Below are 42031 nucleotides of genomic sequence, written 5' to 3'. Positions count from 1 at the left end.
AGGTTGACGCCAACAGGGTGATGACAATATAAATATTTCTTCTTTCTTCTATTATATTGCCATTTCACATCCTGTAAATTTATTTTCATTCCCAAGCATATATATCATACGTTTTTTATTAATACAATAAACGAATTCAACAGTATTGTATTAATTTGGTTGGCAAGTTCTATTTCGATAGTGAGTTTATGAAAGCATAAACTGCCCCCAAACGTTGAGGATCGGATACGGTGTAATTTTTTCAAAAGCATACGGAGCGGGATTCTCTACAACCGTAATACATGTTTTCATATTGTTAAAACGCTCAAAACCCCTCTTAAGGATGCGATATTCGTATATCTTATTTATGTAATTTATGTTATGGTTTCATATGTTAATTAATTACGATTCATTTAAAAAGGAGGATACATAATGAAAGCAAAGAAACTAATAGCGTTAGCTTTACCTGTTATGTTATTAGTAGGATGTACAACGGACACATATGGACTTACACAGTCAGAGTTCAGAAAAGTGGACAAGGAATTTAAAGCAGATGAAATGATAGAACACATGAAGAAAATGCACTATAAGGACGAAGAGATAGAGAAACAGCTAAGAGGTGCATTAGCGCAATTGGAGTATGAAGAGGAACAAAGAAATGAGAAGAAGTCTAACAAGAAATCAACAAGCGAAACAGAAGTAGATGATAAGGAAGAAAATGCTATCGTGAAGGAAAACCAAGCAGGGTATGGTTCAAAGGGGTTAAAGTCACCGTTATATGTTTCTGCAACAGAATTTCCTGATATGATGTTTAAAGAATTAATAGACCTTAAATACGAAATGAGAGACTTAATTAAAGAATCAAAGGCAATTTCAGAAGATAGATATGAAGGCTCACCAAAGGATACCGTAGTAAGTATTCGTGGTCGGTTAGACGAGTTAGATAGGGTTGTAATACCTAAAAAGTATGCAGACTATGAATACATAATTAAAGAAGGTATAGAAAATATGAGAGACTCTTTACCTAAGATAGAAAAAGCGATTGATAAGTATGAAGATCCTAGTAAGGATAAGAAAAAAATAAAAGAAGAAGTAGACGATGCAATAGATGGATTAGATAGTGGAACTTATACTTGGCAACCCTTCTTTGCCGATATGAATGAGAAAGACCCTACTGCATTAAAAAGAGCAATTAAGTCCAAACAAGATGGTAGCAAGAAGGCTCATGATTCATTTGGAGAAGGTACATCAAGCACAACAGACGAGTCAATTAACTATACACCAAAGAAATAAAAGACCCTACTTGTATGTTTGAACTAAATAATAAGTATAGGCTATAAATAATAGCACTATTAATATTAAAGGAGTATGAGGTATGAAAGCAAAGAAACTAATATGTTTTTTAGCATTTCCACTTATGCTAGTAGCATGGGTAGGATGTTCTAAAGACAATTCAGAAGAGAAGAAGACTGATAATGTAAAAGTTGAAGATTATAAAAAGACTGACAGTGTACAAGATGCAGAGTCAGAAGATAAGAAGGACTCTAAGACAGTAGAGCTACGAGATAAGGATTTCATGAAGACTGTAGATGAAGAAATAGATAAAACACAAGATGCAGAGTCAGTAAGTAAGAAAGAAACTGGTGAAGATAGTAAAGAGGTAACAAGTAAAGAAAAATCAAAAACCGATAGAACATTAGCTGAAGAGCGAGCAAGTGAAGACAAACAAGTAATAAGAGAGGTTAATCCTCCTGTAACTCTAAAACAGTATCAAGAAAATATAGATGAAACTGCTAAAGAGGTAGCAAAGGAGTTACAAGCTACAAAACCAATATTTGCAAAAGATGAAACTTTAAAAGAAAATCAAGTTGAATTAAAGCAACAATTAGGGGTATTCAAGGAAAAGCTTGACAAACTAACAGCTATAGAGCCGCCGAAGGATTATGATTACTATCGAACACAATTAAGAGACGACGTGAAAGTAATTAAACAGTCAATAGACCAAGTATTTGTAGGTTTAGATGAAAATGATATAGAAAAAGCCGAAGCAAACTTAGGGGCTATGTTTGGGTATATTGACACGATGGGTTCTACATTAAATGAGATAAGAGACACACAAAATTAAGTATTCAAAGGGGTATGTGACAATAAAACGTAAAATGGGAGCTTTAGCATTACCTGTTATGTTGTTAGCAGGTTGTACAACAGAGACATATGGACTTACACAGTCAGAGTTACGAAAAGTGGACAAAGAATATTAATCAAGTAAGCTAACGATATAACAAGGAGGTTATTTCATGAGTTATGATACTATTGCATCGCTACAACGTATGCAACAACTACAGCAATCAGAAGCTGCCGCTGGAAAGAGAATTGTCTTGCAACGAATGTTTACGGGATTAGATATAATGTTGTTTATTATGGCATTAATCTTAGGCATCCCTACCTTTTCAATATCTTGTATATTATTTTTAATTTATTATTTCTCAATAACTAAAACATACTTAGTAAAGAATGTAGCTACTGGTGAAAAATTTAGAGTTAGCAAACAAGATTTCAAGCAATATAAAAGAGAATTTAAAGCGAAGGAAAAAGAAGTTAAAAAAATATCTGATTTATAAAGTGTGAAAGTAGGTGTGTTAACTTTATGAAAGTTGTGCGCTCTATATTTAACGGATTTCGTATATTAAGTAAAATCTTTAAACCTATATTAAAGGCATTATCTAAAAGTAAATTTTAATAGTATATAAACAAAAAAGCCGCCCAACAGGACGGCTTTTTTTTACTTCACATACACATAGGCTTCATTTGTTGTTACATAGTATGTTTTACCCTGGCTGTTGTGTACTTTATATTGTGACGATCCATTGACACTTACTTTCGCATCAATTGTAAATCCTAACCCTGCATCCACAGAACCAGCAACATCTTTATCCTGCCAAGAAGCAGAATCATAGAAACGTAGGTTATCTACTTTAGAAACAACACGCTTTCCTACAATAGATGAATCTACTGTACTTTTCTTATTAAACTTCACATAAGATGGATCGTTTTTAATCCATTGCTCACCACCTAAGTTAAGCCATCCGTCCTTTTCTCCCCATACTTGATACGCTTCTGGTTTATTTAACTGACGAATCTTAGAATAGCTTGTACCAGGTCCTTTACGTAAATTAACGTTGTAACCTTCTATATAAGCAATACCATCTGTTACAGCTGTCGGAACTTCTGCTGGCTTAGATGGCTTATCAGGAACTGAAACATCTACACTGGAATTATTGTATGCACGTTGTACATCTGCTCTAAATTGAGCTTCTGAAATGCCATGAGACTTTAAGTAGTCAAGTGGATCTTCATGATCTGTACCACCAAGGTATTTTGTTACATCGTAGTGAGTCCATAATCCTTTTTCTACAGATAAACCACGGTCACGAAGGATTTTAGCAAGTAACTTCACGTATTTATCATAGCTGCGTTTGAATTTCTCGTAATCTGCTGTTTCGCAAAGCTCTACGTGTACAAAGCGTTTGTTTGCACCTGGTCCCCCACCATAAGCAATATATTTAGTATCAGCAATTTGAATCGTTTCATTCCAGTCTACTGCATAGTGAACAAATGCATTTCTCCATGTACGAGTTTCGTATTTTTGAATATTAATAGCTGGAGCTTCTGGAGTTGCTGTAGAATGTGCTACAACGCCCTCATAAGCACCTACACCATTACGGTATGGTTGTTTAGGTAAATCAGGAATAATAAGTGTTCTATCAGCAAAAGCACTTGTAGCAAAAGAACTAGCAAGTGCTAGAATCATAAGTAATGAGATAATATGTTTCATTGTCTTTTTCATTTAGCATCAACATCCTTTTTTATAATTTTGGTGTGGTCAAATAATCCACTTGCTGAGAGTCCAATGATGATTCCTTGAAATACATTCACTTTGATATCTCCGTCCAAAAATAAAACGCCTAGCACAATGCCAAGCGTTAAATTTAATAACGGAACGTATTTTGTTTGTAATCCAACTGTTTTTACAATCTGTGAAAGACCTACTACAATTCCAATCATCATGGCTAAACTAACCATTACATACCACCCCCCTTCAATAACAACGTAAGAACAGCTCCTACAATCCCACCAACAATAAGTCGCAAAATCCAAGTAGTATTTGCACTGATCTTATCTAGCTGCTTATTGATATTGATGATGTCTTTTTCATTACCTGTCGTTCGCATTTCTAAACTTTTAATCTCTAAACGAATGTCCTTAATATCTTGCTTGATTTCTTGAACATCGCTTCTTACTTCTTGTAATCCTTCCACTTTGACCACCTCATTTCAAAATAAAAAGAGAGACTCTTGTCCCTCTTTCGCAAATACTTTTATACTCACACCCTAAATTCCACCTTTGAGTATCAATCCCAAAACTGCCATAACTATAGCGCTAATAACAAGTCGTAAAATCCATGTGGTATTCAGACTGATTTTTTCTAATTGTTTATTGATTGTAGAAATATCTTTTTCATTTATAGTTGTACGGGTTTCTAGGTTACGAATATCTCGCATAATTTCTTTTTGTTCTGCTTTTAGGCTGTCGATTTTTGCATATACGTCTTCCATACATTCACATCCTTTTTTCGAAAAATCTTAATAAAGCAATCTCTACATCCTATGAGACAACCCTATTCGTTGTGAATTTATGAAGGACATTTTTATACCAAAGCCGTATTTTGTTCAAAATAAAAACAGCTTATAGCTGCTCTGGTTTCTCATTTATTAATTTTTGGACTAACTCTTCTAATGTTGCTATTTTGTTGTTCATTAATGTAATTTCTTCATTATGCTTTCTCTCCATTTCTTGTATTCTCTCATTTTGATTTTCTTCATGCTCTTGTAAAGCTTTTATCGTTAATGATACGTATGAATACAAGTGAATTCCTTTCCCACTTTCATCCACAAATGCTTCATCAGATTCATCTACAATTGCACCGTAATACGTTTTGATATCTTCCTTTGTCAATGGAGGATCATAAGGATCTTTTTCTTCTCTCATACGGTAAAGCTCGTTTACCGCATTCTTGTAGTTGAATTGTCTGATTCTAAGGTTTCTAATTTTTTCTAAAGCGGAAAATGCTACGTCACGAATATTAGATTTATATTCACGTAGCGAAGGACTCATAAAGTTTCCTTGAACGGCGCCCCATCCGTTTTGAGTAACAGATGACTTAACTTGGAGAACTCCGGTATATCCTGCTACACGGCTATTACGTAATGTGATATTAGGTAATCTTAAATCTGCATCTGAGCTATTATCTTCGATTGCTAATGTAGATTGATATAGACCACTTTTTCCTCGTCTGAAATGCCAGTTTCCATTTCCAGCATAAAGAGCATGATAGTCGTTTGCGTGTAGAACACTAATTCCGTTTCTGTTAAGCTCCCAAAACACAGATTTTCTTATCTCACTATCAACTATGTCATCAGTAATGCCAATGTTCGCACTAGCCTGAGGCCATCCGGTCCCCATTTGAGATATAAATAAAGTACCTTCAGGAGCGCTAGTTTTTTCATCTGATCCTAAGATGAAAGTGGGTTGTACTGCACCGTCCCGTCTTCGGTAATATCCAAGGAACGCTCTAGGAACACCACTTTCATATAGACGTAGAAATTGGTCGTCTAGGCTTACATAGTTATTGGTATTTGATGTTCTAATTTGGCAACCACTTAACAACCCAGCTTTAATCCAATCTGCGTTAACTTTGCCAACTAAATCTATTCTTGCCGCATTTAGCTTAATATTTTCTTTACTCATATTGAACGCTGCAATGACATCATTTTCTTTTACTGATATGCTAACGCCCTTTTCAGTTAGCTGAAGGCGACTTTCCATATCTCTTACATATCCTGAGGTAGCAAATTGTCCATTCGCTTGTTCTTTTGTATATACCTCTGTTGTTTTGGCTGCTGCATTAATACCTCTCTCATTGATAATAAAACGATTATCAATTTGAGTCACTTTCTGATTGAACTGCTCAGTTGCTAGTTTGTTCGCTAATTCTGCAAGTAGATCTTCTTTATTTTTATTAACCGTATTCTTTAAATCAGGAATCTTAAATCCAGCAACATAATCTTCAACTTGCTTAATCTCAACTTTACCTTCAAGTGCTTTTGCAGTATTTTCCCATCCCGCCTTTGCTTCTTGTAATTGTCTTCCTTGCGCTGTCTGTGTATCTTGTAATAAAGAAACATTTTGTTTAATGGTAGTTGCATCTTTTTCTACAGTAGCAACACGTTTATCGAATCCACTTTGGTTATTTTCTACTTTTGTTATTGTTTCTTTGATGCCATCCACACTTTTTGTAATTTCATTTGTTTTCTTCGTAAATTCATCATTTGTTACTTGGTTTTCTGGGGCTGGCGTCCAATCCTGCGGTTTGTTCCCCTTATACAAGGCAACCCATTCCACAATAGATTTTGTGGTGCTATTTGGAGAGTTATATAAACTTAACTTTCGTTCGTTCCCACTTGTAGCCGTAACAGCTTTGAAGGTTACATAAGTTATTCCATTAGCGTAAACACTTGTTGCATATCCAACATTACTTGAACCGCCATTCTGCCAAATCCCAAATTTTTGACCTGCAGGTACACTCCCTTTAATTACAAAAGTATATTCCTCACCTACAACAAAATTTTCAGTTAGAGAAAATACATTGATTAAATAATCTGTTTTTTCGTATTTAGCATTTGAATCTAATAACAGATTACGTCCACCAGCTTTATCGCTATTAACCTTTGTTTCTACAGTTGTTAATTTTTCACTAATCTTTCCTGCTTGTTCTTTAACTTCAGTTGTTGTTTTCTTAAGATCAGTTGTTGTTTGCTGCACATCAGAAATAGTCTTTTTTGTACCTTCCACAGTTATTTCAACCGTATTTAATTTATTACTAATTTCAGTATCTTTTTTAGTTAACGATTCAATAGAAGTTTTAAATCCATCAGCGGTTTGCTCTGATTTGGCAACACGTTCTGTAAGCTTTCCCTGTTCATTTTGAACATTAGAAACAGAAGTATTTATACCTTTAATAGTAGTATCAATTTCTACTGTTTTTTTAGTGAAATCAGAAATAGCAACTTGGTCTTCTAGTGCTGGTGTCCATGCAGTCGGTACTGTGCCAATTTCTAATTTAGGCTTTTCAATTAATGTGTCCCCAGTGAAATCACGTGCTAAAGCGTAAACTGAAATTTCTTTAATAGTCTTATCCATAACTACAGAAGTAGCTGTGAATCTTTCTTGATTATATTGTTTACCTAGTATTAGACGGCTTTCTACGCGGCAACTCGGATAATGAAATGTATTGTCTGTGAAAGTAATCTTCACTTCAAAACCAGCCCATTTATTTGTTGTACCCCATGCAGTAACTTTACCTGTAAACAGAAAACTCATAGCAAGATTCTTCCCCTGCATTAAAGTAGCTGCATCCTTCGCTACATCAAAATAGGTATGTGGCTTGTTTTCCCCAGTCTTAACCGAATGCGATTTAATAGCTGTATCTAGTAATAGATTTCGGACACCAATTTCCGTATTATCAACTTTTGTTTTTAAATCAGTAAGGTTCTGTTTCGTACCATCTGCCGTTGTCTTAATCTCATTCGTTTTCTTTTCAAGTTGAGACAAACCGTCATTCGTTTTCGTGAGCTCTGACGTCTCGGCTTTCTGTGTAAGAGCTTCGTTTGTTTGACCAATAGATGTATTAACGTCCTTGAACTTCTGAACATTCCCTTGTTTATCAGTTTCATAAATTTGTTTACCTATGAAACCATCTTTAATTTCATCTTTTGTGAAAACACCGGATTTATCAGCCTTATCTTTTAATTGGGCATTAATCCATGTCTGATCTACTTTGCCACTAACCTGCTTTTGAACATCAACTATTTGCCCAGCTATTTCTTTCGCTTTATTTTCTACAGTTTGAACCTTTTGATTTAACTCTGTTTTTGTGGACTCAATATCTTTGTTGACCTGTTCTAATGTTTCTTTCTTCACCTTTTCAACATCAGGAACTACCGGGTCCCAAATACCATCTTTCCAGAGTTTTAAAATACCAGGCTTACCGTTAGAAATATCTAACCATAATGTCTTTCTATCTTTAAGACCTGTTGTCGGTGGATTCTTTGCTTCAATGATTTCCACAGTGTTATTTTTTATGTTTTCTTGAACCTTTTCAGCAAGTGTCTTTGCTGCTTCCGATTCCTTCTTAGCGTTACTAGCTGTTTCATTAGCTTCTTTCACTAATTTATCTAGCTGATCTATCATTTCTTGCTTATTGCCTAATGAACTAAGAATCCGATTGTAAATCTTTCTTGATTCTTCATTTGGATCAACAATCTCACGATAGTCACCAAACACATATTTATCTTGTGTAGGATCAGTAAATGATTCATCACCAGCAATGACACGAGCTTCAAGATATAATTTAGGCGTAAAGCCTGTATCTTTTATTTTGATTGTATCGCCTTCATTAATTAGTTCATGCGCTAATCCAAATACTCGCCCGATGCTTTGTGCTCCAACTTCATACAAAACTGATGTATTTACACGCTTTTTTAACTCTGTATTCATAAGAGTCATTAAACGTTTTGGATTCATATCTTGGTCTTCTGTCTCTGGACTATAGAAACCGAATTTATGCTGTCCTTTCTCATTCCATCTTTGGTAAGCATCACCGTCCACAAGATAAGGGACACCGTTATTTATTTCTGTAATAGTAACAAACTCTCCGCCTTCTTTTTTCACGAAACCCAATAAGGCTGTACAAATATTTTGAGAGTTTTCGATCCGTTTAATTCCCATCAAATCTTTGCCGAGAGTTACTTCTTTTCCTGTTTCTCGACCACGCTTCTTAATCATATCAACATAACGACCAACGACTTGAGAGCCTATGACCTCTGCGCGATATTGGATTTCTAATTCAAACAATGAAGCTATCTTTTTAAGGAGAGTCAATGGATCAATAAATTCATCAATAGTCATGGAACGGAAACTAGCATATTCCAAATTCCCTTTCTTCCACTTCGTACCTGCAAGAGCGATATCCACCATTTCAATTACTGTCTTACCTTCTAGTTTTTGTGGAGGGATAATACCAGCTTTAGCAAGTTGAACCCATTCACCAGATGCATAAGCGATTACTGATCTATCATCAGAATCCTTTTCAATTTCAGTAATTACATAAGGAACAATACGGCCATCACGCACTTCTTTTAATACTAAGTTTTGCTGCATAAGTGTGGCTGAATGCCTTGTATTATCAAATACTCGAAACTCTAATGTATCAATGTTATTTTTGATTTCCCAATGTCTTTTATCATCCCGAAAATCTTTAGGTTGAATAGATGCTACAATTTGTTCTGTTTTAAAATCAACAACATGCAATTCACCACTTGGCGTTCTCATCTGTATCTCTCCCTGTAACTGATTGTCGCTGTAACATCTGGTGGCATAATATCAATACGATTATCTCCACGTATGATCTTAGGAAACTCACTAAAAAAATCTTTTAAGTTAATCGCATCTATTCCGTTGATTGTAACTAAACTTCGTTCTGTATCGATAATCACTTTATCTCCTGTATCGAAAATAAAGGGCTTTGTATTGGAAGGGACTTTGTTTATCTTCCAAATCTTTAAATCATCAATTTGCATGGTATAAACAGGTGTATTTCTATCCCACCGACAAATGGCAATCATGACTTGTGCAATCTTTCTTTCCGTCATCGGATTCCCTGTTTCGTCAATCCAACGTTCAACAAGTGAAGCATCGTCTATTTCTGTACCATCTCTAAAACGTGCCACATAGACAGACCATTCTTTCCCACGTCTTGCAATACGTAATCTTCCATTGAAATTATTAAATGTATTAGGATGAGCACCAGTTGTATCAACTAATTTCCTTATACTATTTGGCGTTCCATTATTCCCAACTCTCATATATGCCTTTGTAATTTCAGCATCCGTATATAAATCATTCATATTAATACGAGCTACAACATTACTCGCTTCATCTAAAAGAAGGACTTCAACACGCCCCATTTGATCTATATTTTTAGATTGCAAGTGAACTCTGGCTTCCATTTCGAAATCTTGAATAGGTCCACCAGGTATACTTTTCTTTGCAATACCGCCATGAAATTCTTTCGTACCTTCTGCACCGTAATATGGACAATAAATCGCTGTTCCATCTTTCACCTTTAGTTCGCCTGTACCCTTCATTTCTTCCACTTGTCCAGTAACAGGAGTCCAACCTACAACGGATGACATTTCATCCCACAACACGCGTTCACGCTCTTGTACAGTTGATTCTTCCACAGTTAATGGATAACCAATACGGAAATAGTTTCGCTCTAAAGGATATGCACCAAACCATACATCTAAAAAAGTGCTTGGTTTTTTCACAATCATTTCAATTATTGGTGGGGCTTCTACGCTTCCTTTATTAGTAAAATTAGAAGTTATTTCTGTAGACCAATTTTGCACAAATGGATGAGTTTGTACTTTTCCTAATTTATAGGGCATCGGACAAATGAATTTCAAAGTACCTTTGCCTAAGGTAACAAAATCATCGGGATTAAATTCTTCGTCAATAACAGCTATATATGTTCTGTCTGGTTTTGCATCAAAAGTTAGCTCGGCTGCTTGTTCAGTAATAAGCCATTCTGCTATTTCTTCTTTTAATGTTTCTAAATCCGTTCCATCTGGAACTATAATTCCAACAGGTACAGGAAGCGGACGGGGATCTGTATCTGTATTTAATAATCTGGCACCTGGATATCCGGGAACCTTTAGAAAATTACGCTTCAAAGGTGCCCATGTTGGCGGACTCCATCCTTTTTCTATTTGAATGCATTCCTTACGTTGATTGTTAAATGTAAAAGAACTCATGCTAACACCTCATTTCTTTATAAAATAAAAGAAACCCAAACCTAAAAGGTTGAGTTTCTTTGTTCTTCTCGTTCTTGATATTCTTTTGTATATCGATAAGTACCGCGCGCCACGTCTCGACCTTCTAAAACAACAGGAACCTCAACAACTAAATCACCACCAAGCATTGGAATTATTCCACCGCTAGATGCTCCTGACGAATAATTAAATACTTGATTCGAAGCACTGTTTGTCATAGCTTGTCTGCTATTTGACATACTTCCATACACACCACTCATAACAGTCTTTAATCCGGATAGTTGGCTCACAGAACTAGCCATCATGCGACTCATGTCACCCATTAATTGATTTATGTCTCCTGATATACTAAATTGTTCTCGTGGCATGGCTGCTACGATTCCAGCACCAATAGCTCCAAGTGTCTTTTTGTTTAAAGGTAAAACGGCTTCATCCCCAGCTTCACCAGCACCTTGCAAGTTTCCGCCATTCATACCAAATATAGTTGGTTTAGTGAAAATACCACCTTTTGCACGCCAATCAATATTGAGTCCAGATGGGAATGTAATATCTTTTCCTAAAACGTTTTTCGTACTAGTTTGTAAGCTAAAGTGTGGAAGAGGTGGCATTTCAGGTTTTGGGATTTTCAACTTTAAACCTTCAAAGAATCCCTTGATTTTATCGATGAATCCCTTTACCCCGTCAACCGCATCTCTTATTGGGTCCATAATAAATCTTTTCGCTGCTTCAAATTTTTCTTGTGCAGCATTCTTTACAGCATCAAATTTCTCACGCGCAGAATTATACAAACTCTCAAACTTTTCTTTAGCTGAATTATAAGCCTCTGTAGCTGGTTGAACTACATATTGCTTCACTAAATTCCAAGCTGAAAGTGTATAGGATTTTATTTTTTCCCAATTTCCTAATATCCAGTTTGCTAAATCTCCAAGTTTTTCTTTCGTTGTATTCCACAATTCTTGCACTGGCTGGATAACATACTGTTTTACCAGGTTCCATCCTGCCAACGTATAAGACTTAGCCAGCTCCCATTGTGAACTTAACCAAGAAACTAAATCACTGAACTTTTCTTTCACTAAATTCCAGGTTTCTTGAACTGGTTGAATGATATATTGTTTAAATAAACCCCATCCAATTTGAGCTGCGGCCTTTGCTATTTCCCATTGTGTACTAAGCCAGTTAACTAACTCGCCAATTTTTCCGCTTACCCAATTGTAAGCTTCTTGTATTGGTTGAATAATATATTGACTGATTGCCGCCCAAGCAATTTGCACTCCAGCTTGAATCAGTAACCAACCAGCTTCTAAAACAGTAGAAACCGCCGAAATAATTGGATCTAAAACAGTAAGAATAGTATTCCAAGTTTCTTCCCAAGCTTGTACGAGTGTTCCCCACAATTCGGATGCCGTTGTAACTAAAGAAGACCACCAGGAAGAAGCTGTTTCAACAATTCCAGACCATAAGCTGCTAAAGAATTCACCTATTGGATCAAAGAAACTATGCATCATTTCAGTAAATGAAGCCCAAGCACCTGAAAAGAATTCAACAATAAAATTCCATGTACTACTACATATTTCGCCAATCCCTGTCCATAAATCACTAAAAAACTGACCTATTGGATCAAAGAATGAGTGCATGGTTTCTAAGAAAGAAGTCCATGCTTCACTAGAGGATTGAACTATCCCATCCCAAAGTTCTATCAAATATTCTTTAATAGAATTCCAGGCTTCTATGGTCCAATTTTTTATATCGTCCCAGTTTTTATAAATGGCAATTCCTATAGCTGCTAAAGCTGCTATAAGAAGAGGAATACCGGCAACAAGTCCAACTGCTGCTAAAGCTCCAATCTCAAAGAAGCTCATGACTGTCATGACTATAGGAGCAAGTGCCATAATTGCACCTGAGATTATACCAATAGCCATTGCAACAGCTGTTAATGTGGCTGCTAATTTAGGATTGTTAGAAATCCATTCAGCTACTTTGGAAATAACATCAGCTATAACACTAAGAACAGGTTTGAGTGCAACTTGTAAATCTTGCATTGCTTTTTGAAACTTAACTGCTGGACTTGCATCCATTTTTTTTATGGATTCATTTAATTTATCCTGATTCTTCTGGAAGTCTACTGTTTTTTCTGAAGCGTTTATTAAAGTATTAGTTAGATTTTGTCCTTGGTCTTCAAACATAGTGGCTAGAACTTTAACCCCTACTTGATTCTTTTTAACAGGATCTTCTATTCCTTCTATCGCTTTAGCTACTTCCACCATAGCTTTCGAACCGTCACTTCCACCTTTAGCGACAGCTGCACCCCATTTTTCTATTTGTTCAGTTGCAATGCCTGACCCATCAAGTGCTTCTTTTAAAGCTTTATCCGCACCTTGAGCAAATTCAGTTAGTTGGATTCGCCCCTCCTTCAGCCCATCTAACATATTGTCGATATTCCAACTACCCGTTTCAACCCCCGCTTCCATAATCGCTTGGACTTCTTCAGCTTTAAAACCTGCACGAGTCAGCTGACTTCCGTATTCGGCAATGATATCTAGTTGCTCTGGTGGGAATCCCATTTTTAACAACGCATCAACCATACCAAGAGCACTTTCTTGAGTTATCCCTAATTCACTACCTATTTCGTATGTTTCTTGAATTAATTCTGTAAAATCTATTCCTTCATAGGATTGCGCGATTGTTGCTGCTCCCTTTACTATAGATGCATTCGCTTCATCACTAATGTCTTTATTTAAAGCCCATTGTCTACGTACACCAGCAAGCGATTCTTCAGCATCCACCCCATAAGCGGTTACGCCTCTTATTGCTTCTTCCACTGATTTTTTAGAGGACTCTGGAACATCGAATGTTATATCAATCTTAGTTTTCAACTTTGACATATCCATTGCTTTTTCAATCGCAGTTGCAATACCACCACCGGCAGCCATACCACCTATGACGTTTTCTAATCCTACCTTTAGTCCTTCAAACTTCTTCTCTGTTCTTCCGGCTTCTTGTTGTAAATCTCTTAACTCATTTCGTACTTGTTGTATTGAGTTTCCAGCATCCACAGAACGAAGTGCCCTTTGTAATTTTTCAATATCAGCTTCTGTTCCTAATGCTTCTCGCCCAATAATCCCAATTGCTTGTTCTAGCTGTCTACTTGTAGCCGTTCCACTTTTAATTGCATTCACAAGACGATTACCTAATGCACTAGCAAAATCATCAACGCTTTTCCCTGTAGCGTGGAATAAAGTTTCTAACTGCCTGGTTGAACTTGCTACACTTTCCTGTTCGGCTTTCATATTACCAAGTTTGTTTTTTAAGCCATTAAGTGACCCTTCTGTAAATTCAATTTCACGCCTAAACGCACGATATTGTTCTTCAGAAATCTTACCGTTTTGAAATTGGGCCTGTACTTGTTGTTCAGCAGCCTTTAACTTATCTAGTTTTTCAGTTGTATTCTCAATTTGTTGTGTTAATAATTTTTGTTTTTGCGCTAATGCTTCCACATTACCTGGATCAAACTTTAGCAACCGTTCAACATCTTTTAGTTCTTTTGCCAAAGAATCACTTTGCTTATTAACATCTTTTAGAGCATTTTGTAACGGTTGAGTATTCCCACCGATTTCTATCGTAATCCCTTTAATTCTTCCTGCCATATTTTCACCTCATTTCTTAGAAAGAATCGTAATCTTTTTGATTCGCTTTTCTTACTTTTTCTTTATCTGGATTTTCCATTTCAGCAAATTCAGCAATATAATCAAAGCAATCGCCGATTGTCATGGTTTCTAAATCCCAATACGTTAATTTTGCTTTATAACAAAGAGCAAGGAACAAATCAGTGGTTAATTCTTCATCACTGAATGTCCCTTGCTTTTCATCATTTCCTGTTATTTTTTTTTTGCTCCCATAGTGACTTGAACTAATTCCATGATTTCTGGCATGATTTCTTCAATTGGGAATTCTTCAAATTCATCCAACCACGTCATAGGATCAGAAATATTTGAATCAGCCGTTTTAGCGAATAACCAAGTCAAGTCATAAATAAGTTCAAAGTCCACTTTACTTATATCAACATTAGACATATCAATAGGTTGTTCTGATCCATCTGGCGTAGTTAACGCATTAATTGCTCCTAACCCCATCATATCTGCAAATAAATTACGTCTGAATTGTGCTTTATATCGTTTAACTGTTGCCGCTGTGCTTTTTAATCGAACTTGTTTTCCATCTATAGTAATTGTCTTTTCCATTTATAATTACGCTCCTTTTGGTGCTGCCGGTGTTTTTACATATACTTTTTTGTACCAGTCGTTATAAATTGCTTGTGTTGTTTTAGCAGTCGTTTTCGTTTTAACCATTGGTCTTCCACCAGGCGCTAAAACAATTGGACTAGAAACAAACTTCAGTTCATTTGTATTTGGTTCAGCAGAACTTGTTTTTGTTTTAGATGCAATCGTTGGACGACTTGCTGAACAGTTATACATAACATGACGGGTTGCGTTCACATCACCATCAAACTCAAATAATAAGGCGAATGGTTTTCCTTTTGCATCAGCTAATTCATTTAATACGCCATCTGTTTCGTCTAATTCCTCACCAAGTGCATCAATAGCAAATTGCTCTGGAATAGTAGCAATATTTAATGCTCCATCGTAACCTTGGTTATTACTTGCCGCGTAATAAAGCATGTCATCTGCATAGAATTCAATTAAATCACCGCGTGGCTCAAAAGTTAGTTCAACTCCACCGGGTAATGGAATTGGTGTCCCGAATTTAACTAAAAAATCCTTAGTATCTAATGGCACATAATGTACATTTTTCAAACCGAATGTTACCTTATTTTCGTTCATTTACATCAACCTCGTTTCATAAAATTTTTGATATATTTTTTCTGTTTCAATAATCCCTTCGAATGGCGAATCATATGGTATTTCATGATCGTCCAGGACTTGTTCAAGCTTGGCTTCTGCAACTGAATCTTTTCTATTTGTATAAAGCTCTATATTTAAATCATTTATCTTGTGATAGACCTTATTATCAGCCATGAGATTGGCTGAACCGTCCACAAGAAAGCAAATATAAGGTGGTGCTGGAACAGGATTAGTTGGTGTTGCTGTGAAATGCGAATAAGCCACAGGATAACCTGTAGCTTCAAGAATTTTTGTTAGTTCTCCTAATGTCATTGTTGAACCGCCCTTTCGATACGTTTTGGCAATTCATCAATTACATACTCTTCAACTGGACGAATATGAACTTGTGCTGGAACTCGACCACCACCGACTTTCGCATGTCCCTTTTCTAAAAGATGCGTTAATTGTCCTTGCGTATTATGAAGGACAACACCATTACCTTCTTTTTTCTTACGCCATCCTTTACGATAAGCACCTGTTTTTTTAGGACTATTTTGCTTTAATTTACCTACAGCAATATCGCCCACTTCATCAATTTCATTTTCTAAGTTTTCTTCCACAACATTTGCATACCTTTGTAATTCTCTAGCAATCTCACTAGTAAAATCATTCATATTAAGTATGCTCCTTTGCGATAATGGTCAATGTTTGATACATTTCATCATCATTCATTGGCGGTTCGATTATATCGAAGGTTCTATGTCCTGTTTTATCCTTCAAAATAATTCTCATTAATTCTGTAATTCCCGCTGTGTAAGGAATTACAAACCGATAAATTCGCGTGGACTGTGAAGCCGAAGCTTCAATGTACTCTGAACCTTTTATCGTTTTTATCATCGCCCATACTGTTTTAACTTCTTGCCAATTACCAGTTTCAATTTCTTGATTTAATTCATCTTTTATTACTTCAGGCTGCTCAAAAATAATTCGATTTCTAAAATCACCTGTATTCAGTGGCTTTTTATACTGAAAAGGACGCATTTTATTCACCGCCCAACTTAATTTCTTCTAAAGCCTTTTCAATGCTTAAACTATTAATCTGACTTAAAAAATTCTTGTCAAAATACTCTAGAGCATCGTTATAAACATAACGAGAGCGTTCAAAGACTAATTCCTTGAACACCTCGTCTTTATTAAGGTCGTAATTACCACAAACCCTAATTAAATCTTTATTAGATGCAAATAAGATGCGTCTTAGGTTGTCGTCTTCATCATCGCCTAATCGCATCCTATCTTTGAATTGCTGTAATATTTCATTTGAAATTACTGTTTCCATTCACATCATTCCTTATTTAGTTGCTGGTGGTGTTTCCTCAAGGCTTAATGTGTAAACTTGTGAAGTATATTTGTCCTTCGGCTTACCCGTAGCATATTGTTTTGCAATATAAAGTGTTGCATCTTCTAAAGCTAATGTTTCTTCATACTTTTTAATTGGTTCAGCTCCACCCATCGCTGCAATATACTCTCCTTTAATAAAAAACAGCACCTTACCTTGAGGTACAAACACTGATTCTGTAGGAGTTGGATTGAACGGTAAGCTTGTCACATACACTCCAGCTGCATTTTGAATTGTTGCATTTGCTTGGATATCAAAAGTATCAAACGGATTTGTTACCATAACTACTTTCCCAGCAATATTTTTTGGTCTGTCTGCATCAGTTTTAGCATCAGGATTTAGCTTTTTAGCCAGTAATTTAACAACTCCTTTTAATTCATTGATTGTTTTTCGACCTGGTTCAAATGTTAAAGTCCCTGCTGTTTTTTTATCTGGATATACTCCTCCAACAACACTCCCACTTGGATCTTTTAACAATCCGATAGGTTCATCTTTACCTGTACCAATTACAAATCCACGTTCTAAACCTACAGACATAGCTTCTGAAATCATTGTACGAACATAGCGTTCCACCCACACTGGACCAAGTTTAAGCATGTCATTCGCCAATGGGATAAATGCCGTTAATTTAAGTTGAGAGATAGACTCTTTTCGGAATGTAGCATTTAGTTGCCCTTTAATATCACCGAATAATGGTCCCCATACAGCTGCACCTTCTGGATCTCCATAGATAAATTCTGTCACAGCACCTAAGTTTTCTAATCCGATATGTTCTAACAACGGATGACCTTGAACTAAATCATCAAAAATCCGTTCTTGTGTTGTCTTAGGTAATGTTTCAGTATCTTTAAATCCACCATCTTGAACAACTGCATTAAAGAATTTCATTTCCTCACTTGTTAATACATTAGAACCACGAGACTGCATAATAGAACGGTCTACAATAGATTCATTGACTTGATTCAAGATATCTGAGCGGACATCTGTAGCAAGTGCCTCAATCATGGAGTTCAATGCTGCCGATTGTTCTTCCGCTGTACCATCCTGTGTTGCTTTCGCAAATGCTATTTTCTTATCTTCAAAATTATTAAATTTAATCACCATGTTTTATTTTCCTCCTAGATTTAAAAAGAGCGTACTCAGATTCTGTTTTGTATTAACAGGCTCTTGAATAGGCTCTTTTGGATTTTGATTATTTGGTTGTTTCGTATACTTTGCTATTAAATCTTCTTTGAAATTTTCTACAATTTCCTCTTCTTCATCTTCTTGCGTATCATCAATTTCAATTTCATCAGCAATTTCATCAGCTAAACCAAGAGCAACTGCTTCCTCTGCTGTTAGCCAAGTTTCATCTTTTAAAAGCTGTTTTAATTCTTCGTCTGTTCCAACAAAACGTTTTTTATAAGATGCCGCTAAAGCTGAATCAATCTTTCGTAAATCTCGTGCTGTTTTTTCAAAAAAATCTGCATTTCCATATTCAAAGGTACTGGCTTGATGAATCATCATCATGGTATTGCTAGGCATAATGATTTTATCACCTGCCATAGCAATTACAGATGCGGCACTAGCTGCCCAACCATCAATATGAACTATAATTTCTGCATTGTGCTGCTTTAACTGATTACAAATTGCTACACCATCGAACGCGGAACCTCCACCCGAATTAATATGAACGTGAATTTTTTCTGCTTTAACATCTTGAATTTTTCTTCTTACTGCTTCAGCATTATTTTCACTAAACCATCCACCAATTGATCCATAAACAGTTAATTTATACTCATTTTCTCTTTTAGCTTCAAAACGAATATCTCGTTTTAAATTTAAAAGCTTATTCATATTCACATGTTCCATCATTTCTCACCTCCTTCAGATTCATCTAATCTTGTATAGTTTTTCGTAATGTGATGAACATTTAAGTTCGGATCATCCGAATCTTCATAATCTACTTCTGATCTAATCTCATTTCCTGTAAATGCACTTGAAGAAATGAGTTTATCAATACTTGTTGCAAGATCAAATATACTTTGGTAAGAAACAGCCTTAACTTCAATCTTTTGTCCTGAAAGATATTCATTCATTTCAAAGAATTTAACATTTGCTTCATCAGATAGCTTTTTTAATAATGGCCTTACTGTGAAAAGCATGTAATTTTTCGTTTGCTTCTCTACATCAGCCATTTCCCCATATAATAAAGCTGTTGGAATACCGATAGCCATTGCTACTTGATTTAAAAAGCCACTGGTTACTTTGTTGATTTCTTCCACACTTGGTCCATTCGCAACACCATTATATATTTCGTTATAATTAATACCCTTTTGTTGCGGAACAATAGCTATATCTTTTGAACCAATTGACTTATACATGTTGTCTATAAACTCTTGTAACTTCGCTATTTGTTCTTCTGTTTTGGCACTAATCATATCCATATCAACTGTGCCACGAACTTGATTTTTACGCTTCTGTGAGTTTAATATCCTACCAAATAAATCTCCGTAATCCGCAAATAACCCATCGATAAGTGGAGATAATTTATCGTTCCGATACTTTAAGTGAATTACTTCGCTTTGTTTAAAATTTCTCTTAAACGTGTAATCTTTTACTATTACATCGGTAAAAGTATCTTCAAACACAGCATACTCATTATGTCGAAATCCATCGGCAATAAGTAAATCACCATCATCAGCTTGTATGACTAAACATTCATTATCATAAATAAGTTTACGAATAAATCTTTCCCAGAAAGTGCTTGCTGTCATGTTTTTGTTCGGTCTAACGTTTAATCGATAATATAGCTCATTCTTTTCAAATACTTTACCGTTTCTTACTCTGAATTCAGATTGACTAATCGTTCTTCCTAGAAAAGATACGCATGTATCAAGTGCTAATCGTTTCATATGAAGCCTGTTTGCTGTATCGGCAATCAAATCCAGATCTAGCATAAATTCTAGCTCTTTATTTCTTTTAAATACTGAACCTAACCATCCAATGGTTACCACCCCCTTTATTAAAATTTAATATCGCTTAATATGAAATCTGCTACTTCTCGTATTTCATCTGCTCGATAAAGAGCATGAACAAAACTTTGGAATCCATCAGTTTTTCTTCGCACCGGTTCTTTCTTTTCATATATTTTATTTCCGTCACCTTTGATAACAACCAATACGTTTTGCGTGTACCAACGCATAAGAGGGTTATCGCCGAAAATAATCTGCTCATTTGCAAATGCCATTTCAATCCGTGGTGCTAATAAACTATGAATTGCTTTAGGATTTCTTATAACTTCTATTTCGAATCCTTCCGCAACTAATAAAGGTCTGATTGCTTCCATCCGGAAGTTATCAGCTATAATTTTCTTAATACCATATTGTTCACGCATTTTTACAAACCAATTAACGATGTGTTGAGGATTGATGGTCGGCTCGTCCACAACAGTTAGTAAACCGTGCTCTTCCCATTCTTTTATTGGCGCAAACTTCTGTTTTTTGAACTCGCCTGCTTTTTTGGAATATCCATAATAAATATCAACAAATTCTTTTCGTACAAAGGAATGTGTTTTGAAAAGATACTCACCAGATTGTCTAAATAAAAGACCACACGCTGCGAAATCTCGGATACTTGCAAAGTCTAATGAACCAATGCATTCTTGTCCGTGTAAATCTGGAAACGGTCGGTCTGTAGCAAGAATTTCTGACCATTTTGCAACAGAGCGTTCTAAATTAGTAACAGGTAAGTTCATACGCTTTGTCATGAACTCCTCTCTATTACTAGGGTCGTCTTCTAAATCTTCATATTCTTCCTTAATTGTTTCAAGTAACCCTTCAGCATACTCACTTAAAGGCTTAGATAACATGGGATTCGCAAGCTCCCAATTATCAAGATCATCTACTTCAGTTTCGTCATTCAATTTACAAATAAAAGGAAAGACAGCATTCGGACGTGCTTCGCCGTTTAATACCTTCATTGCCTTTTCTTTTTGTTTATCTAAGAAACCGTCACGAACATATCCATCTGTACCAATGTAAAATTCACGTGGGTTTTTCTTTTTCCCTAAACCACTGATATGAACACGGACATCTTTATTGCTTTCGTATTGATGTATTTCATCAAATACAACCGCACCATCACGCAAACCATCTTTTGTATCTCCATTTGAAGTTCTAAACTTCAGTACACTTTCAGTAGCCTTTGAAACTGTTTGAGTTAACGTTGTTTTAAAGGCTCTTTTCAAGACCTCATTCTTCTTCACACATTTATGAACTTCGTCAGGGCTTGTTTTTGCTTGTTCTTCACTATTCGCTACAACTGAAATGTTATACTCTGGAATGCCATGTAATTCACTAATTAAAAAGTGAATTATAACAGAAATCAGGCCGTTTTTACCGCCACCACGTCCTAACATCCATAGGAATTTACGATAAAATACACGTCCATTTTTCTTATAAAATAAAAAGACGAATGCTATTAAGAATTTTTGAAATGGCTGCAATGGAAAATACCACTTCTCGCCGAAGTTGATACAATCCTCAATCATTTCATCATCAAAATACAAATCGTCTCTGTTTAAAACATATTTTTCTAGATATTCAATTAACCGTTCTCTTTCTTTATTGAACTTTACTTTCCCACTTCGATAAAGTTCAATATATTCTTCCACATACTTTTGCTTAATCATGTAAGATCACTTTTGCTATAACCTGCATTAGGGATAGTGTTCTTAACAACAAACTTTATATCTCTCCCTAATGCAATTAAAGAACTGTTAATTTTATTCCTCTCACCTATAAGAGGGTGGGCTTTAACAAAAACTTGAGAACCGTTTTTTACTGTTACGGACTCGCCTTCTTTATTAATAGTTTTATTTATTTTTCTAAATGCTTTGACAAGATCAATATATCTTTCTACCTTCTCAACTTCTACTAAATCTGTAATATCAATACTATTCATGAGCTGTTCTTTTAACCTTACAATACTAACAGCCATCTACCCACCCCCCCTTACGTGCGTAATTTCGAAAAAAACCTGACAGTTAACCCCCTCCTCCGGTGCCCCTTAGAGCATTTTTTGATGAAATATTTTAAGGGGGGGACTGTTTCTGAATCATTTTTACCACTTTTCATCGTGTTCCCATTTGTTGATTTTCTTTTTGAATGTTCTACCGTGTTCTTTATTATGGCAATCCACACAGACTGTTTCGAGATTGTCTATTTCTAATGCAAGTTCTGGATGCTGTTCTAGTTCTTTTATATGATGGACAACCAGTTGAATCTTCTTGCGCTTTGCACTCTCACTGTATTCATTGGTGTCCACACGAACACTACCATTACGCTTACACTCTTGACATTCATAGTTGTCTCGCTTCTTTACTTGTTCGCGTATACCCTTCCATTCACCACTGTCATAGAACTTACGCTTCTGTTGTTTTGTTTTGTATTGCTTCACCGCTCTTCATCTTCTAATATCTTATGAATGAATTTACTTACAACACTTTCACCAGCTTCCTTCATTTGATTTAATGTTGAGTTACTGACTATGTTATCTAATTCATTCTCTATTTGTTTTAAAAAATCATTACCTTTATCAAGTTCTTCCTCACCTAACCCTTGGATGAATGCACTAAGAGCAATCGCCACCTCTAGTTTAGTTAGTTCCATTTACCTTCACTCCTTATCGTTTATTAGATCATCCATCAACTTACTAATTAAGTTCATTACGGCTTCTTTCTTTTCTTCAGGTTTCATTCTCTTATGTAATTTACTTAGAACTTGAACTACTGGTCGTAATGATTCTAATTCCACATAATCTTCAAGCTTATCCTCATCAATAGCATTAAGGATTGTTCCAAGAGCAATTGCTTTCTCAAGTTTAGTTAATTGCATCTACCCTCACTCCTTACTATCAATGAATTCATCCATTACCTTACCAAGCAAACTAATCATCGCTTCTCTCTTTTGCTTTGGCGTTGTATTATCTTCCAACTCATTAAAGATAGGAATTGCACTTTCTAATTTCTGTTTATCGATACGCTCATTTACAAGGTCTTGTCCTAACATTGAAATGAAGGTTCCAATCATAACCGCTTGTTCTTGTTTAGTTAGTTTCATTTGTTCTCACTCCATTGATATTATTTGCTGAAATCTTGATAGCATCAGCTGTGTACTTAACTAAGGATTGTGCTAATAATTCACCATTACAATATAATTCAACTGTGCTGGTTTGACCTGTAAACTTACCCATAACCTGTTCTAACTTCGATAATGCAGCCATACATTCATCAGTAGCCTTTGTTAGTTCTTTTATATTTTTTTGCGCTTCTTTCGTATCGATAATGATTTGAGAAGACAATACGTTCTTATTTTCCATCATTCACACCACCTATGTAATTTTTGCATAATAAAAAGCACTCCATAAGGAATGCTTTGAACTTTGCTATATTTTTTTATAACTCTATTAAAAAATTATTCAAACCTGTTAAACTGTCGTGATTTAAATCCCAATAACCTTTCGCAGCGCCTAAACCTAAACTATTCACGATTTTAGGCATAGCAGCTAAAAAAACTTGAACTTTTGCTTTAGATGGGTTGCGTGGCTTTTCAATCTCGGCAGCTTCTAAGGAGTCAAAAAAGGAATTTACATATTCCATAGCCGGATGATTAGCTTTTGTTTTCAAACACAGATCTTCTAACATAGTTCCTGATTCAGAATCTCCTGGCATTATAAACACTCCAACTTTTATAGGACCTTGTTCAGAAAACGTATTTGGACTAGAAGGCGAACATAAACTATTTTTACTCAATATATTGCACACACTTTGAAATGCAGATTCAAAACTTTTATCAGCATCTCTAACGATTGCAAGTGAATTTACAGTATCCGCAAATCCTGTTCTGTTCATTAAAGCTGGTAATTCATTTTTGAAGTTATCTACTCCACCAATATCAATAATCTGAACATCGTCAAATTTACCTTTTAAAGTTTCATTTTTTTTGAACAAATATTCAAAGAAAATTACCTCATCTCGGCCTTCCACTAATAACAGCTTTGATTTTTTAATTTCTCCTTGGCTATCATTCTGACAATCACTTTGTATAATTCCTGGGATAGTTGGCATTATCGAACCTCCCATCCTCTGCTTATTGCAGAATGCAGCACTTCAAAATTAAATGTTTTTGAAACCAGTTTGTCATCAATTTTAGAGCGTTCTATTCTAAAATACCTAAATTCATCTTGCATCTCTTCTTCTATACCATTAATAGCTGCATTTAAACATTCATAGCTATGTGTTGTAGCAAAAATTTGACAATTATAATCCTTGGCCGCCTTGCTTATAATTCTCCAAATATCGGCTTGTACAGAGTAATGAATGCCGTTTTCTATCTCATCTATAAATACAATACCATTTTCACAAGATACAATAGCAAGTAAAATTGTTAACAGTCTGGATACCCCGTCACCCATATAATTTATTGGTACTTTTGTACCTATACCAATATTAGCATATAGCATCGATACTCCGTTAGGAAGGGCTATGGATGAAATACTCGTTAATCTAGGTTCAATTGTCCGTAAGAATTCAACGATAGCATCCGCTTGTCCCTTAACATCTAATTCGCCAAATCGAATAGCATTTTCACTAGGATGAGCATGGGTTTTAGAGGCTAGGAAAGACGCGTTGATTTGATTTGATCTTCCGTTCTCAACATCCATCCTAAGATTATTGTCCTCTATTACTAAACTCACACGTTGTTGTTTATAAGCACCACCCTTGTAATTTATTTCTAAAGAATGTGCATTCATAGGGTTATCATCAGTTCGGATTTGTCCATCAGTACTTTTCATTGTGACAGATCTTTTTCCTTCCTCTATATACCTAATAACCATTGTTTCACTAATACTTCTTTGGTTGGTTACTTCTATTTCTATTTTTTTTCTGAGATCAAAATTATTGAATATCGGTGAAAAGATTGTTTCTGGTGATAAAGCCATTTCATTTACCCCACGCCATGTGTACTGCCTCAATAACATGCTAGGATTCAACCTGTCATAAAACATAAACAATGCTTCTAGAGTAGTTGTTTTCCCGGCGTTATTCCTACCTCCTAACAGGTTAATCCTTGCCATGTCTTTTAAATTAAAAGCACTTAGCCCTTTGAAGTTTTTTATACTAACTGAATTTATCATTTCTTTCCTCCATCTATGTACTTCCGATGTATTGGAATAATTAATCAAATTATAACACAGGCTAAGTAATATTTTTATTGTTTTTCAATCCACTTTTTTACTTCGTCAAGAACTTTTAATTGTCCATCGTAGAAAAACCAATCATTATAGTCTCCTCTGCTATCTGCAGCATTTTTTCTGTTAACAGCTCGGTTTACTAACTGATTTATTAGTTCCTTTATTTTTATTTCATCCACCAATACGTTCACCATCTTTCTACACGAAATATATTACGTACATGGAAATCGATAAGAAGAATAACTGCTCTTAATAATGTTATATTTTATTCTTTACGTTTTCAGACCAACCACATCCTTATTTTAAGAAACATTTGGCTTTTTATTCAATAACCACAAACATAAAGTATTATCCCAATCTCTAACCCTTTTCGTCTCATTGTTTCCAATGACCAAAAAAACAAGAGCTTCGATACTCTTGTCCTTGTCGAATTATGAGTACAAGTGTTTTCTAGCACTCGCACATCCCCATTATAGCAAAACAGGTAAAAAGATATCAAAAAGTGTAATATGTGTCTATTTCGTCTGAAGTGTAAGGAGAATTTTTCCTATAACACTCCTGGCATAATAGTTCTAAGTTACTAAAGCTAAGTGTAACCTCTGGATTATTAATGCTCCCAGGTGTTATGTACTCTTTATAATAGACTATCTTACCTGTGCTTTGACACCTTTGACACAGACCATGTTTGAGATTGTAATACGACTCCCTACACTTCCTACACTTCCTACACTTACCTCATGATAAGCTCTTCTACTATTCTTTTCTATAATTAACATACGGTACATGAAGTTTTATTCGTATACTATTATTAAACAAAGTAAAAACCGCTACCCAATTGGATAACAGCTTTTGGCAAATAGACAAGTCATGTACACTTCATACTTCTTCAATTTTGATTAAGGTTTTCACGCCTCTTTCAACTGAAAATACATAGTAATGTGCTACTGCCATCAGTTCAAAGAAGAGCAAAAGCTCTCCTACTATTAACAGGCTCATTCAATCAGCACCATCAGAACTGGTTACGTATTTCACTTTCTAAGCGCGCCGTTAATATGGAACTGTTTAGAATTATAAGGTTATCCTCGTAAGTAGCTTTTCTGTCACTATTCACAATACAAATATATCACGATGAATCCAAAACAACCGGCACATTTACGGCCAGAAAACGGTCACGGCTCTGCCACCTTTTTTCTTTTTCCATAACCTCATTGTGGCCATAGATTCCATAAATATCTCTATTTCCTCTGCAAATGTAAACTTCATTCTTAATCACCTTTTCCTATAGTTTTTAAGATTAACAACTAGTTATCCATATCTTATATTGTGTGTAACTGCCCCCTTCGCTGAATCCCTTGGTATCATTGATTTCATTTAACTTTCTCTTTTGGGTTACACAGTACGAAAATTATGAGTAACTGTATAGGGATACCACCAGCATTTTGCAAAATAACCTACGCTATGCGGAAAAATAAAATAAGCTGCCCATGTGGACAGCTTATTTACATAATTATCGAAACCGGAAGTTAAAAAAACGTTTATTTAATATTAAAAGTTTGTTCACTTAATTTATCGCCACCAATGCCTTGTGTAGCAATTAATTTTACAGGTGTTTCTAAATCATCTAATTCATAAGCTATTGCATTTTTAACTGTACCATCTTTTTTAATTGTTTCTAATTGAGAATCGAGAAATTGGTCATCTGGAAGTCCACCAACTTCAAGAGTATTGACTGCATTAGGATTATTGTCTTGTACTGCTTTAAATACTGCCATCCATCCAGTAGTAGGGTTAATTTCTTTATCACTTAAATTAGTTGTTTCATACCAAATCGCAAATACAGGTTTTTTACCATATTCATTTCCTTTTTCACCAACTTGAATAACTTTAGTTTCTGTAATTTTAATTTTTAAGTCATTTAATTTTGCTTCATTATCTTTGAAATAAACTTTATTATTCGTCTCTTTTTTTTCATTTGTATTTTCTGTAGTTGCTTCTTTATTTGCAGAATTAGAACCATTTTTTGTTCCTTCGTCTTGATTGCTACAACCAGCAATTATAGATAGTGTTAGTGCAGAAGTTAATATTAAAGCTTTTTTCATCATTTTACATTTCTCCTTATGTTTTAATTTGATTATTATTAGTATAACTTATTTTACGAATATAGCTTTAATGTTTTCTATATTATTCCACCTTTTTTGTTGTAAGTAATTTCCTGATATTGCACCCAAGAATAGAGTTATCTGCGATTAGTTGAATAAGGAATAATGCATATTGTATTCATGTTCGGTTGACATAACGTCTCATTATCGGGATTCAACGTATTTAGAAGACTATTAAAAGTCCTCCAGATTGTTTAACTGGAGGACTCCAGTGTTCACATAATATAACGTTATTGGAAGTTGATTAATATTAGCTTATTTGTCTTATAAGTTAAATCGAGAACAATTAGATCCCCAAATATTTCAGTTCTTTTTGTATGTTATTTAAGGCAAACCTCTTTCATCTTTTAAAGAAGTTCTTTGGTTCGTTTGAAGATAATCTCCAAAGAATTCGTGTATCCTGAGATTGTTAGAGTAAGGACTTGAACAAATTCCCAACCATCCTCAGCATGTTCGATAATAATACGCTTATAATCTTCTTTGGGTTGCCCTTTCCATCCATCAATTTCGACTTTCACAAATTTGTAATCATACATATTCTCTCCCCCTTTTTTCCTAATTGTACCATTTGGAAGAAGCGATGTATTGTACTTTTTTGACTGTATACTCTATACACGTTTGGTTAACATAACGTCTCATTATCGGTAGCAAGGAAAAGAGAGGAAACCGTACTCTCACCAAGGGACCTTCTTTTTTTGTTCTATGGATCTATGTATTTTTTTATACATTCCTATCCTAGCGCGGTTTTAGGGTTCTTGTTTGTTACTAGAACTGTATAAAATCTTTCATACTTTTAGCGTGAGTTTTTTCCAAAATGCTGCAATACCCCTAGATTTAAAAAGAAATAAGCAGTAATTAGATTTTAAACCTAGTCATTGCTCTATCCATTGCATCTTGATTTACCCCTATATAACGTAGTGTGACCTTCTCTGATGAGTGATTGAATATCTCCATGAGTAATGCTATGTTTTTCGTTTGCATGTACATGTGATACCCGTATGTTTTTCTTAACGTATGTGTTCCTATTTCATCTAACCCGAACTCTGCCGCTGCTCCGCTTAATATCTTATATGCCATGCTACGACCAATCGGACGATTCTTACCTTGTCTGCTTTGCAATAAATACTCATTGTCTTCTCTTTCTACAATAAACCATTTGAGTTCTCTTTTCAGTGCTGCAGTAATTTGTATTCGTTTCTGTTTCCCTGTTTTCTTTTCCCTCATAGATATATGACTACCTTTAACATCCCCTACTTTTAATTTCAAAATATCGGATATTCTGAGACCTGTATTAATGCCCATAATGAAGAGAATGTAATTACGTAAGCTCTTCTCCTTAAAATACTCTTTTAGCTGCCGTATTTCTTCTGGATCACGTATTGGCTGAACAAAATTCATTATTCATTACCTCCAGTCTCTTCTGTCTCGTAAACTTCTAATCCAAGTGCAAAAGCAAGTTTATAAAACGCTTTAGACTTCCAACGTCGATAAGTACGCTCCGACATTCCTATTTCGTTATAAACCATGTAATCACATACATCCTCTTCTTCTAAATAACGTTTATAAATAATATCTCTTTGGATACTTCCTGCACGTCCATTTCCTAATCGGTTTAGAAACTGATCAATACGTAATGACATTCTTTCAAGCCACTCTTCTCGTTTACTTTGTTGAATATTCGCTATGGCAACATCTTCTAACGGCTTACCAACTGCATGTGTAGGACCGTGCTCACGCATTTCATAAGAAGGAGTGACTTTCATTTCTTTACGCATCATCCCGAACTGTCTATATATACGTACACTTTCAAGAACACCCTCTAACTTCTCTTGCGTTGCTGTTCTATCGATTTTTGGTAAGAAAGATAATTGTTTAGTCATGTAAGACCACTCCTTTTTATTTTTTAATTACTTTTGTCTTAAAGCTCCACGTCTACGTTCATAACGTGGTCCACGAATCCCCATTAAATCTTCAATTTCACGAGTGCTTAATTTCTCTTTTTGTTTTTTCTTGTTTTTCTTTTCCGCTTGTTTTGATTGCTTATTTCACTCACGCAATTGATCCCTTAGCCCCTTCATTTCCCCATCTCCCTTTTCAAAATAAAAAGGACACCTATTCCTAAAACAGCTTTAATTGCTGCTCTAAAGAATTGGTGTCCTCTAGTTTTCTAGCCGGACTTAATTCGAATGTTATTTTAAATATCCCAATAGTCACTATTAACGTCATTAGTATATTTACTGATTTCCTTCTCTTTTCCACACTTTTCACATTTATAATAACTAACTATCCCCATCTTACCAGTTTTAAAATCTTCACTGTCTTGGCTTTTAATAAGTTTATATCTATGTATACATTTAGGTTCTTTTAATTTATTCATCCACTTTCCTAACATAAATTAATCACTCTCCTCTTGAAGATATTCCTTCTATTCCCGTACCCTTAAGAATACATTGGAAAAGATTCCTAATCAATGGAGCATAATATCTTATTTTTCTATATACAAAAAGATTATTTTGTTAAGTTTTATAACGCTCTTTTCTCTCTTAGTAACTGAATGTTATTAATTACAACCGTATGAGCATTGCATTTTTCTTTTAACAGATCCATTAAATCCAGGACATTTTTTCTACTATTTAGTTTCGAACGACTATTAAATAAATACGTACAATCAGCATTACCGTTATTTTGGTAGTACTTATAAGAAATTAAATACTCAAATCTACGTGGTCTCATTTCCCTCTACCTCCTGAATAAAACTCAATATTCCGTTCATACTATAGATAACCCATCTTTAATGTGCTGTAACCATTTAGATTTCCTTCAAGACTGAGCAGTTAGCTTTTGCTAGCTGCTCTTTGTTTTTCGTCCTGTCTCTTTAGGAAATCCTTTGCGTTCTTAATCGCTTCGGCTCTTGTCTGTCCTTCAGCTATCCCTTTCAACGCTGTATCATCCTTAATGCAGATCATCTTCTTTGTACCATCTTCCATAATGACCTCCACTTTTGAATAATAGGCACTATGCAATTTATCACCTTCAATTAAGAAGCTCATAAACTCTGTTCCAACCTTGCCTGTAAAATCTTTAACTTTACTCATATCCATTCCCCTTTTCTACAAAATGAAATTTCTATATTGTTTTTCGAAAAATATCCACATTTCCTAACATTACGTATAAATAGTATCTTAGTATTAATACTAAGATACTTATCAACTAATTTTTATGCCCTAGTCTTGCACCATGCTAGGGCATATTTATTTTTAAGAATTTAATACTCTTTTCTTTTTAAATAGCATTTTTATTCCAAATGATGACCTTATCCATTTGGACACATTTACCAGTATTTTTACCAAAAAATTCATGATATGGTTATTTAGTCGAGTACGTCATTACTTGACGATTACCCTTAGAAGCCCCGCAGACAATCGGGGTTTCTTTTATTTAAATAACGATTTTGTTCACTTTTATAGCTTGCTATTCCTCATAGTTGTGTTTTTCTTCTAGGACTTTTATAAAGTTAAAGTGTCCATCGAGATAACAATCATTGATATAACCCCAAAAATATATTTCATTAACTTCGATTATAGTAAAATATTCATTTTTTCATTCAACCAAGTTCATAACATATTCTTTTCCTCCGATAAAATAATGATTAGGTGCCCTAAGTGCATTTTATCCACTGGAAATAATACCTTTTACGTACTTACCTATTAGAAACTTCATTTCTGCTTCTTCTGCAATAGCAATTTTGTTCACTTTTTCGATACATTTATGAAACATTCACATGTTATCTTCAATACGTTCGATCCTTTTTATAAAATCGTGTGAGATATACCAAAACAAGAAGCCCTAGAACCCTAACTCTAAGGCTTCTTGTTTTAAATAAGGATTTTGTTTAATTTCCATTAACCGTTTTGATTCATTTACATACATTACTATCACATGGAATTTCATAGGTTTCTCTGGACCAGTTACCTTGTATTCCTTGTGAACCTTGTGGAAAGAATCCGTTTATGACTAACGGGTTCTTTTATTTATTTTTCATACAATAACTATTTTGTTTGATTTTCTGGCCTTCCCCTACATTACATCGTTAAAATAAGATATAATAAACTACATAGTTACAACATTTTATTATTAGGAGGTGTAATTATGTCATTTGCAGCATGGAGTGCAATTTTCATGACTTTAATCGGTGCAATGTCTGGTGCGATTTTTGGTACAATTTCTTCTTGGAATAAGAGCAAAAACCCAAATTAAAAGCTTAATAATAAGATTTAATAACTACTCTATTGGCAGCTGATTCATCCTTGACTTTTCAGCTGCCATTTTCTATTCAAATAACGCTTTGGTTAAAAACCTTTTGTCCAAGCAAACATTAACAATGATTTTTCTATTGATGGTCCATATTGATTTTTTATATCTTTATCAAAATATTTATCTTCCAGATGATGCTCGGCTACGTTTTGTACAATCTCAATAAATTCATAATCAGAGATTTCTTTCAAAATTACTGATTCTTGATCCATCTTTATCACCTCGTTTTATACAAAATTCAAATTTGATTAAAGTAACTGTGTTTTTCGTTCTTCCATACGAATTACTTTTCCACTTTGATATACAAATGATTGTTCACCAAATCCACCTTGAGGTGGTTCTATTAGTTGGACTTGACCATTTTTAACGACATATATTCCGTTTATTTTCAAATCTATTTCAGCTGTCATTTCTACAAGATTTTCTTTTCTAATTCCCACCAAGATCACTCCCATATGTTATAATTACTTTGTCGAAGTGAGTCGGGAGCAGTCTCGGCTTTTTTGTTTGTCTACAAATATCGCACAACATTTTCTGGAACAAATGATTGTTCAAGTGATAAATGAAGCCGTATTGGAATCGGCTCTTTGCTATCCCTTGCTCGCTTACACATTTCTTCTGCTTCTTCCCAATCAAATTGTTTATCCTCCACTCGCTTATAACGCCAAATTCCAATTGTGTAATCTTCAAATAACTCATAACGCTCATCAGGCGCTGCCGTTGGTTTTAATTCATCAATCGCTTTGGCTTGACGTGGTATTTGCACAACCACATCTGCATACCGTAATTTTGAATTCAAACGGTGAATATGAGCTTTCTTAGGATCAAATGATACAACTGGTTCCACTTCAAAAATTGTTAATTGCTTTGGCATTGTTTTTCCCCTCCAATACCTGCAAGCTTGCAATTAAGATTCCTTCAAGCTGCGTTAACGTTAGTTGATCTAATGTTTGTCCGTTAATTTCAGTTAATCCTAATCCCAATAGTTTACGAATGATTGCTAGTTTTCTATGTTCTACTTCCTGACGTAACAACATGATTAAGCCTCCTGTTGATGATTGAACTTTCTCTCTAAATTTACAAACTTACTAAATTCTTTAATGAATGCTAGTTCAACAACACCAACTGGGCCATTCCTCTGTTTCGCTAAAATAATTTCCGTTATGTTTTTATTTTCTGTTTCGCGGTCGTAATAATCTTCACGATATAAGAATGCAATCAAATCCGCATCTTGCTCAATTTGACCATTCTCACGTAGGTCTGAGAGTAGCGGCCTTTTATCTTGCCTACTTTCAACAGCACGACTTAACTGCGATAATGCAACCACACATACATTTAGCTCTCTTGCCATAAGTTTTAGCTTACGACTAATCTCACCAATCTCTTGCATACGATTTCCTCTATGTTTTGTGTCACCTACAATAAGCTGCAGGTAATCTATTGCGACTAGCACCTTTTTGTCTGGATATTTGCGCTTTAGTTTCCTAGTCTTTGCGTAAATCTCTTGCATCGTTACATTGGCTTTATCGTATATTTCTAACGGCAAATCATTTATTAACCCCATTGCTTGGCTAATCTTTTCCCAATCCTTTAAATTACATAGTTTTTTAGGATTCTTTAATTTTGTAGCATCTATATTTCCGGTACTTGAGATCATCCGCTTAAGCAACTGTTCTTCTCCCATCTCTAGCGAAAAGACGCCTGTTGCTGTATGAGCACTCGCTGCATGGAAAGCAATGTTTAATACAAATGCTGTTTTCCCCATCGAAGGACGGGCACCGACAATAATTAAATCGCCTTCTTGTAGTCCTGCTGTCATTCTGTTTAAGTCGTCATAACCAGTTGGTATACCGGTTAAATCTCCTACATCAATTTGCATATTCTTATACAAATCAACAAGTGTGTCTTTCAAGTTAAATTCATCTGAATAACCTGTTTCTTCAATGGCACTTAGTTCATCAATTGATGTACTAATAGCACTCATATCCCTATCTTGCTGAAGACGGTTATATAAATTACCAGCAACCTCTTGAGCATGTCGCATCTTCCAAGCTTCAATCACTAAACCTTCATGATACGAGAAGTTTTTAGTTGTTGTTACAACTTCTGTCAGGTTTACAAAGAATTCAATTCCGCCAATCTGATTCATAAAGCTTTCATCGAATTTCCCCATGAGAGCGACAAGGTCTATTGGAACCTCAGCATCCTCTAACTCTCTCATCGCTTTAAAAATCACTTGGTGTGTTGGTAAAGAAAACTGTTTTTCCTTTAGCTGGCAATCTTTAATTAAATCGCCTTCTTGGATAATGCTACCTAAAACACTTTGTTCAGCTTCTGTGTTACGAATCATATCGTTACTCATTGAACCATCCACCCACTTTTTTGATTAAGCGCTGCAAGTTCTTCATCCGTTGGAATGTTTTGTTCCCATGATTCTTGCTGTTGTATTACGTTTTTAGTAGATTCCGATAAGCCTTTTTGTTGATAAGGTACTTGTGTTGATTGTTGCGGTTTTGCTAATCGTTGAGCACGGAATGCTTTATCAGCGGCTTCAACGTCTGCTACTGTTTTCAATCCCTTAAGGTGCCAATCTCGTAAAATTGTATTTACGTAATTCATGTTTCTTGTATTCTTCTCTAAAGCAATTTCCATAGCTTTCACAACGAGCTCTGCATTTAAATCATCTATCCAAGCGTGAATACCATCTGCAATAAAAGGTGTAATCAGTCCGAAGTTTTGTTCGTAAAAAGAAATCGGATTAACCTCAACAACTTCTTCCGCGCTTGCGCGTTTTTCTTGTTGTTGTTCTTTTTCTTTTTCTTCTTCTTTTTCTTCTTCCTTGCTAGGGTCTTGGAAGCCCCTTATAAGCCCCTCCAAACGGACTGATAAATACTCCTTAATACGAGGAATTTTAAAATCTTGCTCTTTTTCTAATTGCAAACATGTTTCATAAAAATCAACCAGAAAATCTTGATCTTTTACAGATTGAATTTCTTTTAAAACACACTTTTCAATGTTTACATTTTTAATTGGATTGAATTTCAACCAGTTGATTAAGAACAACTCTTTTGTTTTTTGGTTGTAATTAATTTTTCCATACTCAACAAAACGTTCTAATAGCTTCATAACAGTTTCACGGTTATATCCTGTATCGGTTTCAATAATACGAAGTGGAAGCTCATAGATTCCTGATTGAGACGTCTTACTGTTTGTCATCAAATATAAGTAGAAATACTTCTCCTCCGGTGTAAGATCTAAAACAAATGAATCCTGCCAAAATGAAACGTGTACTGGTCTATAAACTGCCATATTATTCATCCTCCCGTTTACATATCGCGAATCCGTCCTCTACACGTAATAAGCGATAATTCTTGTATCCTGTTTTGAGATATTGGTTTACTAAGTAAATTAGGTGTTGCTCTGATGTCGCTTGCTGAAATACCTTAGGGTTCAGCAACACTCTATGTAACGTTTTGTCTAGAATCATGCAACACACTCCGTTGTTATACGAATGCTAATTTGATATAATTAATCCTAAGATCTTTTGCAAAACCATTTATCTATCACTCTGCCAAGTGATAGATTTTTTATTTTCTACGTGTTACTAAAGAGGCGTTAACTCCTCTTGCTCTTAAATCTTTAATCACTACACGATAACTCATCGATGCCTCATGTTCTTCTTTTGTATCACGAAGCATTTTAAATTCTTTCATACATCGCTCCAATTCTTCTTCCCAGTGATTTGATTCTTCGGTTGATTCTGCATTAAACATGTTATGAATACATGCAGCCATACAGTTATGAAGTTTATTCGCGAATGAAAAATCTCCTGGAAGAACTAGATCATGAAGATGATTGTTTTTATCGTTCATGAATTACATCTCCTTTCTAATTAAATTGATGCTGTACGCATCGTTACAACCAGAAAGGAACATTGTAGAGGTATTGGGAGGAACAATCCCTTTCTGGTCATAACGACAAGCACAGTGCTTGTCCAAATGATTTATAAAATGTTATAATTGCTTTACAATATTTTTGTTAGAGCTACTGTTGTCTAGGCGGTAGCTTTTTCTTTTGCCCATTTATGTTTTAAAATGAATGATGCTTCGATAATTTTGATTCGAATCCCCACTAACTTTTTCTCTTGCTTTAACTCAACTGACTTTGAATCCTCACCAAGTGTTTTTGCTATTTTAATTTCACCAGTTAGTTTTGCATCATAGCGTATTAGTTCCTTATATTCTCTTAAACTTGGTTTCTTATAATCTACTGTCATTTTTCTTCCTCCTTTACAGCATCTTTGTTAAAGTCATTAAGCTATCCACCGATTGAATAATAACGTTCTCCGCCATAGCCTTTTGCAACCAACTTCTTTGTATTTGTTCCATAATGCCAAAATGAACCTGCTCAAGAGCTTGTACTACACATTGAGTAGCTTGGATTGTATCGAAGATTTCTTTTGCATGAACTGCGTATTCATGTTTCTTTTTTTCATCAAGCTTCCATGACCTTGTTGCAACTTGTAAGTTCATGATTTCCTTTGCTGCCACAATCCCCTCTTCAGCTTGTTTAATGTAGTTCATCAATTGTAGATTTACATCTTGAGTTAATCGTGGATCTGTAGGAGGTAATCCAACACCATAAATATGTTTAATCGCTTGTTGATTCAACTTTGCTTCTGTTGCTTGGCACCAATCCATCGCAAGCTCAAATTCTGGTTTAGAAAGTCCAGATTCAATACGGGTTAATCTTTCATGTGTAATACCAAGATACTTAGATAACCCTTTCTTCGTTTTCAGCTGAACATTATCACAACATTCTCTAGCATTCTGTAATAATTCCCCTATTGCTGAATTGCAGTATATGCTTGTTCCCATATCTGTTCGCCTCCATATTTAGTTTTCAAATGGTTACAATGAATTTAGTACATACGTAACTTGTCTATTATTCATGTAAAAAGAGAGGAACTATTCCTCAATGTTTTCTTTCACTTGTATTTCTTTGATGATGGCCCAACCAGCCTTGTAATATGCTTGAAGGAGTTTATCAATATCCTTTTGCAATTTTGGCTCAGGAGCCACAACATAGACTTTCGTTTTTCCAAATTCATAAGTCGCTGCATATTCTTCTTGTTGGCTCATGGTGTCACCTCTTGAAGTACTTTCTATATGTTTATGCAGCTGATCTGTTGGTACTGCCATGTTAGTTGATGGCATTTTCTCACCTACTTCCTAGTCAAAAAGTATAAGATTCTTGTACTAACATACATCAAATTAAATCTTTTACATCACACCCAAGAATAGCAGCCAACCTTATAGCTTTTTCAAGATTTGGATTACTATGGCCATTTTCCCAATTACTTATTGTAGATTTTGTAACTTGCATTCTACCTGCAAGATTTTGTTGCGTTAACTTACTTTCTTTCCTGGATCTAATTAACTTGATATTTTTGTTCACTGTCTCGCTCCTTGTATAAGTTATTTGTACTTTTATTATAAGTATAAGATTCTTGTACGTCAATGCATTTGTACAATTTTCTTGTACAAAGTTTGATGTTTCATCTATATAATGTACAATATATTTGTACTTTTTATTAACGGGAGGTGCTAAAAATGTTGAAACAAAGATTAAAAGAAACACGTAAAACACGTAAACTCACTCAACAAGAATTAGCCAATAAAGTAAATACAACTAAAGGCACCATTAGTAACTATGAGAATGGTCATAGTACTCCCTCAAACGAAATGCTAAAAGATTTAGCTAATGTTTTAGGAGTAACAACAGATTATTTATTAGGAAGAGAAGATGAATCAAGAGTATCCAATACACTTCCTGACTTAACAAAAAAAGATAGTCGTGATATTGCACGTGACCTAGAAAAAACATTAAAGGATTTAGAAAACAGTGATGAAGCGTTAATGTTTGATGGAGAACCAATAGACGACCATACAAAAGAAATGATTCGTATTTCTCTGGAGAACTCAATGCGCATGGCAAAACAATTAGCAAAACAAAAATTCACTCCAAACAAGTATAAAAAAGATTGAACGGGGCGAGAAATGGAAATTAAAGAATACGCACTCAAAATCGCAGAAAAGCATGAAACAACAAATCCGTTTGAAATTGCTAGACGAAAAAATATTATAGTGTTGTTTGAAGACCTTGGGAATACTCTTGGTTTTTACAACACATACAAACGCTTTAAATTCATTCATATTAATAATAAAATTGATGAAACTACTCAACGTTTTGTGTGTGCTCATGAACTTGGACATGCCCTATTACACCCAAAAGCAAATACTCCATTTTTAAGAAATAAAACTCTGTATTCTGTAGATCGGTTAGAGATTGAAGCAAATACATTTGCAGTCGAGCTCTTATTAACTGATGAAATGATTTCTGAATATCAAGATACTAATCTATCAATTCAAGAAGTAGCTGAAATCTATGGGATTCCAGAAAATTTTGCTCGTTTAAAAACCTATTAATATGAATTTAAAATACAACTTTATAAGTTAGGAGTTACATAGATGAAAATATTTTTCTCATTTCTATTTGCAATAGCAATGATAGCCACGTTCATTTTACTAATTACATCATTGGTATTTCGTTTAAAAAAGAAACCAACCACTAAGAAATACTTTAAGCTTACAGGTATAGCTTTTGTTTTATCTATCATTTCATTAATTGTAGTTAACATGAACATGACACCACAAGAAAAACAAGAAATTCTCGCTAAACAAAAAGCTGAAGAAAAGCTAAAAGCTGAAGAGAAACAAAAAAATAAAGAACAAAAAGAAGCTGATGAAAAACTAAAAGCCGAAGAGAAACAAAAGGCTAAAGAGCAAAAAGAAGCTGAGGATAAGCTAAAGGCCGAAGAGAAACAAAAAAATAAAGAACAAAAAGAAGCTGATGAAAAACTAAAAGCCGAAGAGAAACAAAAGGCTAAAGAGCAAAAAGAAGCTGAGGATAAGCTAAAGGCCGAAGAAAAACAAAAAGATAAAGAACAAAAAGAAGCTGATGAAAAACTAAAAGCCGAAGAGAAACAAAAGGCTAAAGAGCAAAAAGAAGCTGAGGATAAACTAAAAGCTGAAGAGAAGAAATTAGCTGAGGAACAAAAAAAGGCTGAAGAAAAACAAAAAGAGTTTACTTCTTATGCCCAAAACATCAGAGGCAGAAATTTTATTAAGGATATGAAACTTAATAATAAAGAAGCTGAAATTACATTCCACGATTCATTTGCATCTTATAAATCAGCAAAAGCAGATGGCAACGTTACTGAAGAGCTATATAAACAATATTTTTCGACTGGAGATGCTATTGAAAAAATGTTTGTAAGTGAACCTGCGAGATTACTAAGACAATTCCCAGATTTAAATGCTGTAAAAATGACTCTTCCATTTGAAGGAAAAATATACAATATCAACTTGGATAGAAAATCATTGAATTCACACTTAGGCTTTAAAATTGAAGATTTAAAAGTTGAAGACAAGTCTTGGGTCAAAAAGTTTAACGATCCATACGTATATAATAAGGCAAAACGTAAGGAGTTCTTCACGAAATTTGTTGTTGTTCAATAACCAATTCAAACACATGGCACAAGAAGCAATATTTGTTTCTGCCGTGTGTTTTCAACAATCACTTTGAGATTAACTTTTAAAAAGGAGACGCCATATGGAACAAATCAATAGCATAGTATCTTTATTCTCGGGGCGTGTTTGGCCATTTTTAGCTGCACTTGCTCCAATCATTGCCGTTATAATAACATATACTAGAAAAAATAATTTCGACTTAATTTTTGAAACAAAACAAACACGCTTTTTAGTCAAAATAACAAAGGTATTGTTACTATTATTATCTACATATCTTATATTCCAAATAGCTTCACTTTTATTCGCTTACGGATTAAAAGATATAAAAATTCTTTTGTCTAAAAACTTCAAGAATTTTATATCAGTTTCATTTGCTTTTGCTGTATTAATTACACTTATTTATTTGGCCCTAACAGGGATAAAATCTTTAATACCTAACAATTGGATTAAACCACTAAAAATTCTATCTTTTTTCACCAATAAAACTGGTTTTTTCCTATATTTCTATTTCTTTCTGGTAGCTCTATATGTACAAGCACTTTATTATCTATCTGCAACAAAAGACTTATTCGCGTTAAAGCTAAATCTAGAACAAATCAATAATCTTTTCCTTCAACCATTTATAATAATATTTTTCTTGATGGCGGTTTTATACTTCCACAATATTAATAAAGGTGGCTTTAAAAGTTATAATTATTCAATGAAGATAGTTGAGTATAAGGATATAAAACATCTTTCATTAATACACTTGTACACAAGAATCGAAAATGAATGGGTTCTGGTAGAGGAAAAAGACTTAAAAAAACAAAATGTAATTTATTTATTTAAACGAGATAGCGACAAATGGTATCAATATACAAAAATTGAAAGTTCTTCTTAAACTATGTTTAGAAGAACTTTTTCACTCTCACCTACTATATTTACTTCTTCTATTTCTCTACTTTTCGTATAATAACAAATAATAAGGAGGCCTAACCATGAAAACTGCAATCTATCTACGTAAGTCCCGTGCCGATCTCGAAGCCGAAGCACGTGGCGAAGGCGAAACTTTAGCAAAACACCGCACTACCCTGCTGAAAATTGCCAAGGAAATGAACTTAAATGTTTTATCTGTCCGTGAGGAGATCGTTTCTGGTGAGAGCTTAGTGAAACGCCCTGAGATGTTAGCGCTGCTTGAAGAAATTGAAGATAATAAATATGATGTTGTTCTTTGTATGGATATGGACCGTTTAGGTCGTGGCGGTATGAAAGAACAAGGAATCATTTTAGAGACGTTTAAACGCTCGAATACGAAGATTATGACACCTAGGAAGACTTATGACCTTAATGATGAGTGGGATGAAGAATACAGCGAATTTGAAGCGTTTATGGCACGTAAGGAGTTAAAGATTATTACACGCCGTATGCAACGAGGTCGTGTCGCTAGTGTAGAGGCTGGGAATTACCTTGGTACACATGCACCATTCGGATATGATATCCATCGCTTAAATAAGCGAGAACGTACGTTAACAATTAACCCAGAAGAAGCTTCTATCGTAAGGATGATATTTGATTGGTATGCAAATGAGGATATGGGTGCAAGTACAATTAGGAACAAGTTAAATGATCTTGGCTACAAAAGTAAGTTAGGGAATGATTGGAATCCTTATAGCATATTGGATATTTTAAAAAACAATATATACATCGGAAAAGTAACTTGGCAAAAACGAAAAGAAGTAAAACGTCCTGACGCTGTAAAAAGAAGTTGCGCACGCCAAGATAAATCAGATTGGATTATTGCTGATGGTAAGCATGAGCCAATCATACCTGAAAGTTTGTTTGAGCAAGCACAAGAGAAATTAAACTCAAGATATCACGTTCCTTACAATACGAACGGAATAAAAAACCCTCTAGCTGGTATTATTAAATGTAGTAAATGTGGTTATAGTATGGTCCAGCGTTATCCGAAGAACCGAAAGGAAACGATGGATTGTAAACACCGTGGTTGTGAAAACAAATCAAGCTATACGGAATTGATTGAGAAGCGTTTACTCGAGGCATTAAAAGAATGGTACATCAATTATAAAGCTGATTTTGAAAAACATAAGCAAGGTGACAAGTTAAAAGAAACACAGGTTATTCAAATGAATGAAGCTGCATTACGAAAGCTTGAGAAAGAATTAGTGGATGTCCAAAAACAAAAAAATAATTTACATGATTTATTAGAGCGTGGTGTTTACACTGTAGATATATTTTTAGAACGTTCAAAAGCCGTTTCCGACCGTATCAATGAAATTACTTCCACAATGGAAAACTTAAAGAAAGAAATAAAAACAGAAGTCAAAAAAGAAAAAGTGAAGAAAGATACAATACCTCAAGTAGAGCATGTTCTTGATCTGTACTTTAAAACAGATGATCCAAAAAAGAAAAACAGCCTCCTAAAGTCGGTTTTAGAAAAGGCTGTTTATAAGAAGGAAAAGTGGCAAAGGCTCGATGATTTTGAACTTGTGCTTTACCCTAAGCTCCCTCAAGATGGCGACATATAAGCGTTCGCGCTTTGTCGTCACCTTGTTGGTGTAATTAGGTT

Annotated in this window: 53 protein-coding genes and 1 pseudogene; 8 read left to right on the top strand and 46 right to left on the bottom strand. The window is 34.8% G+C overall.

Going from position 1 to position 42031, the window contains the following annotated elements; genetic code table 11:
- The first annotated feature begins 411 nt into the window (after positions 1–411).
- The 3 genes from AC1DS7_RS26480 (at position 412) to AC1DS7_RS26470 (ending at position 2600) form a co-directional block, all read left to right on the top strand.
- Positions 412–1272: a hypothetical protein gene (locus AC1DS7_RS26480; protein ID WP_181777912.1), complete on the top strand. Its 861-nt coding sequence runs from the start codon at positions 412–414 to the stop codon at positions 1270–1272.
- 82 nt (positions 1273–1354) lie between these two features.
- The gene (locus AC1DS7_RS26475; protein ID WP_113936838.1) at positions 1355–2104 is read left to right on the top strand and encodes a hypothetical protein; all 750 of its coding nucleotides are present in this window, start codon (positions 1355–1357) and stop codon (positions 2102–2104) included.
- A gap of 172 nt (positions 2105–2276) precedes the next feature.
- The gene (locus tag AC1DS7_RS26470; protein WP_113936837.1) at positions 2277–2600 is read left to right on the top strand and encodes a hypothetical protein; all 324 of its coding nucleotides are present in this window, start codon (positions 2277–2279) and stop codon (positions 2598–2600) included.
- 161 nt (positions 2601–2761) lie between these two features.
- On the opposite strand, the gene AC1DS7_RS26465 is transcribed toward AC1DS7_RS26470, so the two are convergent.
- The 46 genes and pseudogenes from AC1DS7_RS26465 to AC1DS7_RS26240 form a co-directional block, all read right to left on the bottom strand.
- Complete coding sequence (locus AC1DS7_RS26465) at positions 2762–3826, bottom strand: N-acetylmuramoyl-L-alanine amidase (protein ID WP_113936836.1); 1065 nt, start codon at positions 3824–3826, stop codon at positions 2762–2764.
- A complete protein-coding gene (locus AC1DS7_RS26460; RefSeq protein ID WP_113936835.1) occupies positions 3823–4062 on the bottom strand; it encodes a holin in 240 nt (79 codons plus the stop codon). Before AC1DS7_RS26460 ends, AC1DS7_RS26465 begins: the two co-directional genes overlap by 4 nt.
- Positions 4062–4298, bottom strand: a complete 237-nt coding sequence (locus tag AC1DS7_RS26455) for a hemolysin XhlA family protein (RefSeq protein WP_113936834.1) — start codon at positions 4296–4298, stop codon at positions 4062–4064. The genes AC1DS7_RS26460 and AC1DS7_RS26455 overlap by 1 nt, the downstream gene beginning before the upstream one ends.
- A 72-nt stretch (positions 4299–4370) precedes the next feature.
- Complete coding sequence (locus AC1DS7_RS26450; protein ID WP_002066685.1) at positions 4371–4595, bottom strand: hemolysin XhlA family protein; 225 nt, start codon at positions 4593–4595, stop codon at positions 4371–4373.
- 130 nt (positions 4596–4725) lie between these two features.
- The gene (locus tag AC1DS7_RS26445; RefSeq protein WP_476999299.1) at positions 4726–9429 is read right to left on the bottom strand and encodes a phage tail spike protein; all 4704 of its coding nucleotides are present in this window, start codon (positions 9427–9429) and stop codon (positions 4726–4728) included.
- A complete protein-coding gene (locus AC1DS7_RS26440) occupies positions 9426–10913 on the bottom strand; it encodes a distal tail protein Dit (protein WP_113936832.1) in 1488 nt (495 codons plus the stop codon). Before AC1DS7_RS26440 ends, AC1DS7_RS26445 begins: the two co-directional genes overlap by 4 nt.
- 41 nt (positions 10914–10954) lie before the next feature.
- Complete coding sequence (locus tag AC1DS7_RS26435; RefSeq protein WP_476999298.1) at positions 10955–14575, bottom strand: phage tail tape measure protein; 3621 nt, start codon at positions 14573–14575, stop codon at positions 10955–10957.
- Between the two features lie 16 nt (positions 14576–14591).
- Positions 14592–14753, bottom strand: a complete 162-nt coding sequence (locus AC1DS7_RS26430; RefSeq protein WP_002066679.1) for a hypothetical protein — start codon at positions 14751–14753, stop codon at positions 14592–14594.
- A 53-nt stretch (positions 14754–14806) separates the two neighbouring features.
- On the bottom strand, positions 14807–15169 hold the full coding sequence (locus AC1DS7_RS26425; protein WP_016095495.1) for a hypothetical protein: 363 nt from the start codon (positions 15167–15169) through the stop codon (positions 14807–14809).
- A 6-nt stretch (positions 15170–15175) separates the two neighbouring features.
- On the bottom strand, positions 15176–15769 hold the full coding sequence (locus tag AC1DS7_RS26420) for a major tail protein (protein ID WP_002088089.1): 594 nt from the start codon (positions 15767–15769) through the stop codon (positions 15176–15178).
- On the bottom strand, positions 15770–16102 hold the full coding sequence (locus tag AC1DS7_RS26415) for a hypothetical protein (protein WP_002088092.1): 333 nt from the start codon (positions 16100–16102) through the stop codon (positions 15770–15772). It abuts the gene before it with no gap.
- Positions 16099–16443, bottom strand: a complete 345-nt coding sequence (locus AC1DS7_RS26410; RefSeq protein ID WP_078177844.1) for an HK97 gp10 family phage protein — start codon at positions 16441–16443, stop codon at positions 16099–16101. The genes AC1DS7_RS26415 and AC1DS7_RS26410 overlap by 4 nt, the downstream gene beginning before the upstream one ends.
- A 1-nt stretch (position 16444) precedes the next feature.
- On the bottom strand, positions 16445–16810 hold the full coding sequence (locus AC1DS7_RS26405; RefSeq protein WP_113936829.1) for a phage head closure protein: 366 nt from the start codon (positions 16808–16810) through the stop codon (positions 16445–16447).
- 1 nt (position 16811) lies between these two features.
- Positions 16812–17105, bottom strand: a complete 294-nt coding sequence (locus tag AC1DS7_RS26400; RefSeq protein ID WP_061688561.1) for a hypothetical protein — start codon at positions 17103–17105, stop codon at positions 16812–16814.
- Positions 17106–17117: 12 nt separating this feature from the next.
- Positions 17118–18269, bottom strand: a complete 1152-nt coding sequence (locus AC1DS7_RS26395) for a phage major capsid protein (RefSeq protein ID WP_113936828.1) — start codon at positions 18267–18269, stop codon at positions 17118–17120.
- Positions 18270–18272: 3 nt separating this feature from the next.
- Positions 18273–19016: a head maturation protease, ClpP-related gene (locus AC1DS7_RS26390; protein WP_113936954.1), complete on the bottom strand. Its 744-nt coding sequence runs from the start codon at positions 19014–19016 to the stop codon at positions 18273–18275.
- Complete coding sequence (locus AC1DS7_RS26385) at positions 19016–20161, bottom strand: phage portal protein (protein WP_098403612.1); 1146 nt, start codon at positions 20159–20161, stop codon at positions 19016–19018. The genes AC1DS7_RS26390 and AC1DS7_RS26385 overlap by 1 nt, the downstream gene beginning before the upstream one ends.
- Positions 20162–20169: 8 nt before the next feature.
- Positions 20170–21837: a terminase large subunit domain-containing protein gene (locus AC1DS7_RS26380; protein ID WP_476999297.1), complete on the bottom strand. Its 1668-nt coding sequence runs from the start codon at positions 21835–21837 to the stop codon at positions 20170–20172.
- Entirely contained in the window at positions 21834–22145 is a 312-nt protein-coding gene (locus tag AC1DS7_RS26375; RefSeq protein ID WP_002088105.1) for a P27 family phage terminase small subunit, read from the bottom strand. The genes AC1DS7_RS26380 and AC1DS7_RS26375 overlap by 4 nt, the downstream gene beginning before the upstream one ends.
- Before the next feature lie 123 nt (positions 22146–22268).
- Positions 22269–22604, bottom strand: coding sequence for an HNH endonuclease (locus AC1DS7_RS26370; RefSeq protein WP_476999296.1), 336 nt, complete (start codon positions 22602–22604; stop codon positions 22269–22271).
- Positions 22601–22816 (bottom strand): hypothetical protein, encoded by a 216-nt coding sequence (locus AC1DS7_RS26365; RefSeq protein ID WP_097810769.1) that lies wholly within the window; start codon positions 22814–22816, stop codon positions 22601–22603. The genes AC1DS7_RS26370 and AC1DS7_RS26365 overlap by 4 nt, the downstream gene beginning before the upstream one ends.
- A 6-nt stretch (positions 22817–22822) precedes the next feature.
- Positions 22823–23041 (bottom strand): hypothetical protein, encoded by a 219-nt coding sequence (locus AC1DS7_RS26360; RefSeq protein ID WP_097810770.1) that lies wholly within the window; start codon positions 23039–23041, stop codon positions 22823–22825.
- Between the two features lie 6 nt (positions 23042–23047).
- Positions 23048–23266 carry a hypothetical protein gene (locus AC1DS7_RS26355; RefSeq protein WP_097810771.1) on the bottom strand — a complete coding sequence of 73 codons (219 nt, stop codon included), beginning with the start codon at positions 23264–23266 and terminating at the stop codon, positions 23048–23050.
- A complete protein-coding gene (locus tag AC1DS7_RS26350; protein ID WP_476999295.1) occupies positions 23253–23525 on the bottom strand; it encodes a hypothetical protein in 273 nt (90 codons plus the stop codon). The genes AC1DS7_RS26355 and AC1DS7_RS26350 overlap by 14 nt, the downstream gene beginning before the upstream one ends.
- Before the next feature lie 76 nt (positions 23526–23601).
- The gene (locus AC1DS7_RS26345) at positions 23602–24273 is read right to left on the bottom strand and encodes a DUF3226 domain-containing protein (RefSeq protein ID WP_476999294.1); all 672 of its coding nucleotides are present in this window, start codon (positions 24271–24273) and stop codon (positions 23602–23604) included.
- Positions 24273–25343: an AAA family ATPase gene (locus AC1DS7_RS26340; protein ID WP_097810774.1), complete on the bottom strand. Its 1071-nt coding sequence runs from the start codon at positions 25341–25343 to the stop codon at positions 24273–24275. Before AC1DS7_RS26340 ends, AC1DS7_RS26345 begins: the two co-directional genes overlap by 1 nt.
- Positions 25344–25417: 74 nt before the next feature.
- The gene (locus AC1DS7_RS26335) at positions 25418–25594 is read right to left on the bottom strand and encodes a hypothetical protein (RefSeq protein WP_195911960.1); all 177 of its coding nucleotides are present in this window, start codon (positions 25592–25594) and stop codon (positions 25418–25420) included.
- Positions 25595–25895: 301 nt separating this feature from the next.
- Positions 25896–26117, bottom strand: a pseudogene (locus tag AC1DS7_RS26330) (HNH endonuclease); the annotation flags it as partial.
- A gap of 818 nt (positions 26118–26935) precedes the next feature.
- Positions 26936–27502 carry a DUF5067 domain-containing protein gene (locus tag AC1DS7_RS26325; RefSeq protein ID WP_002142883.1) on the bottom strand — a complete coding sequence of 189 codons (567 nt, stop codon included), beginning with the start codon at positions 27500–27502 and terminating at the stop codon, positions 26936–26938.
- 404 nt (positions 27503–27906) lie between these two features.
- Positions 27907–28095 (bottom strand): DUF4177 domain-containing protein, encoded by a 189-nt coding sequence (locus AC1DS7_RS26320; protein WP_002142884.1) that lies wholly within the window; start codon positions 28093–28095, stop codon positions 27907–27909.
- A gap of 319 nt (positions 28096–28414) precedes the next feature.
- A complete protein-coding gene (locus tag AC1DS7_RS26315) occupies positions 28415–28957 on the bottom strand; it encodes a site-specific integrase (RefSeq protein WP_113936820.1) in 543 nt (180 codons plus the stop codon).
- The gene (locus tag AC1DS7_RS26310; RefSeq protein ID WP_113936819.1) at positions 28957–29439 is read right to left on the bottom strand and encodes an ArpU family phage packaging/lysis transcriptional regulator; all 483 of its coding nucleotides are present in this window, start codon (positions 29437–29439) and stop codon (positions 28957–28959) included. Before AC1DS7_RS26310 ends, AC1DS7_RS26315 begins: the two co-directional genes overlap by 1 nt.
- Positions 29440–29753: 314 nt before the next feature.
- The gene (locus tag AC1DS7_RS26305) at positions 29754–29951 is read right to left on the bottom strand and encodes a hypothetical protein (protein WP_113936818.1); all 198 of its coding nucleotides are present in this window, start codon (positions 29949–29951) and stop codon (positions 29754–29756) included.
- Between the two features lie 131 nt (positions 29952–30082).
- The gene (locus AC1DS7_RS26300; protein ID WP_088291094.1) at positions 30083–30292 is read right to left on the bottom strand and encodes a hypothetical protein; all 210 of its coding nucleotides are present in this window, start codon (positions 30290–30292) and stop codon (positions 30083–30085) included.
- 101 nt (positions 30293–30393) lie between these two features.
- Positions 30394–30660 (bottom strand): hypothetical protein, encoded by a 267-nt coding sequence (locus AC1DS7_RS26295; RefSeq protein WP_088291095.1) that lies wholly within the window; start codon positions 30658–30660, stop codon positions 30394–30396.
- A gap of 1248 nt (positions 30661–31908) precedes the next feature.
- Positions 31909–32085, bottom strand: a complete 177-nt coding sequence (locus AC1DS7_RS26290) for a hypothetical protein (protein ID WP_181777911.1) — start codon at positions 32083–32085, stop codon at positions 31909–31911.
- A gap of 36 nt (positions 32086–32121) precedes the next feature.
- Positions 32122–32313 (bottom strand): DUF3954 domain-containing protein, encoded by a 192-nt coding sequence (locus AC1DS7_RS26285; protein WP_000512853.1) that lies wholly within the window; start codon positions 32311–32313, stop codon positions 32122–32124.
- Between the two features lie 71 nt (positions 32314–32384).
- Entirely contained in the window at positions 32385–32747 is a 363-nt protein-coding gene (locus AC1DS7_RS26280) for a cell division protein SepF (protein WP_078177829.1), read from the bottom strand.
- The gene (locus AC1DS7_RS26275) at positions 32722–32910 is read right to left on the bottom strand and encodes a hypothetical protein (protein ID WP_078177828.1); all 189 of its coding nucleotides are present in this window, start codon (positions 32908–32910) and stop codon (positions 32722–32724) included. Before AC1DS7_RS26275 ends, AC1DS7_RS26280 begins: the two co-directional genes overlap by 26 nt.
- A 2-nt stretch (positions 32911–32912) precedes the next feature.
- Entirely contained in the window at positions 32913–34235 is a 1323-nt protein-coding gene (gene dnaB / locus AC1DS7_RS26270) for a replicative DNA helicase (RefSeq protein WP_113936817.1), read from the bottom strand.
- A complete protein-coding gene (locus AC1DS7_RS26265) occupies positions 34232–35182 on the bottom strand; it encodes a DnaD domain-containing protein (protein WP_113936816.1) in 951 nt (316 codons plus the stop codon). Before AC1DS7_RS26265 ends, dnaB begins: the two co-directional genes overlap by 4 nt.
- Before the next feature lie 278 nt (positions 35183–35460).
- Positions 35461–35745 (bottom strand): hypothetical protein, encoded by a 285-nt coding sequence (locus AC1DS7_RS26260; protein ID WP_113936815.1) that lies wholly within the window; start codon positions 35743–35745, stop codon positions 35461–35463.
- A 182-nt stretch (positions 35746–35927) separates the two neighbouring features.
- Positions 35928–36149 carry a hypothetical protein gene (locus tag AC1DS7_RS26255; protein WP_016092216.1) on the bottom strand — a complete coding sequence of 74 codons (222 nt, stop codon included), beginning with the start codon at positions 36147–36149 and terminating at the stop codon, positions 35928–35930.
- A gap of 13 nt (positions 36150–36162) precedes the next feature.
- Entirely contained in the window at positions 36163–36750 is a 588-nt protein-coding gene (locus AC1DS7_RS26250; RefSeq protein WP_476999293.1) for a sporulation sigma factor-processing peptidase, read from the bottom strand.
- Positions 36751–36840: 90 nt separating this feature from the next.
- Positions 36841–37089 (bottom strand): hypothetical protein, encoded by a 249-nt coding sequence (locus AC1DS7_RS26245; protein ID WP_113936813.1) that lies wholly within the window; start codon positions 37087–37089, stop codon positions 36841–36843.
- A 52-nt stretch (positions 37090–37141) separates the two neighbouring features.
- On the bottom strand, positions 37142–37330 hold the full coding sequence (locus AC1DS7_RS26240) for a helix-turn-helix transcriptional regulator (protein WP_113936812.1): 189 nt from the start codon (positions 37328–37330) through the stop codon (positions 37142–37144).
- A 155-nt stretch (positions 37331–37485) separates the two neighbouring features.
- On the opposite strand from AC1DS7_RS26240, the gene AC1DS7_RS26235 reads away from it, so the two are divergent.
- From AC1DS7_RS26235 to AC1DS7_RS26215, 5 genes are all read left to right on the top strand, one after another.
- Positions 37486–37920: a helix-turn-helix domain-containing protein gene (locus tag AC1DS7_RS26235; RefSeq protein ID WP_016092219.1), complete on the top strand. Its 435-nt coding sequence runs from the start codon at positions 37486–37488 to the stop codon at positions 37918–37920.
- Between the two features lie 12 nt (positions 37921–37932).
- Entirely contained in the window at positions 37933–38361 is a 429-nt protein-coding gene (locus AC1DS7_RS26230) for an ImmA/IrrE family metallo-endopeptidase (RefSeq protein WP_113936811.1), read from the top strand.
- 42 nt (positions 38362–38403) lie between these two features.
- Complete coding sequence (locus AC1DS7_RS26225; protein ID WP_476999292.1) at positions 38404–39453, top strand: hypothetical protein; 1050 nt, start codon at positions 38404–38406, stop codon at positions 39451–39453.
- Between the two features lie 94 nt (positions 39454–39547).
- Positions 39548–40345: a hypothetical protein gene (locus AC1DS7_RS26220; protein WP_113936809.1), complete on the top strand. Its 798-nt coding sequence runs from the start codon at positions 39548–39550 to the stop codon at positions 40343–40345.
- 97 nt (positions 40346–40442) lie between these two features.
- Positions 40443–41990: a recombinase family protein gene (locus AC1DS7_RS26215; protein WP_476999291.1), complete on the top strand. Its 1548-nt coding sequence runs from the start codon at positions 40443–40445 to the stop codon at positions 41988–41990.
- The last annotated feature ends 41 nt before the right edge of the window (positions 41991–42031 follow it).

Source organism: Bacillus sp. P4_E1, assembly GCF_056401715.1.
This window is presented reverse-complemented; position numbering and strand designations above follow the sequence as displayed.

Coding starts and splice junctions, on each gene's coding strand:
- AC1DS7_RS26340 (WP_097810774.1), bottom strand. CDS start 25,343: ATGATAAATTCAGTTAGTATAAAAAACTTCAAAGGGCTAAGTGCTTTT.
- AC1DS7_RS26425 (WP_016095495.1), bottom strand. CDS start 15,169: ATGGAAAAGACAATTACTATAGATGGAAAACAAGTTCGATTAAAAAGC.
- AC1DS7_RS26390 (WP_113936954.1), bottom strand. CDS start 19,016: ATGGAACATGTGAATATGAATAAGCTTTTAAATTTAAAACGAGATATT.
- AC1DS7_RS26230 (WP_113936811.1), top strand. CDS start 37,933: ATGGAAATTAAAGAATACGCACTCAAAATCGCAGAAAAGCATGAAACA.
- AC1DS7_RS26310 (WP_113936819.1), bottom strand. CDS start 29,439: ATGACTAAACAATTATCTTTCTTACCAAAAATCGATAGAACAGCAACG.
- dnaB (WP_113936817.1), bottom strand. CDS start 34,235: ATGAGTAACGATATGATTCGTAACACAGAAGCTGAACAAAGTGTTTTA.
- AC1DS7_RS26470 (WP_113936837.1), top strand. CDS start 2,277: ATGAGTTATGATACTATTGCATCGCTACAACGTATGCAACAACTACAG.
- AC1DS7_RS26435 (WP_476999298.1), bottom strand. CDS start 14,575: ATGGCAGGAAGAATTAAAGGGATTACGATAGAAATCGGTGGGAATACT.
- AC1DS7_RS26305 (WP_113936818.1), bottom strand. CDS start 29,951: ATGTTAGGAAAGTGGATGAATAAATTAAAAGAACCTAAATGTATACAT.
- AC1DS7_RS26355 (WP_097810771.1), bottom strand. CDS start 23,266: ATGAAACTAACTAAACAAGAACAAGCGGTTATGATTGGAACCTTCATT.
- AC1DS7_RS26250 (WP_476999293.1), bottom strand. CDS start 36,750: ATGGGAACAAGCATATACTGCAATTCAGCAATAGGGGAATTATTACAG.
- AC1DS7_RS26255 (WP_016092216.1), bottom strand. CDS start 36,149: ATGACAGTAGATTATAAGAAACCAAGTTTAAGAGAATATAAGGAACTA.
- AC1DS7_RS26325 (WP_002142883.1), bottom strand. CDS start 27,502: ATGATGAAAAAAGCTTTAATATTAACTTCTGCACTAACACTATCTATA.
- AC1DS7_RS26380 (WP_476999297.1), bottom strand. CDS start 21,837: ATGATTAAGCAAAAGTATGTGGAAGAATATATTGAACTTTATCGAAGT.
- AC1DS7_RS26280 (WP_078177829.1), bottom strand. CDS start 32,747: ATGCCAAAGCAATTAACAATTTTTGAAGTGGAACCAGTTGTATCATTT.
- AC1DS7_RS26315 (WP_113936820.1), bottom strand. CDS start 28,957: ATGAATTTTGTTCAGCCAATACGTGATCCAGAAGAAATACGGCAGCTA.
- AC1DS7_RS26460 (WP_113936835.1), bottom strand. CDS start 4,062: ATGGTTAGTTTAGCCATGATGATTGGAATTGTAGTAGGTCTTTCACAG.
- AC1DS7_RS26225 (WP_476999292.1), top strand. CDS start 38,404: ATGAAAATATTTTTCTCATTTCTATTTGCAATAGCAATGATAGCCACG.
- AC1DS7_RS26345 (WP_476999294.1), bottom strand. CDS start 24,273: ATGCCAACTATCCCAGGAATTATACAAAGTGATTGTCAGAATGATAGC.
- AC1DS7_RS26410 (WP_078177844.1), bottom strand. CDS start 16,443: ATGAATGATTTTACTAGTGAGATTGCTAGAGAATTACAAAGGTATGCA.
- AC1DS7_RS26300 (WP_088291094.1), bottom strand. CDS start 30,292: ATGAGACCACGTAGATTTGAGTATTTAATTTCTTATAAGTACTACCAA.
- AC1DS7_RS26335 (WP_195911960.1), bottom strand. CDS start 25,594: ATGGTGAACGTATTGGTGGATGAAATAAAAATAAAGGAACTAATAAAT.
- AC1DS7_RS26450 (WP_002066685.1), bottom strand. CDS start 4,595: ATGGAAGACGTATATGCAAAAATCGACAGCCTAAAAGCAGAACAAAAA.
- AC1DS7_RS26295 (WP_088291095.1), bottom strand. CDS start 30,660: ATGGATATGAGTAAAGTTAAAGATTTTACAGGCAAGGTTGGAACAGAG.
- AC1DS7_RS26445 (WP_476999299.1), bottom strand. CDS start 9,429: ATGAGAACGCCAAGTGGTGAATTGCATGTTGTTGATTTTAAAACAGAA.
- AC1DS7_RS26395 (WP_113936828.1), bottom strand. CDS start 18,269: ATGGTGATTAAATTTAATAATTTTGAAGATAAGAAAATAGCATTTGCG.
- AC1DS7_RS26235 (WP_016092219.1), top strand. CDS start 37,486: ATGTTGAAACAAAGATTAAAAGAAACACGTAAAACACGTAAACTCACT.
- AC1DS7_RS26465 (WP_113936836.1), bottom strand. CDS start 3,826: ATGAAAAAGACAATGAAACATATTATCTCATTACTTATGATTCTAGCA.
- AC1DS7_RS26475 (WP_113936838.1), top strand. CDS start 1,355: ATGAAAGCAAAGAAACTAATATGTTTTTTAGCATTTCCACTTATGCTA.
- AC1DS7_RS26350 (WP_476999295.1), bottom strand. CDS start 23,525: ATGGAAAATAAGAACGTATTGTCTTCTCAAATCATTATCGATACGAAA.
- AC1DS7_RS26320 (WP_002142884.1), bottom strand. CDS start 28,095: ATGTATGATTACAAATTTGTGAAAGTCGAAATTGATGGATGGAAAGGG.
- AC1DS7_RS26415 (WP_002088092.1), bottom strand. CDS start 16,102: ATGACATTAGGAGAACTAACAAAAATTCTTGAAGCTACAGGTTATCCT.
- AC1DS7_RS26375 (WP_002088105.1), bottom strand. CDS start 22,145: ATGGCTGTTAGTATTGTAAGGTTAAAAGAACAGCTCATGAATAGTATT.
- AC1DS7_RS26265 (WP_113936816.1), bottom strand. CDS start 35,182: ATGGCAGTTTATAGACCAGTACACGTTTCATTTTGGCAGGATTCATTT.
- AC1DS7_RS26220 (WP_113936809.1), top strand. CDS start 39,548: ATGGAACAAATCAATAGCATAGTATCTTTATTCTCGGGGCGTGTTTGG.
- AC1DS7_RS26480 (WP_181777912.1), top strand. CDS start 412: ATGAAAGCAAAGAAACTAATAGCGTTAGCTTTACCTGTTATGTTATTA.
- AC1DS7_RS26400 (WP_061688561.1), bottom strand. CDS start 17,105: ATGGAAACAGTAATTTCAAATGAAATATTACAGCAATTCAAAGATAGG.
- AC1DS7_RS26360 (WP_097810770.1), bottom strand. CDS start 23,041: ATGCAATTAACTAAACTTGAGAAAGCAATTGCTCTTGGAACAATCCTT.
- AC1DS7_RS26260 (WP_113936815.1), bottom strand. CDS start 35,745: ATGAACGATAAAAACAATCATCTTCATGATCTAGTTCTTCCAGGAGAT.
- AC1DS7_RS26420 (WP_002088089.1), bottom strand. CDS start 15,769: ATGAACGAAAATAAGGTAACATTCGGTTTGAAAAATGTACATTATGTG.
- AC1DS7_RS26365 (WP_097810769.1), bottom strand. CDS start 22,816: ATGGAACTAACTAAACTAGAGGTGGCGATTGCTCTTAGTGCATTCATC.
- AC1DS7_RS26440 (WP_113936832.1), bottom strand. CDS start 10,913: ATGAGTTCTTTTACATTTAACAATCAACGTAAGGAATGCATTCAAATA.
- AC1DS7_RS26245 (WP_113936813.1), bottom strand. CDS start 37,089: ATGCCATCAACTAACATGGCAGTACCAACAGATCAGCTGCATAAACAT.
- AC1DS7_RS26275 (WP_078177828.1), bottom strand. CDS start 32,910: ATGTTGTTACGTCAGGAAGTAGAACATAGAAAACTAGCAATCATTCGT.
- AC1DS7_RS26215 (WP_476999291.1), top strand. CDS start 40,443: ATGAAAACTGCAATCTATCTACGTAAGTCCCGTGCCGATCTCGAAGCC.
- AC1DS7_RS26405 (WP_113936829.1), bottom strand. CDS start 16,810: ATGCGTCCTTTTCAGTATAAAAAGCCACTGAATACAGGTGATTTTAGA.
- AC1DS7_RS26290 (WP_181777911.1), bottom strand. CDS start 32,085: ATGGATCAAGAATCAGTAATTTTGAAAGAAATCTCTGATTATGAATTT.